Source organism: Burkholderia ubonensis subsp. mesacidophila (genome assembly GCF_002097715.1).
Classification (GTDB): domain Bacteria; phylum Pseudomonadota; class Gammaproteobacteria; order Burkholderiales; family Burkholderiaceae; genus Burkholderia; species Burkholderia mesacidophila.
Window position 1 is genome coordinate 288,357 of the sequence record NZ_CP020739.1, and the last position, 57,195, is coordinate 345,551.

General features: G+C 67.3%; 52 protein-coding genes and 1 riboswitch (2 of these 53 running past the window's edge). Of the genes, 34 read left to right on the top strand and 18 right to left on the bottom strand.

From position 1 onward, the window contains the following. The 10 genes from B7P44_RS33595 to B7P44_RS36945 all read left to right on the top strand — a co-directional run. Positions 1-783, top strand: the 3' portion of a protein-coding gene (locus B7P44_RS33595; RefSeq protein ID WP_084910339.1) for an alpha/beta fold hydrolase. The gene continues 171 nt to the left of window position 1, outside the view; 783 of the gene's 954 nt are visible here — the last part of the coding sequence; its start codon lies beyond the left edge, outside the window; it ends in the stop codon at positions 781-783. Then, positions 780-1,505: an iron-containing redox enzyme family protein gene (locus B7P44_RS33600; RefSeq protein ID WP_084910340.1), complete on the top strand. Its 726-nt coding sequence runs from the start codon at positions 780-782 to the stop codon at positions 1,503-1,505. The genes B7P44_RS33595 and B7P44_RS33600 overlap by 4 nt, the downstream gene beginning before the upstream one ends. Before the next feature lie 26 nt (positions 1,506-1,531). After that, positions 1,532-2,461, top strand: coding sequence for a diiron oxygenase (locus B7P44_RS33605; RefSeq protein WP_084910341.1), 930 nt, complete (start codon positions 1,532-1,534; stop codon positions 2,459-2,461). 37 nt (positions 2,462-2,498) lie between these two features. Beyond that, the gene (locus B7P44_RS33610) at positions 2,499-3,668 is read left to right on the top strand and encodes an acyl-CoA dehydrogenase family protein (RefSeq protein ID WP_084910342.1); all 1,170 of its coding nucleotides are present in this window, start codon (positions 2,499-2,501) and stop codon (positions 3,666-3,668) included. Then, positions 3,665-4,417 carry an SDR family NAD(P)-dependent oxidoreductase gene (locus B7P44_RS33615; RefSeq protein ID WP_084910343.1) on the top strand — a complete coding sequence of 251 codons (753 nt, stop codon included), beginning with the start codon at positions 3,665-3,667 and terminating at the stop codon, positions 4,415-4,417. Before B7P44_RS33610 ends, B7P44_RS33615 begins: the two co-directional genes overlap by 4 nt. A 49-nt stretch (positions 4,418-4,466) precedes the next feature. After that, positions 4,467-4,904: an acyl-CoA thioesterase gene (locus B7P44_RS33620; RefSeq protein WP_084910344.1), complete on the top strand. Its 438-nt coding sequence runs from the start codon at positions 4,467-4,469 to the stop codon at positions 4,902-4,904. After that, entirely contained in the window at positions 4,901-5,365 is a 465-nt protein-coding gene (locus B7P44_RS33625; protein WP_084910345.1) for a 3-hydroxyacyl-ACP dehydratase FabZ family protein, read from the top strand. Before B7P44_RS33620 ends, B7P44_RS33625 begins: the two co-directional genes overlap by 4 nt. A 49-nt stretch (positions 5,366-5,414) precedes the next feature. Continuing rightward, positions 5,415-5,708 (top strand): acyl carrier protein, encoded by a 294-nt coding sequence (locus tag B7P44_RS33630; RefSeq protein ID WP_084910686.1) that lies wholly within the window; start codon positions 5,415-5,417, stop codon positions 5,706-5,708. After that, entirely contained in the window at positions 5,705-6,430 is a 726-nt protein-coding gene (locus B7P44_RS33635; protein ID WP_231716876.1) for a hypothetical protein, read from the top strand. Before B7P44_RS33630 ends, B7P44_RS33635 begins: the two co-directional genes overlap by 4 nt. Positions 6,431-6,764: 334 nt before the next feature. Further along, positions 6,765-7,382, top strand: coding sequence for a hypothetical protein (locus B7P44_RS36945; RefSeq protein WP_133118009.1), 618 nt, complete (start codon positions 6,765-6,767; stop codon positions 7,380-7,382). 97 nt (positions 7,383-7,479) lie between these two features. On the opposite strand, the gene B7P44_RS33640 is transcribed toward B7P44_RS36945, so the two are convergent. The 9 genes from B7P44_RS33640 to B7P44_RS33680 all read right to left on the bottom strand — a co-directional run bounded on the left by B7P44_RS33640 (position 7,480) and on the right by B7P44_RS33680 (position 15,016). Beyond that, positions 7,480-8,121, bottom strand: coding sequence for a hypothetical protein (locus B7P44_RS33640; protein WP_084910346.1), 642 nt, complete (start codon positions 8,119-8,121; stop codon positions 7,480-7,482). A 5-nt stretch (positions 8,122-8,126) separates the two neighbouring features. Further along, positions 8,127-8,312 carry a hypothetical protein gene (locus B7P44_RS33645; protein WP_084910347.1) on the bottom strand — a complete coding sequence of 62 codons (186 nt, stop codon included), beginning with the start codon at positions 8,310-8,312 and terminating at the stop codon, positions 8,127-8,129. Further along, positions 8,309-9,478 carry an MFS transporter gene (locus tag B7P44_RS33650; protein WP_231716879.1) on the bottom strand — a complete coding sequence of 390 codons (1,170 nt, stop codon included), beginning with the start codon at positions 9,476-9,478 and terminating at the stop codon, positions 8,309-8,311. The genes B7P44_RS33645 and B7P44_RS33650 overlap by 4 nt, the downstream gene beginning before the upstream one ends. A gap of 215 nt (positions 9,479-9,693) precedes the next feature. Then, positions 9,694-10,101 carry a FixH family protein gene (locus B7P44_RS33655; protein WP_084910348.1) on the bottom strand — a complete coding sequence of 136 codons (408 nt, stop codon included), beginning with the start codon at positions 10,099-10,101 and terminating at the stop codon, positions 9,694-9,696. Then, positions 10,089-11,015, bottom strand: a complete 927-nt coding sequence (locus B7P44_RS33660) for a branched-chain amino acid ABC transporter permease (protein ID WP_084910349.1) — start codon at positions 11,013-11,015, stop codon at positions 10,089-10,091. Before B7P44_RS33660 ends, B7P44_RS33655 begins: the two co-directional genes overlap by 13 nt. Further along, entirely contained in the window at positions 11,012-11,923 is a 912-nt protein-coding gene (locus tag B7P44_RS33665) for a branched-chain amino acid ABC transporter permease (RefSeq protein ID WP_084910350.1), read from the bottom strand. Before B7P44_RS33665 ends, B7P44_RS33660 begins: the two co-directional genes overlap by 4 nt. A gap of 1 nt (position 11,924) precedes the next feature. Beyond that, positions 11,925-12,644, bottom strand: coding sequence for an ABC transporter ATP-binding protein (locus B7P44_RS33670; RefSeq protein WP_084910351.1), 720 nt, complete (start codon positions 12,642-12,644; stop codon positions 11,925-11,927). Next, positions 12,641-13,882, bottom strand: coding sequence for an ABC transporter substrate-binding protein (locus B7P44_RS33675; RefSeq protein ID WP_084910352.1), 1,242 nt, complete (start codon positions 13,880-13,882; stop codon positions 12,641-12,643). The genes B7P44_RS33670 and B7P44_RS33675 overlap by 4 nt, the downstream gene beginning before the upstream one ends. 198 nt (positions 13,883-14,080) lie before the next feature. Then, a complete protein-coding gene (locus tag B7P44_RS33680) occupies positions 14,081-15,016 on the bottom strand; it encodes a LysR substrate-binding domain-containing protein (RefSeq protein WP_084910353.1) in 936 nt (311 codons plus the stop codon). Between the two features lie 147 nt (positions 15,017-15,163). Here B7P44_RS33680 and B7P44_RS33685 point away from each other — a divergent pair, with 147 nt between their 5' ends. Together B7P44_RS33685 and B7P44_RS33690 are read left to right on the top strand one after the other, a co-directional pair. Continuing rightward, on the top strand, positions 15,164-16,183 hold the full coding sequence (locus B7P44_RS33685; protein WP_084910354.1) for an alpha/beta hydrolase family protein: 1,020 nt from the start codon (positions 15,164-15,166) through the stop codon (positions 16,181-16,183). A gap of 34 nt (positions 16,184-16,217) precedes the next feature. After that, positions 16,218-16,430: a hypothetical protein gene (locus B7P44_RS33690; protein ID WP_084910355.1), complete on the top strand. Its 213-nt coding sequence runs from the start codon at positions 16,218-16,220 to the stop codon at positions 16,428-16,430. Positions 16,431-16,467: 37 nt separating this feature from the next. Here the strand turns inward: B7P44_RS33690 and B7P44_RS33695 are convergent, their stop codons facing one another. Together B7P44_RS33695 and B7P44_RS33700 are read right to left on the bottom strand one after the other, a co-directional pair. Beyond that, positions 16,468-17,610 carry an aminodeoxychorismate synthase component I gene (locus B7P44_RS33695; protein ID WP_084910356.1) on the bottom strand — a complete coding sequence of 381 codons (1,143 nt, stop codon included), beginning with the start codon at positions 17,608-17,610 and terminating at the stop codon, positions 16,468-16,470. Between the two features lie 131 nt (positions 17,611-17,741). After that, positions 17,742-17,827: riboswitch (ZMP/ZTP riboswitch) on the bottom strand. A gap of 39 nt (positions 17,828-17,866) precedes the next feature. Then, positions 17,867-18,466, bottom strand: coding sequence for a LysE family translocator (locus tag B7P44_RS33700; protein WP_084910357.1), 600 nt, complete (start codon positions 18,464-18,466; stop codon positions 17,867-17,869). A 106-nt stretch (positions 18,467-18,572) separates the two neighbouring features. Here B7P44_RS33700 and B7P44_RS33705 point away from each other — a divergent pair, with 106 nt between their 5' ends. After that, positions 18,573-19,433 carry a LysR substrate-binding domain-containing protein gene (locus B7P44_RS33705; protein WP_193834340.1) on the top strand — a complete coding sequence of 287 codons (861 nt, stop codon included), beginning with the start codon at positions 18,573-18,575 and terminating at the stop codon, positions 19,431-19,433. 454 nt (positions 19,434-19,887) lie between these two features. Here B7P44_RS33705 and B7P44_RS33710 read toward each other — a convergent pair whose 3' ends face one another. The 3 genes from B7P44_RS33710 to B7P44_RS33720 all read right to left on the bottom strand — a co-directional run bounded on the left by B7P44_RS33710 (position 19,888) and on the right by B7P44_RS33720 (position 22,620). Further along, positions 19,888-20,223, bottom strand: a complete 336-nt coding sequence (locus tag B7P44_RS33710) for an H-NS histone family protein (protein WP_084910693.1) — start codon at positions 20,221-20,223, stop codon at positions 19,888-19,890. A 72-nt stretch (positions 20,224-20,295) separates the two neighbouring features. Continuing rightward, a complete protein-coding gene (locus tag B7P44_RS33715) occupies positions 20,296-21,582 on the bottom strand; it encodes an MFS transporter (protein WP_084910358.1) in 1,287 nt (428 codons plus the stop codon). Positions 21,583-21,714: 132 nt separating this feature from the next. Next, a complete protein-coding gene (locus B7P44_RS33720) occupies positions 21,715-22,620 on the bottom strand; it encodes a LysR substrate-binding domain-containing protein (protein ID WP_084910359.1) in 906 nt (301 codons plus the stop codon). Between the two features lie 889 nt (positions 22,621-23,509). On the opposite strand from B7P44_RS33720, the gene B7P44_RS33725 reads away from it, so the two are divergent. Beyond that, entirely contained in the window at positions 23,510-26,056 is a 2,547-nt protein-coding gene (locus tag B7P44_RS33725) for an EAL domain-containing protein (RefSeq protein WP_084910360.1), read from the top strand. 130 nt (positions 26,057-26,186) lie between these two features. Beyond that, the gene (locus B7P44_RS33730; RefSeq protein WP_084910361.1) at positions 26,187-26,738 is read left to right on the top strand and encodes a glutathione peroxidase; all 552 of its coding nucleotides are present in this window, start codon (positions 26,187-26,189) and stop codon (positions 26,736-26,738) included. Between the two features lie 52 nt (positions 26,739-26,790). On the opposite strand, the gene B7P44_RS33735 is transcribed toward B7P44_RS33730, so the two are convergent. The 4 genes from B7P44_RS33735 to B7P44_RS33750 all read right to left on the bottom strand — a co-directional run bounded on the left by B7P44_RS33735 (position 26,791) and on the right by B7P44_RS33750 (position 31,262). Further along, the gene (locus B7P44_RS33735; protein ID WP_084910362.1) at positions 26,791-27,810 is read right to left on the bottom strand and encodes an extracellular catalytic domain type 2 short-chain-length polyhydroxyalkanoate depolymerase; all 1,020 of its coding nucleotides are present in this window, start codon (positions 27,808-27,810) and stop codon (positions 26,791-26,793) included. 543 nt (positions 27,811-28,353) lie between these two features. Then, positions 28,354-28,947 carry a hypothetical protein gene (locus B7P44_RS33740; protein WP_133118007.1) on the bottom strand — a complete coding sequence of 198 codons (594 nt, stop codon included), beginning with the start codon at positions 28,945-28,947 and terminating at the stop codon, positions 28,354-28,356. 459 nt (positions 28,948-29,406) lie between these two features. After that, the gene (locus B7P44_RS33745) at positions 29,407-30,495 is read right to left on the bottom strand and encodes an ATP-binding protein (protein ID WP_084910364.1); all 1,089 of its coding nucleotides are present in this window, start codon (positions 30,493-30,495) and stop codon (positions 29,407-29,409) included. Further along, entirely contained in the window at positions 30,492-31,262 is a 771-nt protein-coding gene (locus B7P44_RS33750; protein WP_084910365.1) for a response regulator, read from the bottom strand. The genes B7P44_RS33745 and B7P44_RS33750 overlap by 4 nt, the downstream gene beginning before the upstream one ends. A 98-nt stretch (positions 31,263-31,360) precedes the next feature. Between B7P44_RS33750 and B7P44_RS33755 the strand changes: the two genes are divergently transcribed. The 19 genes from B7P44_RS33755 to B7P44_RS33845 all read left to right on the top strand — a co-directional run. After that, entirely contained in the window at positions 31,361-32,521 is a 1,161-nt protein-coding gene (locus B7P44_RS33755) for an efflux RND transporter periplasmic adaptor subunit (protein ID WP_084910366.1), read from the top strand. A gap of 20 nt (positions 32,522-32,541) precedes the next feature. Beyond that, positions 32,542-35,685 carry a multidrug efflux RND transporter permease subunit gene (locus B7P44_RS33760; RefSeq protein ID WP_084910367.1) on the top strand — a complete coding sequence of 1,048 codons (3,144 nt, stop codon included), beginning with the start codon at positions 32,542-32,544 and terminating at the stop codon, positions 35,683-35,685. A gap of 4 nt (positions 35,686-35,689) precedes the next feature. Then, positions 35,690-37,207 carry an efflux transporter outer membrane subunit gene (locus tag B7P44_RS33765; protein ID WP_084910368.1) on the top strand — a complete coding sequence of 506 codons (1,518 nt, stop codon included), beginning with the start codon at positions 35,690-35,692 and terminating at the stop codon, positions 37,205-37,207. Between the two features lie 321 nt (positions 37,208-37,528). Continuing rightward, positions 37,529-39,013 (top strand): flavin monoamine oxidase family protein, encoded by a 1,485-nt coding sequence (locus B7P44_RS33770; protein WP_084910369.1) that lies wholly within the window; start codon positions 37,529-37,531, stop codon positions 39,011-39,013. Positions 39,014-39,024: 11 nt separating this feature from the next. Next, positions 39,025-39,681 (top strand): c-type cytochrome, encoded by a 657-nt coding sequence (locus B7P44_RS33775; protein WP_084910370.1) that lies wholly within the window; start codon positions 39,025-39,027, stop codon positions 39,679-39,681. A 34-nt stretch (positions 39,682-39,715) separates the two neighbouring features. Then, positions 39,716-40,405, top strand: coding sequence for a hypothetical protein (locus tag B7P44_RS33780; RefSeq protein WP_084910371.1), 690 nt, complete (start codon positions 39,716-39,718; stop codon positions 40,403-40,405). A 28-nt stretch (positions 40,406-40,433) separates the two neighbouring features. Continuing rightward, entirely contained in the window at positions 40,434-41,099 is a 666-nt protein-coding gene (locus B7P44_RS33785) for a TetR/AcrR family transcriptional regulator (RefSeq protein ID WP_084910372.1), read from the top strand. A gap of 199 nt (positions 41,100-41,298) precedes the next feature. After that, entirely contained in the window at positions 41,299-42,132 is an 834-nt protein-coding gene (locus B7P44_RS33790) for a phytanoyl-CoA dioxygenase family protein (RefSeq protein ID WP_084910373.1), read from the top strand. A 17-nt stretch (positions 42,133-42,149) separates the two neighbouring features. Next, entirely contained in the window at positions 42,150-42,563 is a 414-nt protein-coding gene (locus B7P44_RS33795) for a RidA family protein (RefSeq protein WP_084910374.1), read from the top strand. 279 nt (positions 42,564-42,842) lie between these two features. Continuing rightward, on the top strand, positions 42,843-44,207 hold the full coding sequence (locus tag B7P44_RS33800; RefSeq protein ID WP_084910375.1) for a DUF1329 domain-containing protein: 1,365 nt from the start codon (positions 42,843-42,845) through the stop codon (positions 44,205-44,207). A 94-nt stretch (positions 44,208-44,301) separates the two neighbouring features. Continuing rightward, positions 44,302-46,134, top strand: coding sequence for a DUF1302 domain-containing protein (locus tag B7P44_RS33805; protein ID WP_407924048.1), 1,833 nt, complete (start codon positions 44,302-44,304; stop codon positions 46,132-46,134). Between the two features lie 17 nt (positions 46,135-46,151). Continuing rightward, positions 46,152-48,512, top strand: a complete 2,361-nt coding sequence (locus B7P44_RS33810) for an efflux RND transporter permease subunit (RefSeq protein WP_084910377.1) — start codon at positions 46,152-46,154, stop codon at positions 48,510-48,512. A 31-nt stretch (positions 48,513-48,543) separates the two neighbouring features. Then, complete coding sequence (locus B7P44_RS33815; protein ID WP_084910378.1) at positions 48,544-49,509, top strand: WD40/YVTN/BNR-like repeat-containing protein; 966 nt, start codon at positions 48,544-48,546, stop codon at positions 49,507-49,509. 64 nt (positions 49,510-49,573) lie between these two features. Next, positions 49,574-51,052 carry a flavin monoamine oxidase family protein gene (locus B7P44_RS33820; protein ID WP_084910379.1) on the top strand — a complete coding sequence of 493 codons (1,479 nt, stop codon included), beginning with the start codon at positions 49,574-49,576 and terminating at the stop codon, positions 51,050-51,052. Then, positions 51,053-51,736, top strand: a complete 684-nt coding sequence (locus tag B7P44_RS33825; protein WP_084910380.1) for a c-type cytochrome — start codon at positions 51,053-51,055, stop codon at positions 51,734-51,736. A gap of 167 nt (positions 51,737-51,903) precedes the next feature. Next, a complete protein-coding gene (locus B7P44_RS33830; RefSeq protein ID WP_084910381.1) occupies positions 51,904-53,034 on the top strand; it encodes a saccharopine dehydrogenase family protein in 1,131 nt (376 codons plus the stop codon). A 39-nt stretch (positions 53,035-53,073) separates the two neighbouring features. Then, positions 53,074-54,627 (top strand): class I adenylate-forming enzyme family protein, encoded by a 1,554-nt coding sequence (locus tag B7P44_RS33835; RefSeq protein ID WP_084910382.1) that lies wholly within the window; start codon positions 53,074-53,076, stop codon positions 54,625-54,627. A gap of 14 nt (positions 54,628-54,641) precedes the next feature. After that, a complete protein-coding gene (locus tag B7P44_RS33840; RefSeq protein ID WP_084910383.1) occupies positions 54,642-55,883 on the top strand; it encodes a thiolase family protein in 1,242 nt (413 codons plus the stop codon). A gap of 11 nt (positions 55,884-55,894) precedes the next feature. Next, positions 55,895-57,195 carry the 5' portion of an NAD(P)/FAD-dependent oxidoreductase gene (locus B7P44_RS33845; RefSeq protein ID WP_084910384.1) on the top strand. The gene runs 37 nt beyond the window's last position, so the window shows 1,301 of its 1,338 coding nt (coding positions 1-1,301); the start codon lies at positions 55,895-55,897; its stop codon lies off the right edge, out of view.

The following is a 57,195-nucleotide window of genomic DNA, read 5'->3' on the forward strand; positions in this document are numbered from 1 at the left end:
GTGCTCGTCGTCAATGCGCTCGGCGTGTCCGCCGCGTTCGTCGCGCCGCTCGCGTTGCGACTCGCCGAGCGCTACCGCGTGATCGCGTGGGAATCGCGCGGACTGCCCGATGCGCAAGGCGATGCGTCCGACCTGTCGCTCGCGCGCCATGCGCAGGACGCGGCCGACGTGCTCGCCGCGCTCGCCGGCACGTCCGCGCGCGTCGCGGCGATCGTCGCGTACTGCTCGGGCGCGAACGTCGCCGCGTACGCGCTCGACGAGCGCGTGCTGGCCGCGGACCGTCTTGCGATCGTGAGCCCGTCGCTCGAAGTCGCGGGCGTCGTGGAGAAGACGCTGTACCAGAAGACCGTGCTGCCGCTGTGGACGCGCATCGCGGAAGCGGGCGCCAAGCACGCGGCGCTCGTGCGCGTGCTGCTGAACCAGGCGCGGCGCGTCGACGACGGCTCGCTCGACTACCAGCTCGCGACGCTGAACGGGCTGCCGTTCGGCGACGACGAATCGATCTGCCGCTATGCGCGGATGCAGGCCGCGTGCCTGCGCGAGGACTGGGCGGCGCGGCTCGGCCGCCTCGCGCTGCCCGCGCGGGTGCTGCACGGCGCGCGCGACGACGTGATTCATGCCGCGACGTCGCGCGGCGTGGCGCAGGCGCTGCCCGGCGCGACGCTCGAGACGATCGACGACGCCGGCCACTTCGGCGTGTACACGAGCCGGGCCCTGCAGGAACGGGTCGCGGCGTTCCTGGGCGGCGCTAACGACATCCTGACAAGGAGTGATGTGCGATGAAGATGCATCTGACCGTGCTGGAAGAAGCGAAGGCCGATCTCGTCTGCCGGATTCGCGAGCATTCGTTTCTCGCGCGCTGCCGGGCCGGCGACGTGCCGCTCGACGAGCTGAAGCTCTTCCTCGTCCAGCAGGGCCTCTACAGCAGCTACTTCACGCGCTATCTGTGCGCGCTGATGGCGAACCTGCCGAACAACGCGGACGTGCTGAAACTCGCCGGCAACCTGTGCGAGGAGCTCGGCCTCACCGACGACAGCGAGACGCCGCACAGCCTCGTCTACCGCGCGATGCTCGAGCACTTCGGGCTGACGACCGAAGGCGCGCAGCCGCTGATCGGCACGCGCCGGCTGATCGACGCGATGTTCGACCATTGCCGCCACCCGGACGCGTCGCGCGGCCTCGCCGCGCTCTGCCTCGGCGCCGAGGCGCTGGTGCCGACCGTCTACGCGGACATCATCAAGGGCTTCGAGCGGCACGGCGTCGCCGCGCCCGCGCTCACGTTCTTCCACCTCCACGTCGAATGCGACGACGGCCATGCGGAGACGATGCGCGACATCATGGTCGACATCGCGCAGCGCGACCCCGAGCGGATTCCGTCGATGCTGAGCGCGGGCTACGCGCTCGTCGACGCGCGTCTCGCGTTCTTCGATTCGATCGAGACGGGCTTCGCGCAGCGCGGCGACGCGGAAGGCCGCCGCGCGTACGGCCCGCTCGCGCTCGCGTGAGCGCCGCCTTTCACGGAAACCGAGACATGTACACGACGCTCAATCACGATGCGAGCTTCACGCAGAAGGTCGTCGAACGCCTCGCGGCGAGCTGGAACCATCGCGTGGCCGTGCGCCAGGAACGGCTCGACCTGACGCAGTACTGCGACGACGCGATTCCCGAATTCCCGGTGTCGATGGTGCCGTTCTGGGACGACGCGGATTTCGCGCGCCTGGCCGACGCGCAGAAGCGGCGCTTTCTCGGCGCCGCGTGGGTCGCGTACAACGAAAAGGCGATGTATCTCGAGGACGAGATCGTCCAGCCGCTGTGTAGCCTGCTGCTGAAGGGCCGGCTGCCGGGCGCCGGCGACCCGCAGCTCAAGCAGGTGCTCGCGCAGGTCCAGGTCGACGAGCAGTTCCACATCCTGATGTGTCTCGACGTCTGCCACTGCGCGCGCGAGCGCCATGCGCTCGACGGCTACACGATGCCGGAGCCGCTGGTCGGCGCCGGGCAGCGCGCGCGGCTCGCGCAGGTGGGCGACGACGCGCGCCGCGCGGCGATCGTGCGGCTGGCTTACGCGTCGATCGCCGAGATGTCGATCAACGCGTACCTGACGCAGGTGTCGGGCGACATGACGATCCAGCCGCTGAACCGCATCAACACCGACATGCACCGTCGCGACGAGGCCGCGCACAGCACCGCGTTCCACGAGATCGTCGCGTCGGTGTACCGCGCGCTCGACCTCGCCGGGCAACAGGCGTTCCGCGACGAGATCGCCGCCGCGCTCGACGTGTACACGACGCCCGATGCGAGCGCGTGGGCGTCGATCCTCGCGTTCCTCGACGTGCCGGGCCGCGAGCGGATTCTCGCCCGGCTCGACGAGCGCACGCGCGGCGTGCGGCTGAATCGCGACTATGCGACGCTGCGCAGCCTGTTCGACGAGCTCGGCATCGCGCCACCGCCCGCGTTCGCGTGACGCGCGCCTACGACCACCACGCCCCGCCGGGAGCCGTATGAAGATCTTCGATGCCTCGATCCTGAACCTGCCGTTTTACGACGCCGCGCACCGCACGCTCGCCGCCGACCTCGAAGCGTGGGTCGACGCGCACGCGTACCTGCCGCGCGAATACGCGCACCTGAGCCCGTCCGAACGCGGCCGCGTCTACACGCGCGTGCTCGGCGAGCACGGCTGGCTGCGCTACGCGGTCGACCCGGCGCCGGGCCGCACGCGGCCCGACGTGCGCAGCCTGTGCCTGATCCGCGAGGCGCTGTCCTATCTCGACGACCTCGTCGACTTCGCGTTCGCGATCCAGGGCCTCGCGGCCGCGCCGATCGCGTGGTTCGGCGCCGATGCGCAGCGGGCCGCGTGGCTCGGCGCGCTGCGCGACGGCAGCGCGGTCGGCTCGCTCGCGCTGTCCGAGCCCGACGTCGGCTCGAACCTCGCGGCGCTCACGGTGGCCGCCGAGCGCACGCCGGACGGCTATGCGGTCAACGGCCGCAAGACCTGGGTGTCGAACGGCACGATCGCGACACATCACGCGGTGCTGCTGCGCACCGGCGACGGGCCCGGCGGGCTCGGCCTGAGCTTCCTGTCGGCGCCGGCCGCGACGCCGGGGCTCGCGGCGACCGAGATCGAGCTGGTCGCGCCGCGCGCGTTCGCGAGCCTGACGTTCGACCGCGTCGCGCTGCCCGGCGACGCGCTGATCGGCGCGTCCGGCGCGGGCTTCCGCTATGCGATGGAGATCCTGAACCTGTACCGCGTGACGGTGGGCGCGACCGCGCTCGGCTTTGCGCGGCGCGCGCTCGCCGCGTCGCTCGACTGGTCGCGCCAGCGCGCGGTCGCGGGCGGCAAGCTGATCCAGCAGCAGTTCACCGTCGACAAGCTGGCCGGGATGGCGACCTTCGCCGACGCCGCCGCGCTGCTCGTCGCGCGCGCGGCGTGGGAGTTCGACACGGGCGTGGCCGATGTCGCCGCGCACGCGAGCATGGCGAAGCTGTTCGCGACCGACGGCGTCGCGCAGGTGGTCGACGACACCGTGCAGCTGTTCGGCGCGGCCGGCCTCGTCGCCGGCTCGACGCCCGAGCAGCTGTACCGGCAGGTGCGCGCGCTGCGCATCTACGAAGGCACGTCGGAAATCCAGAAGATCGTGATCGCGGGCAGCGTCTCGCGGCCGCGCAAATGAGCGCGGGGACGAGGGTGGGCGACGGGCGCGCGGTGCTCGTGACGGGCGGCACGCGCGGCATCGGCCTCGCGATCGTGCGCCGGCTCGCGGCGGCCGGCTGGCGGGTCGCGGCGTCGTATCGCGGCGATGCGGCAGCCGGCGCACGGCTCGCCGATGCGCTGGCGAGCGCCGGCGTCGAGCACGCGGTGCTGCAGGCGGACGTGACCGAGCCGGACGCGGTGCGCGGGCTCGTCGCCGACGTCGTCGCGCGCTTCGGTGGGCTCGATGCGCTCGTCAACAACGCGGGAATCGTCGACGACGCGCCGTTCGTCACGCTGCCGCGCGAGCGCTGCGCGAACGTGCTGCGCACCAACCTGCTCGGCGCGATCCGCACGACCGGCGCGGCGCTGCCGCACCTGCTGAAGTCGGCGCGGCCGGCGGTCGTCAACGTCGCGTCGCTCGGCGGCGTCGTCGGCAAGGAAGGGCAGGTCGCGTACGCGGCGAGCAAGGGCGGGCTGATCGGCTTCACGCAATGGCTCGCGCGCCGCTACGGCGACACGGGGCTCGCGGCGAACGCGGTCGCGCCGGGCTTCATCGACACCGACATGATCGCGGCGCTCACGCCCGCGATGACCGCGCACATCGTCGGCGGCAGCGCGGCGAAGCGCATCGGGCGCGCGGACGAGGTCGCGCAGGCCGTGCAGTTCCTGCTCGAGCCCGGCTACCTGCACGGCACGACGCTGCGCGTCGACGGCGGCTTCAACCGGTGACCCGGACATCGGGTCTTCATCAGGATCAACCCGGCAACGGACACGCATCATGCGAACAATCGAAGACGACACGACGCTCGACTACGAAGTGGGCTACGCGGACACCGACGCGGGCGGCATTGTCTACCACGCGCGCTACATCGAGATGGCGGAGCGCGCGCGCAACCGGCTGATGCGCGCGGCCGGCTACTCGTTCGCGCGGCTCGCGGACGACGGCGCGCTGTTCATCGTGCGCCGCGTCGAGGCCGTGTATCACGCGAGCGCGTGGCTCGAGGACCGGCTGACGCTGCGCGCGCGGATCGCGAGCGTGTCGGTGTCGCGCTCGGTGTGGGTGACCGACGTCGCGCGCGACGGCGCGCCGATCGCGCAGGTCACGATCGAGATGGTCGCCGTCGACCGCGCGACGCGGCGCGCGGTGCCGCATCCGCCCGCGCTGATCGACTGCCTCGCGCCGTATGCGGCGCAGCGCGCCGGAGCGCCGGCATGACGGCCGCCACCGAAGCGGGCCTCGCGCTCGCCGCCGCCGACGTGCTGCGCTGCCTGCCGCACCGGCCGCCGTTCCTGTTCGTCGATCGCGCGCAAGTCGCGGCGGACGGGCGCGCGATCGTCGGGCACCGGACTTTCGCGCCCGACGAGCCGTGCTTCGCCGGGCATTTTCCCGGCGATCCGCTGGTGCCGGGCGTCGTGCTGATCGAGTTCGTCGCGCAGACGGCCAACCTGCTGGTCGGCCATCTCGCGGGCGGCGAGGCGCGCTGCCATCTCGTCGGCGTGCGCAACGCGCGCTTCGTGCAGCCGGTGCGGCCCGCGCAGGCGCTCGAGGCGCACGTGCGCGCGGGGCCCGACGGCGCGCTGCCGCGCGCGGGCGGCATCGCGACGTTCGACGCGACCGTGCTGCGCGGCGGCGAGCGCTGCATGAGCGCGAGCGTGACGATTTACCTGACGCAGTAACCCAATCCGCCCGGCTTGCGCCGGGCCTTCAACCCGAATGGAGACGCACATGAGCCAGCCTTGGACGAAGGACCAGGTGATCGACGTGATCAGGACGGAGCTGCTGCCGGCGCTCGAATCGGTGGCCGGCGTGGCGGCGGAATCGATCGGCGTGGAGACCGCGCTGCTCGACAACGGGCTCGCGCTCGATTCGCTCGACGTGCTCGACCTGCAGGTGGCGCTCGAGCGCCGCTTCGGCGTGAAGCTGCCGGTGCTGAACCGGCAGCTGATCGACGGCCCGCGCAACAGCGTCGGCGGCCTCGCGGACCTCGTGCTCGACCATCTGCCGCAGGTCACGGCTTGAGCGCGCGGGTGCTGGTGATCGACGCGCACGGCCCGGTCGAGCGCGCGCTCTGCGCGTGCCTCGCCGAAGCCGGGCTGCGGGTCGTCGCGCACGTCGCGGACGACGGCGCGGCGGACTTGCCGGCGCTGCCGGGCGTGCGGATCGTGCGCGCGGCCGATCCGGCCGCCGCGCTCGATGACTGGAACGAGACGCACGGGCCGTTCGACCGGATCGTGTTCGGCCAGCCGCGCGATGTGCGCGCGGGTTCGGATGCTCAGGAGGACGATCCGTTCGACGCGCTCGCGGACGGCGTCGAAACGCGGCTCGATGCGTTCCTCGCGACGCTGCAGGCGGCGTCGGCGCTCGCGCTGCGGCGCGGCGACGGCGCGCAGATCTGGGCGCTGACGCAGGACGACAGCGTCGGCTATTACCTGGACACCGCGCCCGGCGCGCTGCCGGTCGACGTGCGCGCGCGGCACGCCGCGCTGAAGAGTCTCGGCAAGGAGATGCTGCGCTTCGGCGTGCGGGTGAACGTCGCGCACCTGCAGCCCGTCGCTGAGGCGGCGGACCCGAGCGCATGGCACGCGGCGCGCGACGGCCTGAAGGCGTTTGCGCTGCGGTTCCGGCCGTCGTCCGCGGCGTCCGTCGCGGCCGCGCTCACCGCGTGGATCGCGCGCGACGACCTGCCGCTCGCCGGCATGGTGGTGCCGATCGGCATCGGTTTTGCGGAGAACAACGTGTGACGACCGGCGCATTTCTGATCGGCGTCGCCGCCGTCGTGTCGAACCACGCGGAGCTCGGCCGGCGTGACGGGTCCGGGCCCAGCTCCACCTTGTCGGCATCGAGCATCGCAACTGGCCACTGCATTCGACCAATACAGCGAGTGCCGCCCGTATAGAGATCCGATATTTAAATACTGCTCTCGCGCTTCGCGAGGAATATACGGATTTTGAGATTCGATCATATAATGAATTTGTCAGGATGGAGTTTGTTATCTGACAAATTTGCGAGCTTCAAATCGCATCATGCGGTCGGGGTCTTCTTTATATGCGGTGAAAATTCAACAAGGAGATGCTTATGAAATCGGTACGTATGGGCGTGATTTTGTTTATGTGTGGCGCTGGTGTGGCCGGTGAGTCAGTGATTGCTTCGGAATTATTTCAGTCATCCGGAGTCGCTGCGAATAATGTTTCAAGCGCCAGCGAAAAGATCGGGGGCTTTAAATTAGATGCCGCGCAGCAAGCCGAGCTCGATCAGGCGCTTGGCTCCTATCCCCGGCAAAACTACCAGGGGCCGTACTTCGGAGCAACGCCATACTGGAATCCAGGCTCGGGTCCTTTTTGTCTCTATAATTGCCCCCCGCCTGTAGGCAGCGTATCGGCATCGCCTCAACAAGTCAGTGTTCCACCAAATGGGACGGGCGCAACGACGTTGCACTGGACATGGGATGAATCGCGCGCCAAACCGATTGCCGAATATGCATGCCTTTGGGTTAGCGCCGGCAACGAGCCCAATGCTCACATGGTGGATTGTGAACATCCTGGTAACCAATATACGGTCAATGTTTCCTGGATCGCTGCTGGCACGTATACATTCTGGGTCGCTCTAGGTAATCCCAAGGGCGGGCCTTCTACTGTGCCAATTGCCAATCTGATTCGATTTGCTCAGACAACCGTTGTAGGTATTTCTCAATAATTTCCGTAACACGACCGATAGCGCCAATAGTTAAGAAAAGCAACCCGGCTACGGCCGGGTTCCGTGTGATCCTGCGCCGAATTCACGTATAGCAACGCTACATCCGCCCCGGCTCGCCGCGCATCATCACGCGCCGTACCAGCGCGCGCCATTGCGCGGCACGCACCGGCGCACATGGGCGTTCGAGCGTCGCGATCCGTAGCCGCGGCGGCACGCGCATCCCGTCCGGCGGCGGGCCGTCCATCCTGCACACAGCGAAGCCATGACGGGCGAACGTCGCGTGACGATCGTCGCAATCGGGGAACACCGCGCAGCGCACGGCCGCGCAGCCGTCCAGTTCGGCCAGCGCGGCGATCCGCGCCAGGAGCGCGCCGAGCACGTCGGCGGCGTGCGCGCCGTCGCGTACGTACAGCCGGCGGATCTCGCGCGGGCTTCCGGGCCCGCTGCCGGCCGCGACAGCCGCCACGGCCGCGCACCCGAGCGGCACGCCGTCGACGCGCGCGACGTACACCGCGCCGTGCGGCGGCGCGTACGGGCCCGGCAGCGACGTCAGCTCCGCGCCGAGCCGCGGCATCGTCACACCGTGCCGCAGCAGCGCCATTTCATATTCGAGCAGCAGGTCCTGCACGATTTCCTCGTCGTCTGGAAACGTCGCGACGCGCACGTCGACCGAACGCGCGCGCGCCGCGGCGTCGAGCCGGGCCGGAAGCGAGGAGGAAAACGCGGAGGAAAGCGTCATGGGCGTCACCCGCAGAGCGAGAAGCCGGTGAGCAGCGACAGGAGCGCGGACGGCGTCAGGTAGCCCGCGAAGCTCCACGCGACGAGCGCGAGCAGGCCGAGCCACACGGCCCCGATGCGCGCGATGCGCATCATGCGGGCAGCGCGGCCGGAGCGGACCGCGTGGCTTCCGGGATGGAGTGCGGCACTCATGCGGGCTGGGCCGCCGCCGGCACGGCGAGCCGTGCGACGCGCTGGTCGTTGATCGGCAGGTGCAGCAGCCCGGCGATCACGCCGAGCGCGATCGAGCCGTACCACAGCAGGTCGTACGAGCGGGTCGCGTCGTACACGACGCCGCCGAGCCACACGCCGAAGAAGCTGCCAAGCTGATGGCCGAAGAACACGAGGCCGAACAGCGTCGTGATGTAGCGCACGCCGAACACCTGCGACACCACGCCGTTCGTCAGCGGCACCGTGCCGAGCCAGGTGAGCCCCATCACGAACGAGAACACGTAGAGGCTCGCATGCGTGAGCGGCAGGAGCACGAACAGCGCCATCGCGGCCGAGCGGATGAAGTAGATGCCCGCCAGCAGGTACTTGCGCCGCAGGAAGCCGCCCGCGTAGCCGCACAGGAACGTGCCGATCGTGTTCGCGAGCGCGATCGTCGCGAGCGCGATGCTTGCCTCGCGCGCGGTCATGCCCTTGTCGAGCAGGTACGCGGGCATGTGCGCGGCGATGAACGCGAGCTGGAAGCCGCACGCGAGAAAGCCGAGATTGAGCAGCCAGAAGCCGCGGTGCGACAGCGCTTCCTTCATGGCCGCGCGGATCGTCTGGTCGTGGCAGCCTTCGGCGCCGCGCGTGACCGGGCGATCGCGCAGCCAGCCGGCGAGCGGCGCGGTGGCGAGCAGCACGACGGCCAGCACGACGATCGCCGACACCCAGCCGAACTTGCCGATCATCCCCTGTGCGAGCGGCACCATGCAGAACTGGCCGAGCCCGCCGATCGTGCCGGCGACGCCGAGCGCCCAGCCGCGCTTGTCCGCCGCGAAGAGCCGCGACAGCGCGCCGTACACTGCGCCGAACGCGGTGCCCGACAGCGCCACGCCGACCAGCACGCCGGTGCCGAGCGTGTAGACGCCCGTCGTCGCCGCGTGCGCCATCACGAGCAGGCCGAGCGCGTACAGCACCGCACCCGCGAAGATCACCCGCGCCGACCCGAAGCGGTCGGCGATCATTCCCGTGAACGGCTGCGCGATGCCCCACAGCAGGTTCTGCAGCGCGAGCGCGAGGCCGAACACTTCGCGCGACCAGCCGCGGTCGAGCGTGACCGGCATCAGGAACAGCCCCTGCACGTTGCGCACGCCGAGCGCCGCGCCCATCACGATGCCGCCCGCGATCACGAGCAGCCAGCGTCGTTTCCACGCCTCTTCAGGTCCGATCACCGTCGTCTCCTTCCCCTGTTGGATTCGTTCATGCGCGCGTCGCACGCAGGCGACGATCGTTCGGCTATTAGAGCGCCGGCCGGACCGTTCCCTCAAGTGACTCTTCAGGCGGCTTCGCATGCACGGCGCGCATGCGAAGCGATCAGCCGGGGTCAGCCGGCGCCGCCGTCGAAGCGCAGCTTGCGCACCACGCGGTCGCGCACCGGCGCGCTGAACGTCAGCTTCACGAGCCACACGCCGTCCATTTCCAGCGCGAGCCGCGCGCGGTAGCGCCCCGGGCGGCCGTCGGGCGCCGCGTCGACCGGCGTGAGGTTGTGCGCCATCGGCATCGACGGCATGTCGGCCGTCACCGTGAAGCGCGCGCCGTCGACGGGCGCATGCGTGCGCGGGTCGGCGAGATCGATCGCGCAGTCGTAGGCGGAGGCGGCGCCGGCGGGCGCGCACGCGATCCGCGCGTCGGGCGGTGCGGCCTGCGCGGCGGGCACGGCCGTGGACAGCACGGCAAGCGCCGCGGCGGCGCGCGCGACGTAGCGAGGAAGGGCGGGATTCAAGAGGGCCACGTTTGCTCCGGTTGGCGTCGCGCCGCGCGGCGGCGTGGGCGTCGCAGCGGCAGCCGCAGCGACGCGACGAGGGTTTCGTCGATCAGCCCGCGCGGGCGCACGACGAGGATCGCCGCGACGAGCCCGCCGAACACGATCATCCGGTAGCCGTGAAACAGCCGGCTGCCCTCGAGCAGGCCGAGATCGACGGCGACGCCCGCGAACGGCCCGAGCGGCGCGCCGAGCCCGCCGATCAGCGCGTACGACAGCCCGTGGATGCCGAGCATCACGTCGAAGTTGTCCGGTTCGATATAGGTGTTGCAGTGCGCGTACAGCGCGCCGCCGAGCGCCGCGATTCCGCCCGCGAGCGCCGCCGCGCCGAGCTTCGTGCGTCGCACGTCGATGCCGAGCGCGCCCGCGAGCGCCGGGTCCTCGCCGGTCATCCGCAGCGCGCGGCCGAAGCGCGTGCGTTCGAGCACGACGAGCCCGGCGAACACGAGCGCGAGCACGCTCCATACGACCAGCGCGACGTCGCCGGGCGTCATCCCGTGCTCGAACACGTAGCGGATGCCGGCGAAGCCTTCCGCGCCGTTCGGGCCGACCGGCTCGCCGTCCGCGCCGGGCCGCTGCACGCGCACGACCGCCAGCGCCTGGCGCACCGTTTCCGCGGCCGCGAGCGTCGCGAGCGAGAAGCCGAGTGCGCGCAGCCGCAGCGTCAGCGCGCGCAGCACGAGCCCGGCGACGACGCCGACCGCGGCGGCGAGCGCGAGCGCGCCCGCGAGCGGCCACGCCAGGAGCACCGTCGCCGCCGCGCCCGCATATGCGCCGAGCGCGAACGGCGCCTGCTGGCCGAACGACCAGTCGCCGCCGATCGCGAGCACGTACGCGGACAGCGCGAGAAACGCCAGCAGCCCGAAGTTCGCGAGCAGCGTCATTGGCCGGCCTCGACGCGGCCGAGCAGCGCGGCGCGCGCGCGGGTGCCGGGCACGAGCGACGCGAGCCCGCCGGGCCGCACGCACAGCACCGCGAGCAGCAGCAGGTTCGATGCGAGATCGCGGTATTCGGCGCCGACCCGGGCCTGCAGCACGGTCTCGACCGCGCCGAGCGCGAGCCCGCCCGCGATCGCGCCCGGCAGCGAGCCGAAGCCGCCGAGCACGGCGGCGGCGAGCCCCTTGAGCGTCGCCCACATCGCGAACATCGCGCTCACCTGGCCCTGGAGGCCGGCGATCAGGCAGCCGCCGAGCGCACCGAGCGCCGCCGCGAGCGCGAACACCCGCGCCGACACGCGGCGCACGTCGACGCCCATGAACGTGGCGGCCGCGGCGTCGTCGACGACCGCGCGCACCGCGAGGCCGAACCGGGTCCGGTGGATCAGCAGCCAGCAGCCGAGCGTCGCGAGCGCGGCACAGCCGAGCGCGATCGCGTGGTCCGCGCGCAGCGGGCCGGCCTGCCACGCGGCCGGCAGCCGCGCGAACGGCGACGGGAACGGGTTCGTGTGCGCGGGCAGCAGCAGCGCGCTCGCTTCCTCGACCTGCATCCACACGGCGAAGCTGGCGGCCATCGCGGTGACGTTCGCGCCGCCGCGATGCGGCGCGAAGCACAGGCGCTCGACGTACAGGTTCGCGACGAGCGTCGCCGTCACCGCGACGAGCGGCGCGGCGATCAGCGCGGCGACGGGCGGCAGCGGCGCCGTCAGCCGGATCGCGGCGTACAGCCCGAACATCACGGTTGCGCCGTACGCGAGGTTCACGCGCCGCAGCACGCCGAACACGAGCGTGAAGCCCGACGCGAGCAGCGCATACGATGCGCCGAGCGCAAGGGCGTCGAACGGCAGCGGGCCCATGTCAGGCTGCCGCGAAGCCGGGTTGCGGCGCCGGCGCGTCGCCGAGATACGCGCGGCACACGGCCGGATCGGCGAGCACGCGTGCGGGCTCGCCGGCCGCGAGCACACGGCCGCGTTCGAGCACGACGATGCGCTCGGCGAGCTGCGCGACGAAGCCGACCAGGTGCTCGACCAGCACGATCGCGACGCCGCGCGCGCGCAACGCGGCGAGCCGTTCGCGCAGCGTCGCCAGTTCGTCCGCGTCGAGCCCCGACGCCGGTTCGTCGACCAGCAGCACGCGCGGGCGCAGCGTCAGCGCGCGCGCCAGTTCGAGCCGGCGCCGCTCCGCGAAGGTCAGCGTTGCCGCGAGCGCGTGCCGCCGGTGCGCGAGCGCCGCGTCGAGCAGCGCGGCGTCGGCGGCGTCATGACCGGCCACGGCGAGGTTGTCGCGCACCGACAGCCGCTCGAACACCCGCGGCTGCTGCGACGTCCATGCGATGCCGAGCGCGACGCGCCGCCACGCGGGCATGCGCGTCACGTCGGCGCCCGCGAAGCGGATCGTGCCGGCCGTCGGACGCAGCGTACCCGCGACGAGGCCGAGCGTCGTGCTCTTGCCGGAGCCGTTCGGCCCGATCAGGCCGACGGTCTCACCCTCGGCGACGTCGAAGTCCAGCCCGTCGACCGCGCACACGTCGCCGAAGCGGCACGCCACGCCGCGCAGCGCGACGAGCGGCTGCGTCACGGCTGGCGGACCGCCGGCGCGGCGCCTGCAAGCTCGCTGCGCGGCGCGGGCCGCTCGATCACCGTCCACACGTTGCGGCGCGCCTCGACGAGCACGAACGGCTTGATCGACTCGCGGTCCGCCGTGCGCTTCACCGGGCCGAGCAGGCCGTCGGCCGTCTTCATCGCGGCGAGCCCTGCGCGAATCTTCTCGCGGTCGGCCTGCACGGTGTCGGGCTTCGCCAGCACGCCGCGCGTTTCGATCGCGGCGCGGATCATGGTGAGGATCTCCCACGCGGCCATGCTGTGCAGGTCCGCGTAGCCGCCGTAGCGGGCGGTCTCGTTCGCGGCCTTCTGCGCGTCCGGGTTGATCGTCGCGAAGCTGGTCGGGATCACGAGCCCCTCGGCCGCCGGCCCGCACACCCTCAGCAGCTCGGGCGTCGAGCTGCTCGTGAGACCGACCAGCACCTTCGGCCGCACGCCCTGGCGCTGCATCTCCTTCAGCACGCCGCATGCCGAGTACGGGTGCGCGGAGATCGCGACGACGTCGGCATTCGCCGCCTTGATCGCCCGCACCTGCTCGGCGAAGTTGGTGTCGTCGAGCAGCCAGCGCGTCTCCCCGAGCACGTCGAAGCCGGCCGCCTGCGCGCGCGGCTTCATCACCTGGTACCAGGTCTGGTTCGAGTGGACGAAGTTCTGCTCGACGCCGCCGTACACGGTGCGCGCGTCAGGGTGCTCGCGCCGGACCCACGCGAACACGTCGTCGTACATCGCATTCTCGTCGGGAATGTTGCGGAACGACCAGTCGGACATTTTCGCGAGGCCGATCTTCATCGCGACGTCGGTGAAGACGGGCAACTGCAGGCCGGAATCGGCCGCGTCGCCGGCCTTCTTCTGCAGCGAGCCGTACACCGCCTGCACGACCGGCGAACAGGTCGTGCCGACCGCCGCCAGCGTGTCGGTCTGCGCGAGGCGCCGCACGATGTCCACGCCTTCGGTCGGCTTGCAGTTGTCGTCGAGGTAGCTGATCTCGATGCGACCGCGCGCGCCGTCGCCGAGCTTCACGCCGCCCGCGCGATTGATGTCGTCGGCGGCCGCGCGCAGCGCGGCCTCGCTGTTGACGCCGAACGGGCGCAGCACGCCCGACGTCGCGCCGAAGCCGGTGATCCGGATCACGCGCTCTTCGGCGGCAGCGCGGCCTGCGCCGGCGAGCGTCGCCAGCGCGAGCGCGGCGGCCAGCCAGGGTTTGAGGTGTTTCATCGTGATATGCCTCCTGATGCGCGGCGGGCGGACGCTCGGCTCGGGCGCCGCGGACGCTGCGGTGCGGTCGTTGGAACGCCGTCGATTTCACCGCGTTGCGCCGAGCGCGGACAACTACCAGCTTTGGTAGTTGGCGGCGCGGCGCGGAGTGCGCGAAGGTCTCAGGGGGCGGGCGAGCGGGCGTGGCTCGCCGGAATGCTATGCGGCGGGCGACGGCGCGGCGTCGTTGCCCGCGGCCGTGCGGGCCTCGTCGACGATCCAGTCGACCACCGCGCGCACGTCGGCGCGCAGCGTCTCGTCGGCCTGGCACAGCCAGTACGCGTGGCCGGAGGTGCGGCCCGCGGGCGCGCCGCCGATCGCGACGAGCTGGCCGTCCGCGAGCAGCGGCTCGATCAGCGCGCGGCGGCCGAGCGCGATCCCGCGGCCGGCGAGCGCCGCCTGGATCACCTGGTCGTACTGGTTGAAGCGCAGGATGCCGCGCGGCCGCAGCGCGTCGAGGCCGAGCGCGCTCAGGTGATCGGACCATTGCAGCAGCGGCCGGCGCGCGCCGTCGAATTCGAGCAGCACGTGGCGGGCGACGGTGTCCGCGTCGAGCATCGTGATGCCGAGCGACGCATGCGCGACCGGCACGATCGTCTCGTCGAACAGGTGGATCGCGCCCGGCGGCGCGCCGCTCGGCGGCGCATAGCGGATCGCGAGGTCGATCCCTTCGGTGCGCGCGTCGAGCAGCCGGTCGGTCGCGGCGACCCGCAGGTCGATGTCGGGATGGCGGCGCTGCAGGTTGCCGAGGCGCGGCAGCAGCCACAGCGCGGCGACGCCGATGCTCGCGGTGACCGTGACCGGCTGGCGGGTCTTCGGATGCGTCAGCAGGTCGACGACCTCCTGCATCTGCTGCACCGCGCCATCCGCCGCGCGGAACAGCCGCTCGCCTTCGGCGGTGAAGGTGATCGCGCGGTAGCCGCGGTTCAGCAGCCGCACGCCGAGCGCTTCCTCGAGCGCGTTGACCTGACGGCTGACCGCCGACTGGGTGAGGCAGAGGTCCTGGGCCGCGAGCGTGATGCTCATGCGTCGGCCGACCGCGACGAAGCCGCGGACCAGATCGAGCGACGGTAGCCGGACGAGAGGGACTGCCATGCGCGCTCCTCATGCGAGAGATGCAAGAAGATTGATTGAGCGAAACCGCCCAGTCAAGTGAAATAGGCGATGTGGCGTATTCGCGTGGGTCGTGCGCGGTCTTGGCGGTGCGACACGCATGACACTCGGGCATGTGGAGACTTTCGAATGAGCGATAAGAAGAACACGAGCATCGCCGAGCCGGAATCGATCGCGCTGACGGCGGCCGACGGCTATCCGATCAACGGCTTCGTCTGGCGCCATCGCGCGGGCCAGGAAGATGGCGAGCCGCGGCCCGTCGTGATCGTGAACGCGGCGACGTCGGTGCGCTGCCGCTACTATTTCCGGTTTGCCGCCTACCTGCACCGGCACGGCTACGACGCGATCGTGTACGACTACCGCGGGATCGGCGAATCGCGGCCCGCGCAGCTTGCGCGGCTCGACGCGACGTGGCTCGACTGGGGCGAGCGCGATTTCGAGGCGGTGCTGCGCTATGCGCTCACCGAGTTTCCGGGCCAGCCGATCGACGTGGTCGCGCACAGCATCGGCGGCTTCGTCGCCGGTCTCGCGCCGTCGAACCACCTGGTGCGCCGCGTGTTCACGATGGGCGCGCAGTACGCGCACTGGCGCGACTACGCGCCGCGCAGCAAGCTCGCGATGCTGTGGAAGTGGCATGTCGTGATGCCGGCGCTGACCGCGCTGTTCGGCTACTTTCCGGCCAAGCGTCTCGGCTGGATGGAGGACACGCCGAAGGGCGTCGCGCTGTCGTGGAGCCGCAGCCGGCCGGATTTCGAGGACACCTACCGGCGCGCGCCGATCGCGCGCGACGACGCGCAGCGCCGCGCACTCGTCCGCCGCTTCGCCGGGATGCGCGCGCAGGTGCTCGCCGCGAGCGTCACCGACGACCCGTTCGGCACGATTGCCGCGATCGAACGGCTGCTGCGGTATTTCACGCGCAGCAGCGTCGTGCATCTGCGGATTCCGCCGGATTCGATCGGCGTCGACAGCATCGGCCATTTCGCGTTCTTCCATAGCCGCTTCGAATCGACGCTGTGGCCGATTCCGCTCGGCTGGCTGAAGACCGGGACGCTCGCGCCGGCAACGCCCGGCCGGATCGTGTCCGAGCGCGACGCGCCGAGGCAGGCCGATGCGGAGCCGGCGGTCGAGCATCAGATCGTGCTGTTGTGAGCGGGCGGGTTGCCCTGCCGAACGAGGAGCGGGTTTGCTGCTGAGTCCACACGAAATCGCCGCGCTGATGGTGCTGGCCTGCACGCCGTGCCGGCTGGACGGGGAGCTGCCGGAGGTCCGTGCGCTGCTCGGCCGCGGCCTCGTGCAGCTCGACGCCGATGCGAGCGGGCACGCGCGCGTGCGGCTGTCGGTTCAGGGGCGGGACGTCGTGTCGCGGCTGGTGTCGACGCCGCCTGCGTCGGAGTAGTGGTCAGCGCGTACCGGGGTGCCGGTAGTCGGGATCGTCAGGTCCAGCCTTCGCCGAACACGTCGCCCAGCACGCGGGATTTCCACTGGCATTCGCGCCATTCGAGCTCCGCTTCGGAATCGAACACCACGCCGCCGCCGACGCCATACACGCCGGCGCCATTGCTTTCCAGCACGAGCGTCCGGATGGCAACGTTCAGCGAGAAATCCCCGTTGGGCGCCATCCATCCGATGCTGCCGCAATAGAGGCCGCGATCCGCCATTTCAAGTTGCCGGATGCGGCGCATGGCGGCGATCTTGGGCGCGCCGACGACCGAGCCGCACGGGAAGAGTGCGCGCAACACGTCGAAGAACGCGGTGTGCCCGATATCCGCGTTGATCGTCGAAGTCAGCGTCCAGATGGACGGGTAGCGTTCGAGATCGAACAGCTTCTCGACGGTGACCGAGCCGGTGCGGGCGATCCTGCCCATGTCGTTGCGCAGCAGGTCGACGATCATCGCATTCTCGGCGCGGTCCTTTGAGCTTGCCTGCAGCGTGCGCGCGGACATCCGGTCCTCTTCCGGATCCCGATGCCGGGGAGCGGTGCCCTTCATCGGACGGCTCGTCAGGATTCCTGCGGAGCGGGACAGGAAAAGCTCGGGCGAGAAGGACAATACATACGACTCGCCGTCGTCGATATAGGCTGCGTGCGATACCGGGTGCAGATTGATCAGGTTGCGATAGAGCGACTCCGGGTCACCGTCGAACCTGACGTCGACCGGAAGCGTGTAGTTGATCTGGTAGACATCCCCATTCTCGATCGAGCGCTTGATGGCCGAGATCTTTTCCCGGTATTCGTCGAAACCGATTCTCGGGCGAGCACTGAGAATGCGGCTGGATCGGTGGACCGGCAGGGATTGCCACGCGGGCTCGTTCGACGCGCTCTCGAAGACGAGGGCGGTCAGGCGAGGCGTGGCGTTGTCCGTCGCATGCGCACTGCCTTCCTTCAACGCCGGTTCGAGCCACTCGCCGAGGGAATAGGCGAGCTTGAGAGCGATCCAGCGCCCTTCTTGCTGTGCCTTGTCGATATCGGCGATGGCTTGCGGCAGCTCGTCTGCTGTCCTGGCGGATATTGTCTTGACGAATCCATGCAGCGCAAGGGCGCTGCCCCGGATGGCATCTTCAAAGCGACAGGTAACCATCAAACTTCCCGCGCGACGAGTGTGCCGGCTCCTGAAAGATGCATGGTCGAGCAGCATGGTCCGGAAATCGGGAGGCAATCGGAGGAGCGGGAGAGGGTGGGCATATTCCTGACCGTCGAATGGTTCAAAGGGAAATAGGCCCAGGCGCGCGGCAAGACGAATCACGTCGCGCTTCCCGATAGTGTTCTATCTCGTGGCGCCAGTTACGCGACGCGCGGATTCTCTCATACTCCGGGATACCATTGCGTCCCGCTCGCTACGGCAGCCACATCGGGATGATCGAGATGACGAGCAGCAGCGCCAGCATCCCGTTGAGCAGCCGCCATTGAAGATCGGTTCGCAGCAGCCGGGCGAACAGCAGCCCGGCGGCGCACCACACTGACAGCGACGCCATGGCGGCGACGCCGAACGCGCAGCCGAGCAACACGCCCAGTCGAAGCGGACCGGGCGCGAGCGCTGCAAACGATGCGGCCGCGCCGAGCGTCATCGCCCATCCCTTCGGGTTGTGCCACAGCATCCAGACGCCGCTCGCGAAGCCGGCCGGCTTGCGCAGATGCGCGTCGAGACGCGGCGCGCCGCTGCGGCCGATGCGCGATGCGAGCCACACCAGATAGCACGAGCCGATCGCTTTCATGCCGAGCTGCAGCGCGGGGATCGCCAGCATGATGCCGCCGAGCCCCGCGGCCGCGGCGGCGGCCATCGACGCGAGGCCCGCCGCGATGCCCGCCATGTAGGGCAGCGACCGCCGAAAGCCGAAATGGGCGCCCGATGCGGTCGCCAGGGTCGTTGCGCCGCCCGGCGTAACGGTGGAGACGATGACGAACAGGAACAGCGGCAGGTAATCGTGAAGCGGCACATGGTCTCCCGGCGGTCGAAGATGACGATCTGCTTTTTTACCCGCGTGCCGCGCGTTGAAACAGCGAATGTTCGTGATGCGTGCCATTAGCCGCCATAATGCCGGGATGCCACGCAATCTCGACATCGCTTTGCTCCGCGCCTTCGTCACGGTCGCCGACCGCGGCAGCATGACGGCTGCCGGCCACGTGCTGCATCTGACGCAAGGCGCGGTCAGCCAGCAGATCGCGCGGCTCGAGGCGCTGTCCGGGCCGTTGTTCGTTCGCGAGTATCGCGACCTGCGCCTGACCGCGGCGGGGGAGCGGATGCTGGGGCACGCGCGGCGCCTGCTGGACGTTCACGATGCGTTGTGGACGGACATGACGGCGGGCGCGGTGGACGGTGTGGTTCGCCTCGGTGCGCCGCAGGACCTCGTCGGCGCGCGCCTCGGTCCGATCCTGAAGGGCTATGCGCAGGCGCATCCGCAGGTGGAGCTTGCGCTGACGTGTGCGGCTTCGCCGGCATTGATGATTGCGCTCGAGCGCGGGGAAATCGACGTGGCGCTGATCGAGGAGCCGGCGGGCGCGTCGCGCGGGGAATGCATTGCCGTGGATCGGCTGGTGTGGGTCGGCGCGCGCGGCGGAAGCGCGTACCGGATGCAGCCGCTGCCGGTGTCGATGGTGGATGAGACTTGCGGGTTTCGGCAGGTGGTGCTCGATGCGCTGCGCGAACGCGGGCGAGCGTGGCGGACCGTGTTCGAAAACGGCAGCATCGATGCGACGGCGGCGACGGTGCGCTCGGATCTGGCGGTGACGGCCTGGCTGGCGTCGACGGTTCCGGACGGGCTCGATGTCCTGCCGTCGGAAAGCGGGTTGCCTGAATTGCCGGGGTTCGCGATCAACCTGCATGTGTCGCGGGGGCAGGGGTCGGCGGCGGTGGGGGAGTTGGCGCGGTGTTTGAAAGAGGGGTTGGGGCGGCAGGCGGCGTGATTGGCGTCCGTCCCGGTGATCGAAATCCGGTGGATTTGCGCCGATTGTGCCGCATGCCGTCGCGGACAGGAACCAAGGCCGGATACCCAATGAGAAACTGCACAAAGGCCACCTGCCCGGGGCAGGAAGCACCGGATCACGCCGTTCTGGAAAGGGTCATCAGCGCGAGCGTGCCAACGCGAATTGCCTGTGACGGCTCTGCTCGATGACCGGATAAGAAACCGTTGCCTTACCCAATCAACCCGGATGGGCTCGACCAAGAAAAAAGGCGATTGCCATCAAGCAATCGCCTGAAACCATCGGCTGGTACTAAAGGCCACCCAGCACAGACGGGACACGGCCATACAGCCGCGCCTAAGGCACCTGAGGCCGAGTAGGTGCCTGCGCCGGAAAGCGCAGGGCTATCTCGGCGACCATTCGCATGAACTCGGTCGGGACCTCTGCAAGAGATCGGTCATCTCGCGCCGCGGTCACGTTGCCGAGTGATCAGAAACGGGTCCCGGCTCCTGCCCGCGATCCACAGAGGCGGTCTGCCTCGACCACACCACGTCGCGCCGGTTTCAGGGTCGCGGTACTTCGGGGCGACCGAACCACGGTATTTCCCGCGACCACCGCTCGGTTTTGCCCGGCCAAAGATGTCTTCCGCGGAAATGCCGTACTGAAAGACGGTCTGGCGTATTGCCTTGATCGCGTCCGCTGCTTCCTTTTTCCGTGCAATCTCGGCCGCTTCCTCAACCGACTTCAATCTGGCCCGGAGCTCTCGATAGGTTTCAGAATTCAGTTCGCTCATTTTTACTTCGCCTATATAAATGTCCATCCCTGATCATTGAATTCGACGAGATGTTCCGCTCGCATGATCGGTTCAGTCTTTGCGCGGGGTCCAACATACCGTTGCGATGAAGCTGAGGGCAGCGGTTCCCATCACGTAAAACGCCGGGGCAAGATTGTTCTGCGTTGCTGCAATCGCCCAGGTGAGGATGGCTGCGGAAAAGCCGCCGAACGTGATGACGGCAAGGTTGTACGAAATCGAAATGCCCGTGGAGACGATCTGACGCGGAAACGTATCGCTCAACGCAGCGAGGATCGGCCCTTCATAGCACGCGATAACAAGCCCGAATACAACCTGGAACAGCAGCAGCGAATGCAGCCCGGGGCTCGCATTCAGGAACTTGAACATCGGGTGCGCAACGACGATGGCCATGACGAGCGCCCCCATGAGAAACCGGCGCCGTCCGTATCGATCGGAAAGATGGCCAAAAACGGGCGTGACGAAAAGCACGATCGACGCCCCGACGAGCACGGCGATAAACCCCGTCGATGCCGGCAGGTGCAGCACCTTCGTTGCATACGTGGGGATATAGAACAGCAGGACGTATGAGCAAACGGTCCAGAAGATCACCAGACCGAATCCGATCAACGTTTCGCTCTTCCACCGACGCGCAATCTCGATCACCGGCGTGCGCTCGCGAACGCGGGAAACGTCCTCCGTGGAATCATGCGCCTGGTTGCGGATGTAGATGCCGAGCGGCCCCAGGCACAAGCCGATCAGGAACGGAATGCGCCACCCCCATGACTCGACTTGATCCACGCTCAGGTACTTGACGAGCACGACCGCCAGAACCGACGCAAGAATGATCGCAAATCCGATGCTCGCCTGAATCCAGCTGGTGTAATAGCCCAGTCGCCCGGCGGGCACGCTGTCCCTCAGAAATCCGGTGGCGCCGCCCATTTCGCCGCCGGCGGAAAAGCCTTGCAGCAGGCGCGCGCACACGATCATCAATGGCGCGAAAATGCCGGCGTCCTTGTAGGTCGGCGCAAAAGCAATCAGCGCCGTGCCGATCGTCATCAGCGTTATCGTGATCACCAGGGTTGCACGACGCCCGATCTTGTCCGCCATGCCGCCGAGGATGATGCCGCCCACCGGCCGCATGAAAAATCCGACGCCGATCGTGGAAACGGACAGCAGCAGGGACAGGTTGTCGTCCGAGGTCGGGAAGAACAGTTTCGCAATAATGACGGAAAAGAAGCCATAGGAAATAAAATCGAACCACTCGAATCCATTTCCGATGATGACGGCGACGACGGCCTTGGTCCTTTCCTGTGCGGTGGAGTCGCGCCTGCTCTCGTGCAAGCCAACGGTGGTTTCCATATTCTTGTGCCCTCGGATTTTGATGTTATGGCGCCATTGGCAATAAACAGCGGCGCAGCCAATGGTACGGGTTTTTCCTGATTAGTTACTCTGAAATTTTTTCCGGCAAGGCCGAGTTTCTGGAATGCCTGGTTATCGTTTTCGAGGCATCCGCTTCAGCAACCACTCCCGGAATCGCGCCACGGCTGCCGTATCGCGACGATCATCGGGCCAGACCAGCTGATACGCGCCGCCGAAGCTTGCGCTTGCATCCGACGCCAGCACCAGATCATTGCTTTCAACCAATGGCGTGATCATCTGGTTCCAGCCGAGGAGGACGCCGTGGCCTCGCACCGCAAGCTGCAGCAATACCGGATAGCTATTGGCGGTGATCGTACGCAATGGCTTGTACGTGATCTCGCTGTCGCATAGATGAAACCAGTCGCGCCAACTCATCCATTGACGCTGCTGTTCCTCCGCGACCAGCAATGTCGAACTCATCAATTCGTGCGGCAATACGCGCCGGCGACCCAGGTAGTCCGGCGCACAATAGGCGTGCACCTCTTCCTCGATGACGCGAATGCCGCTCATGCCGGGGGGCGGCGCATCGCGAATGTAATAGACGCCGATGTCGAATTCGGCAGGATTCAGGTTGAAAACGCCCTCCCGCACCAGGATGCGGACCGCCACGCTCGGAAACTCGCGGCTGAATTCGGCAATGATAGGAGTCAGGAACATGCTGGCCGTGCCGGCTGCGCATGCAATCGTGATGCTATGGGGCGTCGGCTCCTTCATGACGAGCGCCGTGGCCTCCGAGCAGCAAACGAGCATGTCGTGAATCCGGTCGGCATAGGCTTGCCCGGCGCGCGTCAAATGCAGCGCCTTGGCGTCTCGCACGAACAACTGCATGCCAAGAAAACTCTCCAGCTTGACAACCTGCTTGCTGACCGCGCCTTGCGTCACGTTCAGTTCCTCGGCTGCGCGCGTGAAGTTGCCATGCCGGGCGGCGGCATCGAAGAAGACAAGGCATTGCAGAGGCGGAATCGGGTGAATTCTCATGCTCGTTCCATAAGGCGTGGATTGACCGACGTGCGATCGCAAGCGTATCCAGGCGCTTGACGGCACGTCTTTCAGCGATCGAAAAAATGGTCGTTCAGACGAAGCGTTCTTCGAAGGAGCTTCCTGTCGCCGTCGACCGATAACAGGTCGGCTTCCTCCGAAACCCGGTATGTCGCGATGAATGAAACAGCCGGGTAATGTGTTTCTTGTCGGTGTGCGGCACGCTATCGGAACGGGTCCGAATAATCAAGGACCGTTGATGCGAATCATCCTGAATGCATACTCTACGTCGGCACTTCATAATGCCGGCGAATGGTGCGGCAAGATGCGCGAGAGTGTATAAAAAAGATAAATATTTTATTTTAATATTTAAAAATATTGAATTATCGAGATGCCGTAAATTGACGACACGGCAATGCCATTTGTTATACAGGTCAATTCGCTGAATTTACGCGACCTTTGTTGCTTCCCGGGCACGACGCTTTTCAATCGTCGGTACGATTTACCTGTTCGACGAGTCCGTCGTCGGACGAGGGAATGCCATCGCCGCTGATCGACCTGCCGGCGCGCGGCACCCATGCCCGCCGTCGTCGCGGCACTCAACTCTTCTCCGAACCTGTCGTTAACCCGAGATGGTCCCCTCAGGGTATTTGCGACCCGAGGCGTGGACCAGGTTGATACGGGATCGTCAAATGCGCCATCGAGGCCAGTGTGCCGTGTTCGCCGCCGCGACGCGCCGAGCGATCGGTCAATTTTTCCTGTTTGCGAGGTCGTTGGATCCGCAGCCGTCGACGGCACGTGCGAGCGCACACCGCTTGCCGCGACGCGCCAGCCCGCCGGCTGCCGGACCGAAGCTCGCCGACGAGGGTTCACTGTCTTTGGTCTGAGCATGTATCCGAGCAACTACGATGTTCCCGTTGCGCGCCTCGTTGCGCGTCCGATACTTTCCTGCACGCGCACCACGCCGGTGCGCGAGGTCGCCCGGCGCATATTCGCCGAGCGTTGCAGTTCGATCGTCGTGATGGAGGAAGGCGAGGTCGTCGGCATCTGGACCGAGCAGGACGCGCTGGCGGCTGGAGACAGCCCGCAGGCGCTCGACCGGCCGGTCGGCGAAGTGATGAGCAGCCCGGTGCTGACGCTGGAGGCCAGTACGCCGCTCGGTGAAGCGGCGGTGAAGTTCAAGCAGTCGGGCGTCCGTCACTTCGTGGTCGTCAGGGACGGCGCGGCGATCGGCGTGTTGACCCAGACCGACGTCGTGGTGAACCAGGGGGCCGAGTTCTTCCTGCGCCTGAAGCCGATCGAATCGATCCGAGTTCATTCGCCCGTCACGGTGCCCGAGCATGTCGCGCTGCATGAGGTCGTCGCGCGGATGCGCGTGGAGAAGCTCGATGCCGTCCTCGTCGCCTACGACGATGGCGAGCACGGCATCCTGACCGAGCGCGACATCGTCCGGCTGATTGCGGGGGGCGGCTTGCAGGGTGCCGTCGGCGAGCACGCGAGCAAGCCGCTGCAGATGCTGGCCACGAAGCAGAGCCTGTATGCGGCCCACCGCTACATGATGCAGCAGAACATGCGCCATGTCGGCATTCGCGACGACGACGGCGCCCTCACCGGGCTGCTCAGTTTTGCGGACGTCCTGCAGGGCATCGAGCACGAATACGTCAACGAGCTTCGCAGCGCCTTGCGCGAGCGCGACGAAGCGCTCGGCCTCGCGCGCTTCAACCTGCGCATGGCGGACCGGGTGTTCGAATCGGCGCTCGAGGGCATCATGGTGACCGACCGGCACGCCCGGATCGAGCGCGTGAACCAGGCGTTCACGCGCCTGACCGGGTACACGGAGGACGAAGTGGTCGGGCGCGACCCGAGCCTGCTGAGTTCGGGCCGCCAGACGCCGGACTTCTATCAGAAGCTATGGCATGCGCTCACGACCGACGGCCACTGGCAAGGCGAAATCTGGAACCGGCGGAAAACCGGCGAGCTGTTCCTCGAATACCTGACGATCACCAGCATTCGCGACAACGACGGCAAGATTTCGCACTACGCGGCGATCTTCTCCGACATCACTCAGCGGCGCCAGGCGGAGGAACGGCTCGGCTATCTCGCTACGCACGACGTGCTCACCGGCCTCGCGAACCGGACGCTGTTCGAGGAGCGGCTGGCGCATGCGATCGTGCAGGCGAAGCGGGGCGGCCGCAAGGTCGCGGTGATGTATCTCGATCTCGACCGCTTCAAGCTCGTCAACGACACGCTCGGCCACAGCGCCGGCGACGAAGTGCTGAAGGTGGTGGCCGGCCGGATCACCGCGGGCGTGCGCGCGAGCGACACGGTGGCGCGCATGGGCGGGGACGAATTCGCGCTCGTGCTCGAGGAGTTCGACGATGTACGCGACGTCGGGCGGATCGCGCGCAAGCTACTGGATGAAGTGGGGCGGGCGATCGACATCGGCGGCCGCGAGATCTTCGTGACGCCGAGCATCGGCATCAGCATCTATCCCGACGACGGCACCGAGGCGGAGCAATTGATGCTGCTCGCGGATCAGGCGATGTACGGCGCGAAGAGCCGGGGCAGGAACGTCTTCCAGTTCTTCGAGAGCAAGATGACGTCGTCGGCGATGGAGCAGCTCGAAACGCTCGGCGAACTGCACCGCGCGCTCGAGCAGAACGAATTCCGTCTCTTCTACCAACCGCAATACGATCTGACGAGCGGCCGGATCGTCGGCGTCGAGGCGCTGCTGCGCTGGCTGCATCCGCACAAGGGGCTCGTGCCGCCGGGCGACTTCATCGGGCTCGCGGAACGATCCGCGCTGATCGTGCCGATCGGCAAGTGGGTGCTGCGCGAAGCTTGCCGGCAGGCGCGCCGGTGGCTCGACGAGGGCTTCGAGTTCGGCCGCATCGCGGTGAACGTGTCGGCGAGGCAGTGCTTCGCCGACAGCTTCCTCGCCGACCTGACGACCATTCTCAGCGAGACCGCGTTGCCGCCCGAATACCTGCAGCTCGAATTGCTCGAAAGCATGGCGATGAACACGCGCGAGGAAATCGGGATTCTGCTGCGGGAGCTGGCGACCCGGGGGATCAGCCTCGCGATCGACGATTTCGGCACCGGCTATTCGTCGCTGGTGTATCTGAAGGACCTGCCGGTCGATACGCTGAAGATCGACCGGTCGTTTCTCGCCGACTGCGGCACGGACAGCCCGGACGACGCGATCGTGCGCGCGATTGTCGCAATGGGGCGCGCGCTCGGTCTCGACGTCGTCATGGAGGGCGTGGAGACGGAGAAGCAGCTGGCGTTTCTGCAGGAGATCGGCTGTCACCAGGTGCAAGGGTTCCTGCTGGCGCGGCCGCAGCCGGCCGAACAGCTGGTCGGGATTTCGCAGGGCCGCGGTGAAGGCCGCGAGGCAGCCGGAGACGATTGCGGGGCGGAACTGCTGGCCGAGTGAGCGCGTGCGGGGGGATCGCTGCGCGGTCGGCCTCGGCGCGATTTTCCCGGTCCTGCTACGATTTCCCCGCAGCACCGTACGCGCCGCTCCCGCAAACGTCACTGTCTCCCCCAACCGCAAGGACTCGCACATGACCTCGCCCCTCTACGACATCCCCGTGAACGCCATCGACGGCACCCCGACCACGTTGCGCCCGTTCGAAGGCAAAGTGCTGCTGGTGGTCAACGTCGCGTCGAAATGCGGGCTGACGCCGCAATACGAAGGCCTCGAAGCCCTCTACGAAGACAAGCGCGCACGCGGCCTCGAAGTCCTCGCGTTCCCCGCGAACAACTTCAAGGGCCAGGAGCCGGGCACCAATGACGAAATCCAGGCATTCTGCAGCGCGACGTTCGGCGTGAAGTTTCCGCTGTTCGCGAAGATCTCGGTCGTCGGCGACGATCAGCATCCGCTCTATCGCACGCTCACGCAGGCGCAGCCACAGGCCACGGGCGACGGTCCGTTCCGCGAGCGGCTGAAGGGGTACGGGATCGAGCCGAATCCGGCGCCCGACGTGCTGTGGAACTTCGAGAAATTCCTGGTGAGCCGCGACGGCAAGGTGGTCGCGCGCTTCGCGCCGAACGTCGGCGCGGACGACCCCGCGCTCGTCGCCGCGATCGACGCCGAACTGGCGCGCGCGCAGTAAGCGCAACCCGCATGCGCCGCAACCGCGCGGCGCATGCGTTCACGCTACCGCGTCAGGGCTTCGACGTAAGCCGCCCGATCATCGCGTTCACGGCGGCCATCTGCACGCCGGCCTTCACCGCGTAATCCTTGCCGGTATAGCCGAACCAGTCCCAGCAGCCTTGCGGGTTGTTCGGCTGGGTGGACGCGTCGACCTGCGGATACAGCACCACGATGTTGTTGGTGTCGGCCCAGCGGTTGTAGCTGGTCTTCTGGTAGAAGTCGTCGCCGACGACGCTCGCCGATTGCTTGCAGCCGTGGAACGCGACATGGACCCGGCACGCGGTGCCCTGCGTGCACGCCTGCGGCACGTACGCATAGGCCTGCTCGGCCATCCCGGTCGCGGCGCCGGCGAACTCGCGCTGGTTGAACGCGATGATCTTGCCGGTGAGCTGGTCGGCCGGCCGCTTCAGCGTGCCGTAAATGAACGTCAGCAGCGCGCCCGGCTGGTCATAGCTTTCTTTGTCGACCGTGCAATGGTTGATGTAGGGCGCGGCCGTGATCGGGCAGTTGTTGCCGAAATTCGGCGTAATCAGCGCATGTCCGGCCGGGACCGTCTTCACGTACTGGAGATTGTCGGCCGGCACGCCGGCGTCCTTGAAGAACGATACGGTCGTGTCGACGGCCCGCTGATGCACCACCGTATCCTTGGTGCCGCTGAACACGTAGACGCGGTCGTTCTGCAGGCCGGTGAGCGGATCGATCTCGCCGCGCGCAGCGAAGTTCTTTGCGTCACGCAGCAATCGCGCGGGATTGGGCAGCACGCCCGGAAGCATTCCCATGCATTTGCTGGTGTTGGCCAGCTTGCCGGCGGCGCAGTAGTAAGGGCCGCCGGCGACGATCCCCGAGCCGATCACGGAGTCGGAGTAGGCGACCTGGTACTGGACGGCCATGAACGCGCCGGACGACAGCCCGGAGACCGACGTATGGGCGGGATCGGCGCCCAGCGCGGGCAGCGGATCGACGGCAAAGGCGAGACGGGAACACAACGCGGTGCCGAGCAGGGCAACCGTCAGGGTGCGGTGGAATTTCACGGCAATACTCCTGTTTCGTCGAGGGTTCGAATGCACGAAGCGTTCATGGGCGCAGCAGTCGAATGCCTGGCTGCTGCGTTTGTCACGACACAAGCAGATACGATTGCGTGAATCTTGAAGCGGCGCATCGAAGCGCCGGACGGCGGCCGGCCCGGGCACGCGGGCCGGCTTGTCCGGCTGAGGATATTGCCATCGCATGGATGACGGTTTCGAGGCGGCGCGCGAGACGTGCCGAAGTTGCCGCGCGCAGCCGGGTTGTCACGCACGCCGGACGGTGGAAAGCGGGGGCAATCCCCCGCGAGGACTGTGCATGAAAAACGATTGTTGAGGCACCTGCTTGCTTTGACAGGTGCGACGATCGTTCGTATTCGGTGTCGGGATGGGTGCGGGCTGGAAATCGCATCGGGTGATTCGTCCTTCACCGGCCGCATGATCCGGAGTGGCGGAATGATGAGGTCGATTGAACAGCGGATATGCTCTATGTCACGCGCAGTGCCGTTTCGTCAGCGTTCGACATATCGGACCACTTTATCTTGGAGGTGGTCATTCTCCCTTTGATGCCTTCAGGCATGCAATGTAAGCGGTTCTTGTGCCGAGTTGGTCCGCCGCCTGCGGATGCGCGCCAAACAAGATTTGCAGGTATGGAGCGTAGTTGCGTACGTAACATGCGTCGACGCGCTGGACCGGAGCGCCGACTATCTTCGCGACGCAGGCATCATGCCTTTGTCGAACTTCGTCTGGAATCGCGGCTTCTTTGATGCCATAGAACCTGACGATGATTCCGTCGATTTCGGGATTGCTTGCCATTTGATCCGCCAATTGCGCACGCAACTGGTTAAGGGTTACGCCGTCCGCCCGTTGCCTCGCTAGGCCCTGTTCAAACATTGAATTTGCGAGGCAGGGGGTGATGTGGACCCACAGTGGATCGATGCCGGTCATGCGGCTCAATTCTTCTTCCGTCATGTCAGCGTTTTGCGCAAATGCCGGTGGCGTGATCAGGCAAGTGGCGCAAGTCAATAGAGCGAGAAGCAAGCGGGTGTGACGCATGTCTTTGTGTGGCGCGAAATGAGGATTGGTCGGGATTGGCGAGATCTTCGCGAAAGCACCGAGCACTGCAATCCACGATTGGGACATCATATGTCGGGGCTTCGGTCACCCAAATCAGGTGCGCCGTTCGTCCTTCGCCGGAAGCGGGAAGGGTGGGCTTGAACGTAAAGCGGTACCTTGGTCTTACGGCCGTTGCAACGGGAACTTGAGCCGAATGGAGTCCCGACGCACACGCCGAAGGCCTAGCGACCTCTTCAGGGCGGATCCGCGAGGATGGTCAGCCCCAAGCAGCGAATGTTGGCGATTCCCCGCAATTGTCGAGCGATCACTTTGGGCTGCGGCTTTAACCCAGACATGGGACGCGAGGCTTTAAATCGCGCTTCATACACCGAACCCAACAGATTCTTCCCATCTCGCGGGCGCCCATATCGAACCACCCGGCGTTTGTGCAGGACCGGTGCCCGGCCTCACTCTCTTCGTCGACCGAGCGCATGATGGATGTGGCGTCGTTTCAGCGACTTCGAAGCCAGTCCGGCAGACGCACCGCCTTCAGCCTTGAACCCGCTCCGGCATCCGCGCCGACGCCAGATCGTCGGGCCACTGCAATTCGAACACCGTGCCGCCGCTCGCGGACGGACGGCACGCCGCCTGCCCGCCGTGCGCATTCGCAATGGCCGCCACGACGGCCAGCCCGAGGCCGGTGCCCTTGCCGGAGCGCGCACCGTCGGCCCGCCTGAACGCCTCGAACACGTGCGGCGCGAAGTCGGCGGGGATGCCCGGGCCATCGTCCTCGACGCTCAGATGGCATCGCCCTTGCTCGACGCGCGTCCGGATGCGGATCGCACCGGGCACCGCGTGCAGCCGCGCGTTTTCGAGCAGCGCCAGCAGCGCTTGCCGGATCCGGACCGGGTCGCAGCGCATGGGGCGCTCGTCCAGGTCCAGCACCGCGTGCTGGCCCGCCGCCTTGAGCGCGTCGTCGAACACCGCGACGACGGCCTCGACGTCGGCGGCCAAGTCGGCCTCCTGCACCTGGAGGTTCAGATGGCCGCTTTCCGCCAGGCCGACCACGCGCAGGTCCTCGATCAGCCGCCCGAGACCCTCGACCTGGGTCAGCAGCCGGCGGAACTGCGATTCATCCGAAGGGAACACCCCGTCGGCCAGGCCCTGCAACCGCCCGCGCAGGATGGTGACGGGCGTGCGCAGCTCGTGGGCGATCGCGGCATTCCAGAATGCCCGCTCCGCGGTCACGCGTTGCAGCTCGCTCGCGAGCGCGTTGAAGTCGTCGGCCAGCAGCGCCGCTTCATGCAGCGAGCGGTCGCCCGCGACCGCGCGTGCGTCGAGATCGCCCTGCGCGACGCGGCGGATGCCGTTCGCCACCGAGTTGAGCGGCACCAGGATGCGGCGCGCCAGCCTGATCGCCATCAGAACGGCCAGCGCGAGGCCGAGCAGCGTGGTGGTGATCAGCCACGCCCACTCCGGCCCGGTCGGCACCCAGCCCATTTGCGCGCATAGCTTGGGCCAGTAACGGAATGTCAGAAAGTAAAAAACATAGGACGTCGATATGAGCAGCGCCGCCACGCCGAACGCGATGGTCGCCATCGACAGCGCGATCTGGCGGCTCATTCCCTCCAGCTTCATTCGACGCTCCACAGCTTGTAGCCGACGCCGCGCACGCTGCACGGGATGCCCTTGACGCCGAGATCCTCCAGCTTCTTGCGCAGCTTGCTGATGTGGCTGTCCACGGTCCGCTCCATCGCGTCGCCCTCCGGCAGGCAGGCGGTCATCAGTTCCGCGCGGCTGAACACGCGCTTGGGCGCGCGCGCCAGTTGCGTGAGCAACTTGAACTCGGTCAGGGTCAGCGTGAGGGCATGGCGCTGCTGCCCGACCTGCACCACGGCTTCGTAGTGGTCCAGATCGATTTCCAGCGGCGGCACGCGCAGCACGCGCTGCTCGCTGTCGTGCAACGCGGACATCGACCGGCGCAGCACCGCCTGCGCGCGCGCGACGACTTCCGCGGGATTGAACGGCTTGACGACGTAATCGTCCGCACCGATGCGCAGTCCCATCAATTTGTCGAGGTCCTGATCGAGCGCCGTCAGCAGGATCACCGGGGTGCTGCCCCGGTGGCGGATCTCGGTCAGCACCTTCCAGCCGTCGACGTGCGGCATCTGCACGTCGAGCAGCACGAGGTCGGGCTTGACGGACAGGTGGAGATCCAGCGCGCGGCGCCCGTCGGCGGCGTGCACGGTGCGAAAACCGCTGCGCGCGAAGTAGGCGGCGAGGATGTCCGCGATCTCGGGCTCGTCCTCGGCAATGAGGATCAAGGGTTGGGCATGATGTGCCGCGCCGGGCGGCTGGGGGGGGGCGGACGTGACCACTATGTTGCATCCATTCGGCAGCTCCATCGAATCTCCATACTACCGTAGAAGAAACGCCATCGGGCGCACGCACACTGCCGCGTGTCAGGGTCGGCAATTGGCTGCCTGCATCCCATGGAGTCCAAATGAAGAATGAGAAACTGTGCCGCTACGGCGGCGTCTACGCGCTGGCGGCCGCATTGCTGGCTGGCTGCGGGAAATCCGACGCGCCGGCCGCACCGCCTGCGATCCCGGTCGCCGCGATGACCGTGGCGCCGGCCCCCCTGAAGCTGACCGAGGACCTGCCCGGCCGGATCGCGGCGGTGCGGATCGCCGAGATCCGGCCGCAGGTCAGCGGCATCGTGCTGCACCGCATGTTCGAGCAGGGCACCGAGGTGCACGCCGGCCAGCCGTTGTTCCAGATCAACCCGGCGCCGTTCAAGGCCGACATGGACACCGCCGCGGCCGCGCTGCAGCGGGCCGACGCGGCGCTCGAGCGCGCCAAGGTGCAGACCGCGCGACTCAAGCCGCTGGTCGAAGTGGACGCGATCAGCCGCCAGGTCTATGACGATTCCGTGTCGCAGCGCGATCAGGCCGCGGCCGACGTCGCGCAGGCGCGCGCGACGCTGGCGCGCCGGCAGCTCGACCTGAAGTTCGCCACGGTGGAGGCGCCGATCACCGGCCGCATTGACCAGGCGCTCGTGACCGAAGGCGCGCTCGTCAGCAGCACCGACACCGTGCCGATGGCGCGCATCCAGCAGATCGACCAGGTCTACGTCGACGTGCGCCAGCCGGCGTCGTCGCTGCAGCACCTGCGCGACACGCTGGCGTCGCAGGACGGCGGGAAGTCGAGCGCGGGCCTGCCGGTCGAGGTGCTGCGCGACGACGGCACGGCTTACGACGTGAAAGGCCGGATGCTGTTCTCCGGCGTGAACGTCGATGCCGGCACCGGCGACGTGCTGGTGCGCGTGCTGGTGGACAACTCGAAGCGGCTGCTGCTGCCGGGCATGTACGTGCGCGCCCGCATTCCGCGCGCGAACTACGCGAGCGCGCTGACGGTGCCGCAGCAGGCGGTGGTGCGCGCCGATGGCAAGCCGCAGGTGTGGGTGCTCGACGCGAAGAACCAGGTGCACCTGAAGCCGGTCGAGCTCGGCGAGCAGACGGGCCGCAGCTACCGCATCAAGTCGGGGCTGCAGGCGGGCCAGAAGGTCGTGGTGGAAGGGATGGAGCGCCTGACCGACGGCGCCCCGGTTGCCGCGAGCGCCTGGAAGTCGCCTGTTGCCGCAGCCGCCACGGCCGCGCGCTGAGTCACGGGGAGCGTCCTGCCATGTCTCAATTCTTCATCCGGCGCCCGGTCTTCGCGTGGGTCGTCGCGCTCTTCATCATCCTGATGGGCGTGATCGCGATCCCGCAACTGCCGATCGCGCGCTATCCGACGGTCGCGCCGCCGACCGTCACCATCAACGCGACCTACCCGGGCGCCACGCCGCAAACCATGAGCGACGGGGTGCTGAGCTTGATCGAACGGGAGCTGTCCGGCGTCAAGAATCTGCTCTACTACGAGTCGTCGGCCGACACGTCCGGCACCGCGAAGATCACCGTCACGTTCAAGCCCGGCACGGATCCGGCGCTCGCGCAGGTCGACGTGCAGAACAAGCTGAAGGCCGTCGAGCCACGCTTGCCCTCGGTCGTGCGGCAGAACGGCGTGATCGTCGAGTCGGCGTCGTCCGGCTTCCTGCTGTTCGTCGCCCTCAAGTCCGATAGCGGCCGTTTCGACGAAGGCGAGCTGTCCGATTACATGGCGCGCAACATCGTCGAGGAGCTGCGTCGCGTAGAGGGCGTGGGCCGCGTGCAGATGTTCGGGTCCGAACGGGCAATGCGCATCTGGGTCGATCCGTCCAGGCTGATCACCTACGGCCTGTCGATGAGCGACCTGACGGCCGCCATCAGCCAGCAGAACGTCCAGATCGCGCCGGGCAGCGTCGGCGCGTTGCCGGCCATGTCGGGGCAGCGGGTGACCGTGCCGCTGACCGTGCAGGGCCAGCTGACGACGCCGGAACAGTTCGCCGCGATCGTGCTGCGCGCCAACGCGAACGGCTCCAAGGTCGTGCTGGGCGACGTCGCGCGGGTGGAGCTCGGCTCGCAGTCCTACAACTTCGTCAACACCGAGAGCGGCAAGCCTGCCGTCATCGCGGGCGTGCAGCTCTCGCCGGGCGGCAATGCGGTCAAGACTGCGGACGCCGTGCGGGCGCGGCTGGCGGAGCTGCGCAAATCGATGCCGTCGGGCATGAGCGATTCGATCCCGTTCGACACCGCGCCCTTCGTCAAGATCTCGATCGAGAAGGTGCTCCATACGCTGCTCGAGGCGATGGTGCTGGTGTTCCTGGTGATGTACCTGTTCCTGCAGAACGTGCGCTACACGCTGATCCCGGCCATCGTGGCGCCGGTCGCGATGCTCGGCACCTTCACGGTCATGCTGGCCTCCGGCTTCTCGATCAACGTGCTGACCATGTTCGGCATGGTGCTCGCGATCGGCATCATCGTCGACGACGCGATCGTCGTGGTGGAGAACGTCGAGCGGCTGATGGCGGAGGAAGGCCTGTCGCCGAAGGACGCGACGGTCAAGGCGATGAAGGAGATCACCGGCGCGATCATCGGCGTCACGCTGGTCCTGACCGCCGTGTTCCTGCCGATGGCGATGTCCAGCGGCTCGGTCGGCGTGATCTACCAGCAGTTCACGATGTCGATGGCGGTGTCCATCCTGTTCTCGGCGCTCCTCGCACTCACGCTGACGCCCGCGCTGTGCGCGACGATGCTCAAGCCGATCGCGCACGGGCACCACGAGAAGCGCGGCTTCTTCGGCTGGTTCAACCGCCGTTTCGACCGCATGACGCAGTGGTACGCGACGCGCGTCGGCCGGCTGATCGGCCGCGCGGGACGGGTGATGCTGCTGTTCGTCGCGATCTGCGGCGTGCTGGTGGTCGGCTTCCGCGAGCTGCCGTCGTCGTTCCTGCCCGAGGAGGATCAGGGCTACTTCATGACGGGCTTCCTGCTGCCGTCCGACTCGACGGTCGAGCGCACGCGGGATGTGGTCAAGACGCTCGAGCGGCATATCGCCTCGCGCCCCGGGATCGAGTCCAGCATTTCGATCGTCGGCTACGGCTTCTCCGGCCTGGGCCCGAACGCGGCATTGAATTACGCGGTGCTCAAGGACTGGGACAAGCGTAACGGCGCGACGGCCATGGACGAAGCGATGCGGGCCCAGCAGGCGATGGCGGGCGTGACCGAAGGCTCGGTGATGAGCCTGATGCCGCCGGCGATCGACGAACTGGGCACCAGCTCGGGCTTCTCGATGCGCCTGCAGGACCGCGCAAACCAGGGCAATGCGGCGCTCAAGGCGGCCGAGGCCAGGCTGCTCGAGCTCGCGGCGCAAAGCAAGGTCGTGGTCGGCGTCTATCCGGACAGCCTGCCGGCCGGCGCGAGCATCCGCCTGGACATCGACCGGCAGAAGGCCGAGGCGCTGGGCGTGTCGTTCACGAGCATCAGCGACACGCTGTCCGGCGCGATGGGCTCGACCTACGTCAACGACTTCCCGAATGCGGGGCGCATGCAGCAGGTGATCATCCAGGCCGATGCGCCGGCACGGATGCAGATCGACAGCGTGATGAAGCTCTACGTGCGCAACGTGAGCGGCGGTATGGTGCCGTTGTCCGAAGTGGTCCGGCCGGTCTGGTCCGATACGCCGCTGCAGATGGTGCGCTACCAGGGCTACCCGTCCGCGCGCATCTCGGGCATGGCCGCGCCTGGCTACTCGAGCGGCGCGGCAATGGACGAGATGGAACGTCTGGCCAAGCAGTTGCCGCCGGGCTTCTCGGTCGCGTGGACGGGCCAGTCGCTGCAGGAGCGCCAGTCCGCGTCGGAGGCGCCGATGCTGATGGCGCTGTCGATGATCGTGGTGTTCCTGGTGCTGGCCGCGCTCTACGAGAGCTGGTCGATCCCGCTGTCGGTGATGCTGGTCGTGCCGCTGGGCCTGATCGGCGCGATCGGCGCGGTGATGCTCCGCGGGCTGCCCAACGACGTGTACTTCAAGGTCGGGATGATCACGGTGATCGGCCTGTCCGCGAAGAACGCGATCCTGATCGTCGAATTCGCGAAGCAGTTGCGCGAGGAAGGCAAAGGGCTTCTGGAAGCGGCCGTGGAGGCGTCGCGGCTGCGCCTGCGTCCGATCCTGATGACGTCGCTGGCGTTCGGCCTGGGCGTGGTGCCGCTGATGATCGCGACGGGCGCGAGCGCCGAAACGCAGCACGCGATCGGCACCGGCGTGTTCGGCGGGATGGTGACCGCGACGGTGCTGGCGATCTTCTTCGTGCCGGTGTTCTTCGTGTTCGTGATGGGCTTCCAGGAGCGCGTCGGGGCATGGCGGGCATCCCGCAGGAAAGTCGTGGCCGTGAGCCAAGAAACGGAAGGTTAATGTCATGCGATTGCTAGTTCTTCCCCTTGCCGTTGCGCTGGCCCTGTCGGCCTGCTCGATGGCGCCCAGGCTGGTGAAGCCCGAACTGCCGGTGCCGGTCGCCTACACGACGGCCGGCGCCCAGGCCGACACGCGCGCGAACGCGGCCGACCTGGGCTGGCGCACGATGTTCGGCGACCCGCGGTTGCAGCGCCTGATCGAATTGGCGCTGGACAACAACCGCGACCTGCGGATCGCGGTGCTCAACGTGCAGGCGGCCGAGGCGCAGTACGGCATCCAGCGTGCCGCGCGGCTGCCGTCCATCGATGCCACGGGCAGCTTCACGCGCCAGCGCACGCCGGCCAACGCCGACCTGAATCCGCCCATGCCCGAGTCGATTCAGCAGCAGTACGGCGTCAACGTCGGGATCAACGCGTTCGAGATCGACCTGTTCGGCCGCGTGAAGTCGTTGTCGGACGCCGCGTTTGCGCGCTACCTGGCGACCGATCAGGGCCGCCGGGCCGCGCAGATCTCGCTCGTCGGCGCGGTGGCGGACGCGTACTTCGCCGAGCGCCTCGCGCAGGAGCAGCGCGCGCTGTCCGAACGCACGCTGGGCGACTGGCAGCAGTCGCTGGATCTTGCGCGCAAGCTCAAGGAGGCGCGTCAGGCCAGCGGCGTGGACATCGCGCAGGCCGAAGGGCAGGTCGCCAGCGCGGCCGCGGACCTGGAGGCGCGCTCGCGCGCCGTATCGCAGGCGCGCAACGCGCTGCGCCTGCTGGTCGGCACCGAGCTGCCCAAGGACCTGCCCGCACCGCTGCCGCTGGAAAAGCAGCCGGTCGTGACCCAGCTGCCGGCCGGCCTGCCGTCCGACCTGCTGATCCGCCGGCCGGACATCCAGCAGGCCGAGCAGAACCTGGTCGCCGCCAATGCCGACATCGGCGCGGCGCGCGCCGCGTTCTTCCCGCGGCTGTCGCTGACCACGACGCTCGGCTTCATCAGCCCGGGGTTCGGCAGCCTGTTCAACGGCGACCACCGTGCGTGGGCTTTCTCGCCGCAGGTCACGCTGCCGATCTTCCAGGGCGGCAGGCTGCGCTCCGAGCTGCGGCTGTCCGAGGTGCGCAAGTCCAGCGCGGTGGCCGAGTACGAACGGGCGATCCAGGTCGCGTTCCGGGAAGTCGCGGACGGCCTGGCCGGCAGCGAAACCTTCGATCGCCAGCTCGAGGCGCAGACCCGGGTGGTCGCCAGCGCCGAGCGCCGCACCAACCTGTCCAACCTGCGCTATCGCGCGGGCATCGAAGGGCGGCTGGAACTGCTCGATTCGCAGCGGCAGCTCTATGCGGCGCGACAGACGCTGCTGGACCTGCGGCGCGACGAGTTCGGCAATGCCGTCGCGCTCTACAAGGCGCTTGGCGGCGGGCTGACGGACAAGGACGCCGCGCCGGCCGCCGCCGCGACGCAGCCGGGCCGGCCCGCTGCCGGGGCGGCCGCGACCCCGGCTCCGGCGAATCCGCCGGCATCGGGCGGTGCGCAGACGGCCGGCTGAGTCCGGGCTTTCCGGTACACGTGCAGCGGTCGCCCGATACCGGCGCGGCCGCTGCCCGGTGTATCGACGACGTTCCGGAAGGAACGGCATGCGTCGGAAGTCTGAAGACAGGGGAATACCCTGTCTTTTTTTTCGTCTCCTGAAGTGGGTATCATGACCTATGTTTTGTAACATGTACTAGTTTCGGTAGCGGGCAAGGGCTGGCGGACATTTCGGCCCGGCAGGAAACCCGATGCTGGCGCCGGGACGATTGCGACGGATTCGTGAGTGCAAATCGGGCTCGCCGACTGCATCTTTTTTCATAGTCCTAACAAACACGCCATGACCAAGAAGTCTTCCCTCAGCAGTTCGGCCGACCTGCGGCGCAGGCAATGGCTCAAGTACGCCGGCGCGACGGCTGCGGTCGGCGGCCTGGCGCTCGCCGCCCGGCCGGCAAGCGCCGGCGACGCAAAAGCCGCCGGCAAGCCGGGCGATGTGCTCGACGTCGTCATCATCGGCGCGGGGCTGGCCGGCTTGACCGCCGCGCGGGACCTGTGCCTCGCGGGCAGCGAATCCTTCCTGGTCCTGGAAGCGCGGGACCGCGTCGGGGGCCGCACGCTCAACCACAACATCGACGGCGGATACGTGACGGAAGTCGGGGGCCAGTGGATCGGGCCCGGCCAGACCGCCGTCGCGAATCTCGCCCGCGAGCTGGAAGTCGACACGTTCCCGAGCTACTACGACGGCAAGACGGTGCTGCTCGGCGGCGACGGCCGGATGGAGATGGACCTGAAGGGCACCTTCGGCACCGACGAAGCCGTGACGTCGAAGCTCAGCAAGTTGTCGCGCGACGTGCCGTCGGGTGCGCCGTGGACCTCGACCAAGGCCGGCGAGCTCGACAGGCTGTCGGTCGGCGACTGGCTGGCGAAGCAGGACATCAAGCCTGAAGACCAGGCCGGCTGGAATGCGTCGATCTCCCTGTCCGGCGGCACGATGCCCGCGAAGATGGGGCTCCTGCATTTCCTGTCGATGATCAACTCCGCCGCGTGCGACTACACGCAGCTCGATTCGATCAAGCACAGCGCGCAGGAAACCCGGTTCGTCGGCGGCTCGCAGATCCTCAGCATCAAGATGGCGCAGCAACTGGGCGACAAGGTGCGGCTCTCGACGCCGGTCCGCCGGATCTCCGGCTGGAATACCGACGTCGTCACGCTGCATACCGACGGTGCGGAAATCCGCGCGCGCAAGGTCATCGTGGCCATCCATCCGGCCCTGTGCAACCGGGTGCAGTTCGATCCGCCGCTGCCGGTCGCGCGGGCCGCGCTGCAGCGCGCATGGCCCGGCCATTCGCCGGCGCGCAAGACGGCGATGGTCTACCGCCGCCCGTTCTGGCGCGACAAGGGGCTGAACGGCCACATCTTCCAAGCCGACGGGCCGATCTTCTGGGCCTACGACAATTCGCCGCCGGGCGGCGAGATCGGCGTCATCAACGCGTTCATCAAGAACGCGATGGCGCCGTCTGAACCGCAGGCGGCGAAGCGCATGCTGGCGGACCTCTATGCGCAGGCGTGGGGCAGCGAGGCGTTGTCCCCGGTGGCGTTCCACGACCACGACTGGGGCCGGGACGACCCCTGGTCGATCACCTGCGTCTCGGCGATTCCGCCGGGCTTCTGGAGCACGCATGGCGCGGCGCTGCATCCGCCGTGCGGCAACCTGATCTGGTCGGGCACCGAGACCGCGAACATCTGGGCAGGCTACATGGACGGCGCGGTGCGCTCCGGCCATCAGGGCGCCCTGCAGGCGCTGAATGCGCTGCGTCAGGCCTGAGGAGCGCGAAAATGAAAAAAATCGTACTGCTTTCCATTGCCGCGATCGTCGTGGTGCTGCTCGGCATTTTCGGTCCCACTTTGCTCGATCTCTATCGGCTTCAGCAGTTCGTCGCGACGACGGCCGAGGCCAACCAGGCCGACGGCGGCGCGTGGCCGCGCCTGACCGACGCCTGCATCGGGTGTCATGGCGCCAAGGGCACGTCGCTCCACCAGGGGTATCCGAGCCTCGCGGGCCAGCCGGCGGCCTACGTGGCCGCGCAGCTTCACGATTTCGCGAGCGGGCAGCGCGCCGATCCGAACATGGCGCCGCTGGCGATGACCATGAGCGAGGACGAGATCAAGCGGCTGGCCGACTATTACGCGAAGCAGCCGGCCGTCGCGAACCGCTACTTCGAACCGGACGCCCGCCTGCGCGCGAAAGGCGAGCAGCTGGTGACGGCCGGCGCGTGCGCCGCGTGCCACGGTGCGCGGCTGACGGGCCAGGCCCAGTTCCCGCGCCTCGCCGGCCAGGGGCGCGACTATCTGCTGAAGCAGCTCGATGCGTTCGCCGCCGGCACGCGCAACGAGGCCACCGGCACGATGAAGCGCGTCACCGCGGCCATGTCGCCCGAAGACCGGGACGCTGTCGCCACCTATCTGGCAAGCGTCGATCCGGCGAAGCAATGATGCATTCAACACAATCGGCACCAGGAGTCTAGTCATGGATCTCAGAGAAATCGTCCTTTGTCTTGCCAGTATCCTGCTGGCGTCGACCACCGGCATCTACGGTGTGAAGTTCCTCAGGAGGCGCAACTATCTGCTCGGGATCGAGTGGCTGGTCGTCACGGTATCCGCGTCGAATGCGCTGCTCTTCTTCGCGACCGGCTCGCCGTTTTGCTACGGCGTCTCGCACTTCCTGGATGCGTTTTCCCGCGGCTTCGGCATGCCGGTGATCGCCGTTGCGGGCCTGATGGCCGTGACCCACCACTACAAGCCGTCGGTTCGTCAGGACGTCATCCTGTTCGGGGTCGCCGTCGTGGGCACGACCATCCTGATGACGACCGATTTCATCGACGGGATTCTCCCGTACTTCTACGTCGTGATGTGGACGCTGCTGGCGCTTTATCTTGCGTACTTCGTCAAGCGGCTGCTGAACGCGGGACAGACGTTCCATGCGCTGACCACGCTCGTGGCGCTGGTTTCGTCGCTGGCCATTGCGTATATCTACGATTTCTACAAGATCCCGGGAGAGGAGCACAACATCGTGTTCAACTTCTACACGCTTGCGCTGCTCACGTGGTCTTACCTGGTCGTGTCCCTCTCTCACGCCTATTGGGCGCTGGAGATGGCGTCAAAGCCCGTCATGGGCGAAACGGGGATTAGCTTCGTTCACCAAAACAGGTCGACATAACTAATGTGAAGTGCTGCAGAGAAGAATGATGGATCAACCCTCGCACCTGGTCGGCGATTCGCGATCCGTGCCCGCGGCAACGAAGCGCTTGAACCGCGCACAGAGCAGGAACCAGACACGCGAACGTCTGCTGAGCGCCGCACGCACGATCTTCCTGAAGAAGGGCTGCGCTGCCGCGAGCGTCGAGGACATCGCCGTGGAGGCTGGCCACACGCGCGGCGCGTTCTACTCGAACTTCCGCAGCAAGACGGAACTGTTCGTCGAGTTGCTCGAGCGCGATCACGACGAGGCCATGGCGGAGCTGGAGCGGATCTTCACGGCGGGCGGCACGCGCGACGAAGTGGAGCGGAAGGTGCTCGCCTACTACCGGCAGCGCTATCGTCGGCACGAGACGTTCCTGATGTGGACGGAGGCGAAACTGCAGGCGGCGCGCGATGTGCGGTTCCGCACGCCATTCAATGCGTTCATGAGAAAGCGGCAGGAACGGACGACGGCCTGCATCCGCGCGTTCGCGGAGCGCACGCGGGCGCCGCTGCGGCTGCCGGCGGAAGTGCTGGCGCTGGGCCTGATGGAGCTGTGCGACGGCGTGCAGTCTCGTTATGCGGTCGATCCGCAATGCGTGACGAACGCGCTGGCCGACGCGGTGCTGGCCGGTTTCTTTGCCTGTACGGTATTCGATCGCGTGCCCGAGTGATTGCGCGCCGTGTCGGCGGCCGCCGTCCGCCTTGCCCGTTCTTGCCGCTCGATCCGCAAGCCGGGCAGGACAGGGAATACCCCGTCTTTTTCTTTGCCTATGTTTTTGTCACTATGACCTAACATTGTCACAGTGTTCTAAGAGGGGCGGCCTGACGCACACGTGACCGGGCTGACATTTCACTAACAGGAGATGACCGATGGATGAAGCCAAGCGCAAGGCCTTCGCAGAGGACGGAGCGGTTCTGATCGAAGGCGTGCTCAACGAGGAACAGCTCGCCGCATGCCGTGCGGCATTCGACTGGGGTATCGAGAATCCCGGGCCGATGGCCTCCAGCATCCTCGACGGCACGGTGGCCAAGTCGCATGTCGACAACGCCAATCCGTACGCGAAGGAGCGGCTCGACGACCTGGTCAGCCAACTGCCGCTCGGCAAGCTGTTCGCCGATCTGTGGGGCTCGAAGAACGTCTGGTTTTTCGCCGAGGAGCTCTTCCTGAAGAAGGGCGGCAAGGGCGCGCGCTCGCTGTGGCACCAGGACACGTCGTACCTGCCGTGGCAAGGGATGCACTTCGGCAACGCATGGATCAGCTTCGAGGCCGTGCCGAAGCGCAATGCGCTGGAGATTGTCCGCGGCTCGCATCGCGGCACGCGCCATGACGGCACCACGTTCCAGAACGCCGACGATCCCACCGAGCCGCTGCATGGCGGCGGCGTGTGGCCGCGCATGCCGGATATCGAAGCCGAGCGCCGCGCCGACCCGAATGCCTACGACGTCATGTCGTGGGCGACGAAGCCGGGCGACGTGCTGCTGCTGCATCCCGGCGTGCTGCATGGCGGCGGAGTGGTCGATCCTGAGTTTCCGGACCGCCACACGCTCGTGCTGCGTTTCTTCGGCGACGACGCGACGTTCAGCCCGCTTCCCGAAAACAGCGCCTCGGGCTTCACGCCGGCCGGCATCCTGTTCGTCGAGGAACTGGCGTCGCTGAAAGCCGGCGATCCGTTCCGCGCCCCCTGTTTCCGTCAACTCGTCTGAACAAAGAGGTTCATCTCATGGCAACCACCAACAAACGTCAATCGATCGTTCCCGCCGCGTTCCAGCCATGGTACGACGCGTACCACTTCGCGCCGGCGACGCGCGTGGGCGACACGATCTGGGTGTCCGGCCAGGTCGGCATCGGCGCGGACATGCAACCCGGCAACGGCGTGCAGGAGCAGGCTCGCATCGCGTTCGAATCGCTGAAGATGATTCTCGCGGAGGCGGGCGCGAGCCTCGCGGACGTCGTCGAACTGACGACCTACCACACGAACCTGCAGGGCGAAACCGAAGCCTTCGCGGCGATCAAGGATGAGTATTTTCCGAACCGCTATCCGTCGTGGACCGCGGTCGGGGTGACGCAGCTCGCGCTGCCCGGCCTGTGCGTCGAGATTCGCGCGGTGGCGGTGGCCGGGTCCGGCGACGCCTGATCCGGTTTTCCGGCGGTTGGCGCGGCCGGGGCGACATCCGGGCGGGTTGTCGCTCCGGTCTGCATGAAAGGCGGTGCGGGATCCGTCAGGGTTGACAGGAAGGAGGACGGAGCGCTTATGGCGTGATGCAGGCGGACTTGAACGCGTAATCTTGAAATATCGCAATCCTGATCGTTGTGAACGAAAGGCGCGGCGAACCGGGATGCAGCGGAAGGTTGTCAGGAAGTGGTGCGGTCGGGAAGCCGACCGGCGAATGAATGCGGAATCGGAAGGAGAACCATGATGAAGATGCACCAGATCGGAGCCGTGTCGGCCATCGCGGCGGCTTTGTTGGTTTTGACCGGGGCGGCCGTCGCGGACGACCTCACGCCGTCGGGCGCCGAACGCGGCGCGAGCAAGGACGGCGCGGTGCCGGCGTATACGGGCAAGCAGTCGCCCGAGGCTGGCTGGGAGTGGGGGAAGGTGCGTGCCGATTTCTGGAAGCACAAGAACGAGAAGCCGCTTTATTCCATCGACGCCGCGAACGTCGACAAGTATGCCGACAAGCTTTCGCCGGGCCAGATCGCGCTGATCAAGCAGAAGAAGGGCTACCGGATGGACGTGTATCCGTCCCATCGCGAATGCCAGCTGCCGGAGGTCGCGGAGCAGAACTCGAAGGCGAATCTGACGGCGGCGAAGCTGGATTCGAGCGGCGTGAGCCTGGCGTCCGCCGAGTTGCCGGGCGTGGCGTTTCCGCAGCCGAAAAGCGGCGTGGAAGCGATCCTGAACTACGAAATGCGGTACCGCGGCGAAGGGGTCGAGTGGGCGCAGACGGTGACCTCCGTTTCCCCGCGACCGGGCGGCAGCGAGTGGATCGACGCGACCGGCCCGCAGACGTACTTTTTCCCGTCGGCCAAGCTCGGCAAGAACTCGCCGCAGGACGTGAACCAGCTCAGCGCCGCCGTCTACTTCCAGATGAATTCGCCTGCGGCGCTGGCCGGGCAGGCTTTCGTGCAGCGTCAGTATTTCGACAAGGACTCGGAGACGTACTACTACTTCCCCGGCCAGCGGCGCGTGAGACGCATGCCGGCCTACACGCACGATGCGCCGCTGATCGGCTTCGAGAATCAGTATCTGATCGACGAAGGGAACATGGTCAACGGCTCGCTCGACCGGTTCAACTGGAAGCTCGTCGGCAAGAAGGAAATGATCGTGCCGTACAACGCGTTCGGCATGTACAAGTACAAGAGCAACCTGCGCGACGTCGCCACGCCTGACGGCATCGCTGCGGCCAGCCGGCGCTACGAGACGCACCGCGTCTGGGTCGTCGAGGCGACGGTCAAGCCGAGCGCGCGCCACGTCGCGTCGAAGAAGGTGTTCTATCTGGACGAGGACAGCTGGCTCGCGCTCGTCGGCGAGGACTACGACGCGCAGGGCAAGCTGTGGAAGGTGCGCGAAAGCTACCCGATTCCGGTATGGGAGCTCGGCGGAACCTGCGACAACGAGCCGCTCGCGCAGTACGACATGATCAACGGCCGTTACGTATTCGACGCGTCGTCCATCGGCCAGGGCAAGGACATTCGCTATTACGAGAAGGCCAGCGATCCGCGCTTCAAGACCGATTTCTACTCGGCTGAATCGCTGCGCTCGGTCAGCGAGCGCTGAAGGCAAGGTCGTTCAATACATAAATAGAACAGCCGACGTGCGCTGACGCGCCGTCGGCCTCCAGGTTTGGGTGAGGTGGGCGATGAAAGCGAAGATGATCGTTAGGCATGCTACGGTTTCGATTGCTGTTCTGGGTGCGGCCACGTCGAGCGCATACGGCTATGAGTTCACGACGGGGTTCAACGATCTCCAGGGATCGTGGGTGACCAATCTGACGGCAGGCATGGGGATCCGGACCAAGAACCCGAGCTGCTCGCTGACCGGTGATCCGAACGCCCACGGCTGCGGCGCGGCGGCCAATACCAACCAGTGGGGATTCGCCGACAACGGCGACCTGAACTACCGCAAGGGGCAGCCGTTCAGCACGTATATCAGCGCGACCAGCGAGCTGCTGCTGAAGATGCCGAGCGAAGGGCTGAAGTTCATGGTGCGCGGCACCGGGATGTACGATTTCATGGCGAAGAACACCGATCGCACGCCGCTGTCGAGCACCGCGGCGGCGCAGGTGGTCTACAACGCGCAATTGCTCGACCTGTGGGCGGAGAAGGATTTCACGATCGGCGGGCGCAATGCGCACGTGCGGCTCGGCAACCAGGTGATCAACTGGGGCGAGAGCATGTTCGCGCAGAACGGCATCAATTCGACCAATTCGCTCGACACCCAGAAGCTGCTGATTCCGGGCTCGCAGCTCAAGCAGGCGCTGCTGCCGGCGCCGATGCTGAGCTTTGCCGCCGACCTGTCCCACGGCTTCAGCACCGAGGCGTACTACCAGTTCCAGTGGAACGGCAACCGCTATCCGCCGGTCGGCTCGTACTGGTCGATCACGAACAGCTTCGGCCGCGGCGCGGAGCCGTTCACGGTCAACACGAACAACCTCAACGTGGCCGGCCCGAGCGCGGGCACGATCGCGAACGCGATCGGCGGGCAGGGCGCGGCAGGCAATCAGGGCACGCTAGACGGGATCAAGAACGGCCTCGTCAACGGCACCTTCGCCGGGCCGCCGTTCAACGACATCGGCATTCCGGTCTCGACGCAGCTGCCGGCGAAGTACCGGCCGCAGTTCGGCGTGAAGTTCAACTACTCGCCGAGCTCGTTCGACGCGAACTTCGCGTTCTACTACGAGAACTACATCGACAAGTCGCCGGTGCTGGCCTCGCTGGCGAACGGCACGTCGCAGTGGTCGTATCTCGGCAGCCGCCAGCTGTTCGGCGTCAGCGCGAACTTCGGGCTGGGCCCGTGGGCGATCGGCACCGAGCTGTCGTACCGGCCGCGCGACGCCGTCGCGCTGTCGAGCTGCTTCGGCGCCGGCGGTCCGCTCGACCTGAACACGAACGCCGTGCAGGGCATCAACTGCAAGCAGTGGGCCGACAAGAAGAAGTTCCAGCTCGACGTCAACGGCCTGCTGGCGCTGACTCGCAGCGAGTACCCGTTCCTCAAGCTGCTCGGCGCGGATACCGCCAACCTGACATGGGAACTGACGTGGATCCATTACCCGGGCCTGAACGCCAACGGCGTCACGCGCACGATCGACGGGCAGACCGTCACGCAGGTGCCGGCGGCCGGCTATCTGCCGTGGCTGAACAACGCGTCGGGGCTCGGCTATCCGATCGTGGCGGCGCAGGGCACCGCGAGCTCGGTGGGCGCGACGATCGATTTCAACTGGACCTATGACGGAACGCTGATCCACGGCTGGCAGGTCACGCCCGGCGTGACCTTCTCCGACGGGCTGTACGGCTACACGCCGACGTTCACGGGGAACTACATGCAGGGCGCGAAATCGGTGAACGTCTACGTGCTGTTCAACAAGAATCCGCCCACCTGGCAGGCGGGCATCAACTTCACGGCGTTCTTCGGCGGGCACCAGACGGTCGGGCAGCCGTACGCGGATCGCAATTTCGTCGGGCTGTTCGTCACCCGGAATTTCTGAGTTGAAGGGGGCATGCTGTGCTCAATCGTCTAGTCAGCCGTCTGGAACGGTTCTTCTTCGGCCATCGTGCGTTCGTGCTCGTCGCGATCGGCCTGTTCACCGCCGTCATGGCCGTGTTCGCCGTGCAGTTGCGGATGGACGCCGGCTTCGAGAAGCAGATGCCGATCGGCCATGAATACATCCAAACATTCCAGAAGTACCGGGCCGACCTGCTCGGCGCGAACCGGATCACCGTCGTCGTGCGCGCCCGGAAAGGTTCGATCTGGACACCCGACGGATTGACGCGGCTGTACAAGGTGACGCAGGCGGTCACCTACCTGCCGAACGTGGACCGGATCGGCGTGCGCTCGCTGTGGACGCCGAACGCGTTCGTCAACGAGATCACCGACGAAGGGTTCCGCGCAGAGCCGATCATCTCGGGCAACATCACCCCCGACCAGCTGACGCCCGGGATCGTCACGAAGATCCGCCATGCGACGACGCTCGGCGGCTACGTCGGCACGCTCGTCTCGCACGAAGAAGACAGCGCGATGATCACGGCCGAGCTGAACGAGCGCGATCGCGCGGGCAAGGTGCTCGACTACGTCGCGTTCAACCACCTGCTCGAACAGCAGATCCGCAAGCCGTTCGAGGATGCCGGCTACGAGATCCAGATCATCGGTTTCGCGAAGCAGATCGGCGACATCGCCGACGGCGCGAAGGCCGTGCTCGGCTTCTGCGCGATCGCTTTGTTGCTCACCGCGCTGGCTGTCTACTGGTACTGCCATTCGCTGCGCTTCACGGTGCTGCTGATCCTCTGCTCGCTGACGTCGCTCGTCTGGCAGTTCGGCACGCTGAAGCTGTTGGGCTTCGGCCTCGATCCGCTCGCGGTGCTGGTGCCGTTCCTGGTGTTCGCGATCGGCGTGTCGCACGGCGTGCAGCAGGTCAACTTCATCGTGCGCGAGATCTCGCACGGGCACAGCTCGTATGAAGCGGCGCGCCGCAGCTTCAGCGGCCTGCTGATTCCGGGCGTGCTGGCGCTCATCACCGCATTCGTGTCGTTCATCACGCTGCTGCTGATTCCGATCCCGATGGTGCGCGAGCTCGCGATCACCGCATCGCTCGGCGTCGCATACAAGATCGTCACGAACCTGATCCTGCTGCCGGTCGCGGCATCGTGCTTCAACTTCAAGAAGACCTATGCCGACAACTCGCTGAAGCGCGCGCAGCAGCGCGCCAGGCCGCTGCGCGTGCTGGCGAAGGTGGCCGAACCGAAATATGCGGGCCTCACGCTCGGACTGACGCTGGTGGTGTTCGCGATCGCGGCGTGGCAAAGCCGCGACCGCGTGATCGGCACGCTGCAGCCGGGCGCGCCGGAGCTGCGCGCGGATGCGCGCTTCAACCGCGACGCGACGTCGATCGCGGGCAGCTACGACATGGGCCTCGACTGGCTGACGGTCGCGATCGAGTCGAGCGGCAAGGCGTGCGACAACCCGGCGGTCGGGCTGTATGAGGACGAGTTTTCCGCCGCGATGCGCACCGAGCCGGGCGTCGTATCGGTGCAGTCGTATGCCGGCATGCTGCGCACCTACAACCAGGGCTATAACGAAGACTTTCCGAAGATGAACGTCGTGCCGATCGACCCGGAGAACTACGGCGCGGTGTCGGTGGACACTGGCCGGATCAAGGGCTTCATGAAAGCCGACTGCAGCATGACGGCCGTGCACCTGTTCCTCACCGATCACAAGGCGACGACGATCAACCGGATTCTCGACGACGTGAAGCAATACCGCGCGTCGCATGCGTTCCCGGGGATCACCGTCCGTCTCGCCGCGGGCAATGCGGGCGTGCTCGCCGCCACCAACGACGAAGTGGCGAAGAGCGAGCTGCCGATGATGCTGTACGTGTACGCGGCGATCCTGATCCTCGTATTCCTCGCGTACCGCGACTGGCGCGCAATGCTCGCGTGCTGCCTGCCGCTGTCGGTGGCGACCTTCATCGGCTACGGGTTCATGAAGGAACTGCAGATCGGGCTGACGGTGGCGACGCTGCCGGTGATGGTGCTGGCCGTCGGCATCGGCGTCGACTACGCGTTCTACATCTACAACCGGCTGCAGGTGCATCTGGCGGGCGGCCAGACCATCGTGAAGGCGGTGCAGCACGCGATGCTCGAGGTGGGCGTGGCGACGATCTTCACGGCGATCACGCTGGCGATCGGCGTGGCGACGTGGAGCTTCTCGGCGCTGAAGTTCCAGGCCGACATGGGCAAGCTGCTGGCGTTCATGTTCGTCGTGAACCTGCTGATGGCGATGACCGCGTTGCCGGCGCTCGCCTCGGTGCTGGAACGCTGGTTCCCGCGCCGCAAGCCGGCGCGCGCGCCGGGCCTGTTCAGCCATTGACGCCCGCGAACCCTTCGACAGAGACACTGCCATGATCAAGACGCTTGTTGCCTGTATCGCGCTCTGCGCCGCCGCGGCCGCCCTCGCGCAAACCCCCGGAACGGTCGCGGACTGGGCCGCGAAGCCGGCTCATACGTGGGCCGTGCCGGCCCACATGATGCTGACGGACGCGACGCGCGCCGGCACGCGCATCGTCGCCGTCGGCGAGCACGGGATCGTTCTGCTTTCGGACGACGACGGGCATGCGTGGCGGCAGGCCCACAACGTGCCCGTTTCCGCGACGCTGTCCGCAGTCACCTTCGCCGATGCGAAACACGGCTGGGCGGTCGGCCAGTGGGGCGTGATACTCGCGACCGACGACGGCGGCGAGACGTGGGCAAAGCAGCGCATCGACACCTCGGTCGACCAGCCGCTGTTCTCCGTCAACTTCACGAGCGCGCAGGACGGCATCGCGGTCGGCCTGTGGTCGCTGATGCTGCAGACCCGTGACGGCGGCAAGACGTGGAACAAGGTGACGTTGCCGAAACCGCCGGGCGGCGGGAAGGCGGACCGCAACCTGTACCGCATCTTCGGCGACGGCAAGAACGCGCTTTACATCGTGTCGGAGCAGGGGACGGTGCTCAAGTCGACCGACGGCGGCGCGAACTGGACCTATCTCGCGACCGGCGGCAAGGGCACGTTGTGGACCGGCGTGGCGCTGCCCGACGGCCGGATCGTCGTGGCCGGCCTGCTCGGCAGCATGTTCCAGAGCAGCGACGGCGGCGCGAGCTGGTCGCCGCTGAATCCGGCGACGAAGAGCTCGATCACCGGTCTCGTCGCGACCGGGAACGGGCTGATCGGCGTCGGGCTCGACGGGCTGGTGCTGAAGCAGCCGGCGGCCGGCGCGCCGTTCGACGTCACCCAGCGTCCGGACCGCTCGGCGCTGACCGCCGCGCTGGCCGGCGCGGGCGGCAAACCGATTCTGTTTTCGCAGGACGGCGTACTGGCGTCACCCTGAGCCGGTACGCATGCCTGCATGTCGTTGATCAGTCATCCAGATGAAAACCGTTGGAGCATGAGAAATGGAGCGGAAACGCAAACCGGACACCCAGGCCCGGCGTCGGATCCTGCGCCTCGCGGCGATGGGCGCCGTGTCGCTGGCCGCGGGCGAGGTATCGCTGGCGGAGGGCGTCACGACGACATCCGCGGACCGCGACGTGCTGGACGTCGCGATCATCGGCGCCGGCCTGGCGGGGCTGACGGCCGCGCGCGACCTGAAGCGGGCGGGCTGCAACGCGTTCGTCGTGCTGGAGGCGCGCGATCGCGTCGGCGGGCGGACGTACAACCATGACCTGAAAAACGGCGTCGTATCCGAAGCCGGCGGCCAGTGGATCGGCCCCGGCCAGACCGCGATCGCCGATCTGGCGCGCGAGCTAGAGGTCGACACCTTCCCGACCTACTACGCGGGCAAGTCCGTCATTCTGGCGGGCGACGCGCGGGTCGCGCAGGATCTGCACGGTGGCACCGGCGGCGACGAGGCGATCGGCGCGAAGCTCGGCGAACTGGCGCGCGGCGTGCCGTCCGGCGCACCGTGGAATGCGCAGCGCGCAGCGGAGCTCGACAAGCTCACGTACGGTGAATGGCTGGCGAGGCAAGGCGTGAAATACGAGGACGGGTACTTTCTCGGGCTGGCCGCGAAACTGTCGCTCGGCGGGGCGCCCGCGCAGCTCGGGCTATTGCACTACCTGTCGGTGATCAACAGCGCCGACTGCGATTACAGCAAGCTGGAGTCGATCAAGGGCGGCGCGCAGGAAACGCGCTTCGTCGGCGGCTCGCAGGTGCTCGGCATCAGGATGGCGAACCAGCTCGGCGACAAGGTGCGCCAGTCGTGCCCGGTGCGCAGGATCTCCGGCTGGGATCGCGACGTCGTCGAACTGCACACCGATCAGGGCGTCGTGCGCGCGCGCCGGGTGATCCTCGCGCTGAATCCGGCGCTGTGCAACCAGATCGTGTTCGATCCGCCGTTGCCGGAGGGGCGTTCGCAGTTGCAGAAGCGCTGGCCCGCGAATGCGCCGATGCGCAAGACGGTGCATGTCTACGACAAGCCGTTCTGGCGCGACGACGGCTACAGCGGACAGATCTTCCAGGTCGGCGGGCCGGTGTTTCTCGCCTACGACAACTCGCCGCCGGACGCGTCGGTCGGCGTGTTGAGCGCATTCGTCGCGCCGGGCGCGCTGCCCGCGGAGCCGAAGGCCGCCGAGCGGACGCTGTCGGCCGTCTATGCGAAGGCGTTCGGCAACAAGGCGCTGCATCCGGCGCAATTCCACGACTACGACTGGGGGCGGGTCGATCCGTGGACGCTGCAATGCATCCATCCGATTCCGCCGGGCTTCTGGACGAAGTGGGGCAAGTTCCTCCAACCCGAGGTGGGCCGGCTGATCTGGTCGGGCACCGAGACCGCCGACATCTGGGCCGGCTCGATGGACGGCGCCGTGCGTTCCGGTCACCGGGCCGCGCTGCAGGCGCTGGGCAAGCTCGCACGGCACAGCGTGGAGGTTTGAATGAAACGGGCAATGATCATCGGCGCCGTGGTGGCGGTCATGGGGCTGGTCGGCGCGGGTGTGCTGTACGGACGCGACATCCTGGACGGGATGCGCTTCGAGAAGGCGATGAGCCGGATCGGCGAGGCGGACCGGGCGAACGCCGGGCCATGGCCGCAGCCGCAGGAGACTTGCTTCTTCTGTCACGGCCAGCACGGGCAGTCGCTCAATGCGTGGTATCCGGCGCTATCGGGCCAGCCCGACGCGTACCTCGCGGCGCAACTGCGCGCATTCGCCCGCGACGCGCGCCACAACGCATACATGGGACCGCTCGCGCGGGATCTCGACGATGCGCAGATCAACGCGATGGCCGCGTATTTCGCGAAGCAGACCCCGACTCGCAACGAGGCCGTTCCGTTCGACGCGGCGCTTGCAAAGCGTGGCATGGAACTGATCCAGGCGCGGAGCTGCCAGGCCTGCCATGGCGCGACGCTGATGGGCAAGGATCAGGCGCCGCGTCTCGCGGGCCAGGGCGAGAGCTATCTGGCGACCCAGCTTGCCGCGTTCAAGTCAGGCGCACGCCATGACCCGAGCGGCGTGATGAATGGCGTGGCCGCGACGTTGTCGGACGAAGACGTCCGGGCAGCGGCCCACTACCTCGCCGGCATCTCGCCGGGCGCGCGCGTCGACGTCGCGGCGCGATAGTTCGGCAGGACCGGGAATACCCTGTCTTTTTCTTCGCTCTTATTTTTGTCACTATGACCTAACATTGGTATTGTGTTCTACAAAGATGAACCGACCGCCGCGCGACGCGGCATCGACTCACGTTTGATGGACCCGACTTTCAACGACTCACGTTTCAGGAGACAACCATGGCAAAGCACCCCGTCGTCGTCTATGGCGCAAGCGGCTACACCGGCATGTTGATCATGGACTGGCTGATCGACCAGAACATTCCGTTCACGGCGGTCGCGCGCAATGCGGGCCGCGCGAAGGACATGATGGCGCAGCGCGTCGTGCGCCTCGAATCGGCGGAATACGAGATCATCGAGGCGGAACACGACGTCGATTCGCTCGTCAACGCATTCCGCGGCGCGAAGGTGGTGTGCAACACCGTCGGGCCGTTCGCCAGTTTCGGGCTCGTCGGCGTCGAAGCCGCGCTGAAGGCCGGCTGCCACCATCTCGACACGACGGGCGAGCAGTCCTACATCCGCAACGTGCGCGACCAGTTCGGCGACCTGTATCGGCAGGCCGGCCTGCTCGTGTCGTCGTCGAATGCGTACATGTACACGTTCGCCGAAATCGCCGCTGAGCTGGCGCTCGAAACGCCCGGCGTCGATGCGCTGGAAACCGCGACGCTGACGCGCGGCCCGCGCGGCGCGGCGGGGGTGAGCGTGGGCTCGACGGCCACGATCTTCGACGGCTCCCGTCACGAATCCTGCTACCTGTGGGAGAAAAAGCTCACCCCCCACGCGCCGGATGCGTCGTTCAACGTCGCCGCGCCCGAGTTCATGCAGCCGGTGTTCTGCCTGCCGTGGGGCGGCACGTCGCTGCCTGTCTACTTCGAGCGCGATCCGCGCGTGCGCAGCTGCATTTCGTGCGTGGGCTTCTACGACAACAACGTCATGCAGCTCGTTCACCAGTTCGGGCAGAAATGGGAAGCCGAATACAAGCACCTGCCGCGCGAGCACCAGGACGCGATCTTGAAGCAGGTCGTCGATTCGACTACGCCGTCGATGCCGCCGCGCGAGCGCACGACGATCCAGCGCAGCGTCGATTTCGCGATCGGCCGCGGCCAGCTCGCGTCGGTGCGCGCGACCGTGCACGGGATCACGCCGTACATCTCGACCGGCGCGATTCATGCGGCCGGCGCGATCAAGCTCCTCGACGGCGAAACGGCGAAGGTCGGCTTCGCGTCCGGCTCGAAGGCGTTCGGGCACCGCTACCTGCTCGGCTTCCTCGAGCAGCGCGGGCTGGCGCGCGCGACCGTGACGCAGCTGTGATCGCCGCCGGGCCAGTGCAGACTCAGGGGAACAAGCGAAATGGCAATCATTGATTTCTTCGACCGCGGGTGGCGCATCAATCCCCACGGCATCGCCTATATCCAGGACGAGCGCAGCCATTCGTTCCAGGAGATCGGCGAGCTGTCCTGCCGCATCGCCAACGGGCTGATCGACAGCGGGTTCGCAAAGGAAGCGAAGGCGGCGGTGTGGGCGGACAACGACGTGATCGGCTGGGCCTGCGCGCTCGGGATGTGGCGCGCCGGGATGGCCTACATTCCCGTCAACGGGCGCAACACGCCTGCGGAGAACCAGTACGTGCTCGACGCGTTCGACTGCGAGGCGCTGTTCTTCACCCGGGCGTTCGCGGCGGTGCTCGACGCGCTGCGTCCGAGCCTGCCGAAGGTCAGACTGTGGGTGTGCATCGACGCCGACCTGCCGTGGGCGCCGTCCCTCGCGACGTGGAGCGCGGGGCAGCCGTCGACGATGCCCCGCGTCGCCTACGACATGGACGACGTCGTGACGCTGTCGGCCACCGGCGGGACGACCGGCGCGCCGAAGGGCGTGATGAACACGCATCGCGCGTTCCAGACTTACTTCGCGCAATTCATGATGGCGTTCCCGTACGGCGCCGAGCGCCCGGTGAATCTCGCCGCGGCGCCGATGACGCACACCGCGGGGATGATGTCGCTGCCGTGCACCGCGCGCGGCGGCACCGTGGTCGTGCTCACGAAGCCCGATCCGGCGCTGCTGCTCGGCGCGATCGCGAAGCACCGCGTCACCGAGTTCTTCCTGCCGCCGACGGTCATCTATCGGCTGCTCGACATCCCCGGCATCGAGCAGCAGGATTTCTCGTCGCTCAAGTACTTCCTCTATGGCGCCGCGCCGATGTCGGTGGAGAAGCTCAAGCGCGCGATCGAGGTGTTCGGCCCGGTGATGGCCGGCGGTTACGGGCAGACCGAAGCCGCCGCATCGATTTCTAACCTGGCGCCGGCCGAGCATTTCGTCGACGGCACGATCGCGTCCGACGAGCGGCTGTCGTCGGTCGGCCGCCCGAACCCGCTGATCCGCGTCGAGATCATCGGCGATCAGGGCGAGGTCCTGCCGCAAGGCGGGACCGGCGAGATCTGCGTGCGCGGCGACCTCGTGATGAAGGGCTACTACAACGCGCCCGACAAGACCGCCGAGACGATCGTCGACGGCTGGCTGCACACCGGCGACATTGGCCACATCGACGCCGAAGGCTACCTGCACATCACCGACCGCAAGAAGGACATGATCATCAGCGGCGGCTTCAACGTGTATCCGAGCGAGGTCGAGCAGGTGATCTGGGCGCACCCGGCGGTGCAGGACTGCGCGGTGATCGGCGTGCCCGACGACAAGTGGGGCGAGGCGGTGAAGGCGGTGGTGGAGCTCAATGTTGGCCAGAGCGTGAGCGCCGAGGAGCTCGTCGCGCTGTGCAAGGAGAAGCTCGGCTCGGTGAAGGCGCCGAAGAGCGTGGAGTTCGTCGCCGCGCTGCCGCGCAGCACGGTCGGCAAGGTGCTGAAGAAAGACCTGCGCGAGCGGTACTGGCAGGGCCTGCAACGCAAGATCTGAATCGGGCGACCCACATGAGCAACATCTATATCGCCGGCATCGCGATGACCGTATTCGGCCGGCACGTCGAGCGCAGCGTCGACGACCTGGCGGGCGAGGCGCTGCGCGGCGCGCTGCGTGACGCCGGCTGCGGCGCCGACGCGATCGGCGCGGCATTCTACGCCGGCATCACCAACGGGCAGCTTCAGGGCCAGTTGTCGATCCCGGGCCAGGTCGTGTTCAGCAAGATCGGCATCGAAGGCGTGCCGGTGTTCAACGTCGAGAATGCGTGCGCGTCCGGCAGCACCGCGGTGCATCTGGCCGTGCGGCATCTCGAGGCGGGCGCGTGCGACGTCGCGCTCGCGCTCGGCGCGGAAAAGATGAACGTCGAGGACAAGGCGCGCTCGTTTGCACTGTTCGAGGCGGGCTGGGACGTGTCCCGCGTCGACGAGAACTTCGCGACGCTCGCGAGGATGGGCGACGGCATCGAGCCACCTCCCGGATCGGAATCGGACCGGCCGTACAGCCGCTTCATGAAGATCTATGCGGCGATGTGCCGGTATCACATGCGGACCTACGGCACGACCCAGCGCCAGATTGCGGCCGTGTCGTCGAAGAACCACCTGCATTCGGTGCACAACCCGCATTCGCAGTTCCGCAAGCCGTTCACGATCGACGAGGTGCTCGCCGCGCCGCCGATCACCTATCCGATCACGCTGCCGATGTGCGCGCCGGTGTCGGACGGCGCGGCCGCCGCGATCCTCTGCACCGAGGAAGGCTTGCGGCGCATCGGCGCCGATCGCAGCCGCTGCATCCGGATCGCAGCCAGCGTGATCCGCAGCTTCACGCATCGGCGCATCGACGAGCCGGACAAGAGCATCGGCCGCCGCGCCGCGCTGCAGGCCTACGAACAGGCGGGCGTGGGGCCGGAGGACATGGATGTCGCCGAGGTGCACGACGCGTCCGCGATGGGCGAGATCATCCAGGCCGAGAACCTCGCGCTCGTGCCGTTCGGCGAGGGCGGGCCGGCCGCCGAGCGCGGCGAGTTCACGCTCGGCGGACGCATCCCGATCAACACGTCCGGCGGCCTCGAATCCAAGGGTCATCCGCTCGGCGCGACGGGGATTGGTCAGCTCTGCGAACTGGTCACGCAACTGCGTGGGGAAGCCGGCGCGCGGCAGGTGCAGGGCGCGCGCCATGCGATTCAGGAAAACGGCGGCGGGTTGCAGGGTGTCGAGGAAGCGGCGCTCGCCGTTCATATTCTGAGCAGGGACTGACGGAGGCAGGCATGGGCAAGGAGTTGGACCAATATCGGCCGCTCGGCGGGTGGGTGGAGAAGCCGGACGATCCGCAGCCGCCGCTGGAAGGCGACGTCGCCCCGGACGCGATCGTCGTCGGCGCCGGCTTCGCCGGCCTGTCCACCGCGCTGGAGCTGGCCGCGCGCGGCGCGAAGGTCGTCGTCCTCGAACGCGAGTTCGCCGGCTTTGGCGCGAGCGGGCGCAATGCCGGTTATCTCGCGGGCGGCCAGGGGCTCGAATACGACCTGTTCGTCAAGCGCGTGGGCCGCGAGCAGGCGAAGCAGATCGTCGGCTTCTACGACGCAGGCGTCGCCTACGTCGAACGAAAGCTCGCCGAATACGGGATCGACTGCGATTACAACGCGTCGGGGATCATTCGCGCGGGCGTCCATCCTTCGCAGGAGGAGAAGCTGCGCGAGAGCATGCAAACCGGCATCGCGCTCGGCTCCCCCGCCGAGTTCCTGGATCATGCGGCGATGCGCGCGCGCGGGATTCCGCCGGCGTTCCTGTTCGGTTGCCACATTCCGGGCGGCGGCACGCTGGATCCCGGCAAGTACGTGATGGGGCTGCGCCGTGCGGCGCTTCGCGCGGGCGTGACGCTCCACGAGAACACGGCGCTGGAGTCGTATGAAGCGGGGCCGGCGGTCAAGGTGCGGACCGCGCGCGGCAGCGCGAGCGCGCCGTTCCTGGTGCTCGCGACCAACGCGTATACGCCGCAGCTCGGCCTGCTCGGCGACAAGGTGATGCCGCTGCGCGTCTCGGCGATCGAGACCGAGCCGCTGTCGGCCGCGCAACTGGCATCGCTGGGCTGGCCGCGGCGCGAAGGCATCGTGACCTCGCACTTCACGATGGAAAGCCACCGCCTGACCGCGCGCAACACGCTCGTGCTGACGACGAAGCGGCTTCACTACGTGTACGGGTCGCAGACGCCGAACGTGCCGGACAACGCCGCCTATCGCGAGCTGGCGGATGCGTTGCACGAGCGCTTCCCGACCTTGCGCGGTCTCGCGATCCGGGCGTGCTGGAGCGGCTATATCTCGCTCGCGGCCGATGCGCTGCCGGTGGTCGGCGAAACCGGCGAGCAGCGCAACATCTTCTACACGGCCGGCTGTTCCGGACACGGCGTCGGCACCCAGTCGCTGATGGGCGAATTGCTTGCGCAACGCATCCAGGGCGACGAGCCGCCGCACCTTGCCGCGTTGCGCCACAAGACGCCGTCGATGGCGCCCGAGCCGCTGCGCTGGTGCGCGATCCGTGCGGCGCTGGGCGTGGCGAACCTGCTCGATGCGCG

What these genes read in the sequence shown, in the direction of transcription:
- B7P44_RS33600 (WP_084910340.1), top strand. Translation starts at nt 780, where the DNA reads ATGAAGATGCATCTGACCGTGCTGGAAGAAGCGAAGGCCGATCTCGTC.
- B7P44_RS33605 (WP_084910341.1), top strand. Translation starts at nt 1,532, where the DNA reads ATGTACACGACGCTCAATCACGATGCGAGCTTCACGCAGAAGGTCGTC.
- B7P44_RS33610 (WP_084910342.1), top strand. Translation starts at nt 2,499, where the DNA reads ATGAAGATCTTCGATGCCTCGATCCTGAACCTGCCGTTTTACGACGCC.
- B7P44_RS33615 (WP_084910343.1), top strand. Translation starts at nt 3,665, where the DNA reads ATGAGCGCGGGGACGAGGGTGGGCGACGGGCGCGCGGTGCTCGTGACG.
- B7P44_RS33620 (WP_084910344.1), top strand. Translation starts at nt 4,467, where the DNA reads ATGCGAACAATCGAAGACGACACGACGCTCGACTACGAAGTGGGCTAC.
- B7P44_RS33625 (WP_084910345.1), top strand. Translation starts at nt 4,901, where the DNA reads ATGACGGCCGCCACCGAAGCGGGCCTCGCGCTCGCCGCCGCCGACGTG.
- B7P44_RS33630 (WP_084910686.1), top strand. Translation starts at nt 5,415, where the DNA reads ATGAGCCAGCCTTGGACGAAGGACCAGGTGATCGACGTGATCAGGACG.
- B7P44_RS36945 (WP_133118009.1), top strand. Translation starts at nt 6,765, where the DNA reads ATGAAATCGGTACGTATGGGCGTGATTTTGTTTATGTGTGGCGCTGGT.
- B7P44_RS33640 (WP_084910346.1), bottom strand. Translation starts at nt 8,121, where the DNA reads ATGACGCTTTCCTCCGCGTTTTCCTCCTCGCTTCCGGCCCGGCTCGAC.
- B7P44_RS33645 (WP_084910347.1), bottom strand. Translation starts at nt 8,312, where the DNA reads ATGAGTGCCGCACTCCATCCCGGAAGCCACGCGGTCCGCTCCGGCCGC.
- B7P44_RS33650 (WP_231716879.1), bottom strand. Translation starts at nt 9,478, where the DNA reads ATGGGCGCGGCGCTCGGCGTGCGCAACGTGCAGGGGCTGTTCCTGATG.
- B7P44_RS33660 (WP_084910349.1), bottom strand. Translation starts at nt 11,015, where the DNA reads ATGACGCTGCTCGCGAACTTCGGGCTGCTGGCGTTTCTCGCGCTGTCC.
- B7P44_RS33665 (WP_084910350.1), bottom strand. Translation starts at nt 11,923, where the DNA reads ATGGGCCCGCTGCCGTTCGACGCCCTTGCGCTCGGCGCATCGTATGCG.
- B7P44_RS33675 (WP_084910352.1), bottom strand. Translation starts at nt 13,882, where the DNA reads ATGAAACACCTCAAACCCTGGCTGGCCGCCGCGCTCGCGCTGGCGACG.
- B7P44_RS33680 (WP_084910353.1), bottom strand. Translation starts at nt 15,016, where the DNA reads ATGGCAGTCCCTCTCGTCCGGCTACCGTCGCTCGATCTGGTCCGCGGC.
- B7P44_RS33685 (WP_084910354.1), top strand. Translation starts at nt 15,164, where the DNA reads ATGAGCGATAAGAAGAACACGAGCATCGCCGAGCCGGAATCGATCGCG.
- B7P44_RS33695 (WP_084910356.1), bottom strand. Translation starts at nt 17,610, where the DNA reads ATGGTTACCTGTCGCTTTGAAGATGCCATCCGGGGCAGCGCCCTTGCG.
- B7P44_RS33705 (WP_193834340.1), top strand. Translation starts at nt 18,573, where the DNA reads ATGCCACGCAATCTCGACATCGCTTTGCTCCGCGCCTTCGTCACGGTC.
- B7P44_RS33710 (WP_084910693.1), bottom strand. Translation starts at nt 20,223, where the DNA reads ATGAGCGAACTGAATTCTGAAACCTATCGAGAGCTCCGGGCCAGATTG.
- B7P44_RS33715 (WP_084910358.1), bottom strand. Translation starts at nt 21,582, where the DNA reads ATGGAAACCACCGTTGGCTTGCACGAGAGCAGGCGCGACTCCACCGCA.
- B7P44_RS33720 (WP_084910359.1), bottom strand. Translation starts at nt 22,620, where the DNA reads ATGAGAATTCACCCGATTCCGCCTCTGCAATGCCTTGTCTTCTTCGAT.
- B7P44_RS33725 (WP_084910360.1), top strand. Translation starts at nt 23,510, where the DNA reads ATGTATCCGAGCAACTACGATGTTCCCGTTGCGCGCCTCGTTGCGCGT.
- B7P44_RS33730 (WP_084910361.1), top strand. Translation starts at nt 26,187, where the DNA reads ATGACCTCGCCCCTCTACGACATCCCCGTGAACGCCATCGACGGCACC.
- B7P44_RS33740 (WP_133118007.1), bottom strand. Translation starts at nt 28,947, where the DNA reads ATGATGTCCCAATCGTGGATTGCAGTGCTCGGTGCTTTCGCGAAGATC.
- B7P44_RS33745 (WP_084910364.1), bottom strand. Translation starts at nt 30,495, where the DNA reads ATGAAGCTGGAGGGAATGAGCCGCCAGATCGCGCTGTCGATGGCGACC.
- B7P44_RS33750 (WP_084910365.1), bottom strand. Translation starts at nt 31,262, where the DNA reads ATGGAGCTGCCGAATGGATGCAACATAGTGGTCACGTCCGCCCCCCCC.
- B7P44_RS33755 (WP_084910366.1), top strand. Translation starts at nt 31,361, where the DNA reads ATGAAGAATGAGAAACTGTGCCGCTACGGCGGCGTCTACGCGCTGGCG.
- B7P44_RS33760 (WP_084910367.1), top strand. Translation starts at nt 32,542, where the DNA reads ATGTCTCAATTCTTCATCCGGCGCCCGGTCTTCGCGTGGGTCGTCGCG.
- B7P44_RS33765 (WP_084910368.1), top strand. Translation starts at nt 35,690, where the DNA reads ATGCGATTGCTAGTTCTTCCCCTTGCCGTTGCGCTGGCCCTGTCGGCC.
- B7P44_RS33770 (WP_084910369.1), top strand. Translation starts at nt 37,529, where the DNA reads ATGACCAAGAAGTCTTCCCTCAGCAGTTCGGCCGACCTGCGGCGCAGG.
- B7P44_RS33775 (WP_084910370.1), top strand. Translation starts at nt 39,025, where the DNA reads ATGAAAAAAATCGTACTGCTTTCCATTGCCGCGATCGTCGTGGTGCTG.
- B7P44_RS33780 (WP_084910371.1), top strand. Translation starts at nt 39,716, where the DNA reads ATGGATCTCAGAGAAATCGTCCTTTGTCTTGCCAGTATCCTGCTGGCG.
- B7P44_RS33785 (WP_084910372.1), top strand. Translation starts at nt 40,434, where the DNA reads ATGGATCAACCCTCGCACCTGGTCGGCGATTCGCGATCCGTGCCCGCG.
- B7P44_RS33790 (WP_084910373.1), top strand. Translation starts at nt 41,299, where the DNA reads ATGGATGAAGCCAAGCGCAAGGCCTTCGCAGAGGACGGAGCGGTTCTG.
- B7P44_RS33795 (WP_084910374.1), top strand. Translation starts at nt 42,150, where the DNA reads ATGGCAACCACCAACAAACGTCAATCGATCGTTCCCGCCGCGTTCCAG.
- B7P44_RS33800 (WP_084910375.1), top strand. Translation starts at nt 42,843, where the DNA reads ATGATGAAGATGCACCAGATCGGAGCCGTGTCGGCCATCGCGGCGGCT.
- B7P44_RS33805 (WP_407924048.1), top strand. Translation starts at nt 44,302, where the DNA reads ATGATCGTTAGGCATGCTACGGTTTCGATTGCTGTTCTGGGTGCGGCC.
- B7P44_RS33815 (WP_084910378.1), top strand. Translation starts at nt 48,544, where the DNA reads ATGATCAAGACGCTTGTTGCCTGTATCGCGCTCTGCGCCGCCGCGGCC.
- B7P44_RS33820 (WP_084910379.1), top strand. Translation starts at nt 49,574, where the DNA reads ATGGAGCGGAAACGCAAACCGGACACCCAGGCCCGGCGTCGGATCCTG.
- B7P44_RS33825 (WP_084910380.1), top strand. Translation starts at nt 51,053, where the DNA reads ATGAAACGGGCAATGATCATCGGCGCCGTGGTGGCGGTCATGGGGCTG.
- B7P44_RS33830 (WP_084910381.1), top strand. Translation starts at nt 51,904, where the DNA reads ATGGCAAAGCACCCCGTCGTCGTCTATGGCGCAAGCGGCTACACCGGC.
- B7P44_RS33835 (WP_084910382.1), top strand. Translation starts at nt 53,074, where the DNA reads ATGGCAATCATTGATTTCTTCGACCGCGGGTGGCGCATCAATCCCCAC.
- B7P44_RS33840 (WP_084910383.1), top strand. Translation starts at nt 54,642, where the DNA reads ATGAGCAACATCTATATCGCCGGCATCGCGATGACCGTATTCGGCCGG.